Origin of the sequence: Streptomyces sp. NPDC127106, assembly GCF_042677605.1 — a bacterium.
GTDB lineage: Bacteria > Actinomycetota > Actinomycetes > Streptomycetales > Streptomycetaceae > Streptomyces.
The window spans coordinates 3,701-61,371 of the sequence record NZ_JBHXTC010000043.1 but is presented as its reverse complement, the minus strand read 5'-3'; the positions used below and the strand labels follow the sequence as shown (position 1 = coordinate 61,371).

The window sequence follows — 57,671 nt, the reverse complement described above, 5'->3', positions numbered from 1 at the left end:
CGTCCGCCGGTGGCGGTGCGGAAGGCGTCCTCGAAGTCGAGGGTACGGGACGAGGCGATCCGGTCGTCGGTCAGGCCGAGTCCGCGCAGGGTGTCCCACTTGGCGGGGCTGGCGGTGGCGTGGACCTCGGCGCCCCAGTGGCGGGCCAGCTGGACGGCGGCCATGCCGACGCCGCCGGCGGCGGCGTGCACCAGGAGGGCTTCGCCCTGCTGCAGGCCGGCGAGGTCGTGGAGGGCGTAGTACGCCGTCATGAAGACGATCGGTACGGCCGCGGCCTCCGCGAAGGTCCAACCCTCGGGCATCGGGGCGATCATGCGGCGGTCGACGACGGCGAGCGGGCCGAAGGCGCCGGGCAGCATGCCCATGACCCGGTCGCCGGGGGCGAGGTCGGTGACGCCGGGGCCGGTCTCCAGGACGGTGCCGGCGCCTTCGGAGCCCATCAGGCCGGGGTCGCCGGGGTACATGCCGAGGGCGTTGAGGACGTCGCGGAAGTTGAGGCCGGCGGCGCGGACGGCGACGCGGACCTGGCCGGGCTCCAGCGGGGCCTCGGACTCCGGGCTGGGGAGGAGCGCGAGGTGGTCGAGGGTGCCCTTGTCCTCGATGTCCATGCGCCAGGCGGAGCCGTCCGCGGGCGGGGTCAGCGCGGTGCCCGCCGGGACCCGGGCGAGGCGGGGGGCGTGGACGGTGCCGCGGCGGACCGCGAACTGCGGCTCCCCGGTGGCGAGGGCGGCGGCGAGCAGGCCCGGGAGGGCGTCGTCCGCGGCGGGGGTGTCGAGGTCGGCGAGGACGAAGCGGTCGGGGTTCTCCGCCTGCGCGGTCCGGACCAGGCCCCAGACGGGGGCGTGGACGGGGTCGGCGAGGTCCCAGTCGCCCTGGGTGGCGACGGCTCCGCGGGTGACGAACACCAGGCGGGACTCGGCGAACCGGTCGTCGGCGAGCCAGGCCTGGACCAGGGCCAGGGCCCGGTGGGTGGCGGCGCGGACGGCGTCGGGGGTGAGCGCCCCCGCGTCGCCGGCGGCCGGGCAGGGGGTCAGGACGTACGCGGGGGCCGGGGCGCCCGCGTCCACGGCTGCGGCGAGGGCCGCCAGGTCGGCGTGGGTGCGGCCGGGCAGCCCGGTGCCGGAGCCGAGGACGGCCCAGGCGTCGCCCGGCTGCTCGTCCGGGGCGCCCGACGGCAGCGGCACGGTGGCCCAGTCGACGCGGAACAGCGACTCGTGGTGCACGGTGCGGGCGGCGCCGGCCAGCCGGTCGGCGGTGACGGGCCGCACCACCAGGCGCTCGACGACGGCGACGGGCGCGCCGGTGGTGTCGGCGACCTGGAGGGAAAGGGTGTCCTCGCCGCCGGTGGTGAGGCGGACGCGCAGGGCGGCCGCACCGACGGCGTGCAGGGACACGCCGCGCCAGGAGAACGGCAGCCCGCCCTGCCGGTCGCCGTCGGGGGACGGCTGGACGAAGGTGGCGTGCAGGGCGGCGTCGAGGAGGGCCGGGTGCAGGCCGAACCGGGCGGCGTCGGCCTGCCGGTCGTCGGGCAGGGCCACCTCGGCGTAGACGTCGTCGCCGAGGGTCCAGGCGGCGCGCAGGCCCTGGAAGACGGGTCCGTAGGCGAAGCCGCCCTGGCCGATGTGCTCGTACAGGCCGTCGACGGTGACGGCCTCGGCGCCGGCCGGGGGCCAGGCGGCGAGGTCGAACGCGGGCCGCGGGGCGCCGGCGGCGAGGACGCCGGTGGCGTGGCGGGTCCACGGCTCGTCGTCGGCGGCGTCCGGGTCGCCGGAGTACAGGTCCAGGGTGCGGCGGCCGTCCCGGTCGGGGGCGCCCACCACGATCTGCAGGCGGACCGCGGCGTGCGGGGCCAGGACCAGGGGGGCTTCGAGGGTGAGCTCCTCCAGCAGGTCGCAGCCGGCCTGGTCGCCGGCCCGGACGGCGAGCTCGACGAAGGCGGTGCCGGGCAGCAGGACGGTGCCCATGACGGCGTGGTCGGCCAGCCACGGGTGGGTGTCGAGGGAGAGCCGCCCGGTGAACAGGAGGCCCTCGCCGTCGGCGAGCGGCACGGCGGCGCCGAGCAGCGGGTGGTGGGCGGCGCCCAGACCGGCCGACTCGACGTCCCCGATGAAGCCGGCGGGGGCTTCGAGCCAGAACCGGCGGCGCTGGAAGGCGTACGTGGGCAGGTCGGTGCGGCGGGCGCCGGTCGCGGCGAAGTACGCGGTCCAGTCGACCGGGACGGTGCGGGTGTGGACGGCGGCGATGGCGGCGGCCAGCGCCTCGGGCTCGCTGCGGTCGCGGCGCAGGGCCGGGACGAACACGGCCCCGGTGGTGCCGTCGGTGTCGGTCAGGCAGTCGCGGCCGAGGCCCGACAGCACGCCCTGCGGGCCGAGTTCGAGGTAGGTGGTGACGTGCTCGCCGTCCAGGGTGCGGATGCCGTCGAGGAAGCGGACGGCTTCCCGGACGTGGGCGACCCAGTGCTCGGGAGTGCGCAGTTCCTCGCCCGCGAGCTCGCCGGTGAGGTTCGTGACGACGGGGATGGTGGGCGCGTGGTAGGTGAGGGAGGCAGCGACCTCGCGGAAGGCGTCGAGCATGCCGTCCATCAGCGGGGAGTGGAAGGCGTGGCTGACGGTGAGCCGCTTGGTCTGCCGGCCGCGGGACGCGAACTCGGCGGCGATCTCCAGCGCGAGGTCTTCCTCGCCGGAGACGACCACGGCGGAGGCGGAGTTGACGGCGGCGAGGCCGATCCGGTCCTCCTGGCCGGCCAGCAGCGGCCGGACCTCGTCCTCGGTGGCACTGAGCGCGATCATCGCGCCGCCCTCGGGCAGCTGCTCCATGAGCCGGCCGCGGGCGGCGACCAGGGAGGCGGCGTCGGGCAGGGTGAGGACGCCGGAGACGTGTGCGGCGGTGATCTCGCCGATGGAGTGGCCGGCGACGAAGTCGGGGCGTATCCCCCAGGATTCGACGAGCCGGTAGAGCGCGGTCTCCAGGGCGAACAGGGCGGGCTGGGTGTACCCGGTCCGGTCGAGGAGGTCGCCGTCCTCGGCGAACAGGACCTTTCCGAGCGGCTGTTCGAGGTGCGGGTCGAGGGCTGCGCAGACCTCGTCCAGGGCGGCGGCGAACACCGGGTGGGTCGCGTACAGTTCGCGGCCCATGCCGGGGCGCTGGCTGCCCTGCCCGGTGAACAGTACGGCGAGCCGGCCGTCGCCGGCGTCGTGCCGGACGAGCCGGGCGTGGTCGCGGCCCTCGGCGAGCGCGGCGAGCCCGGTCAGCAGCTCCGCCCGGTCGGCGGCGACGACGCCGGCCCGGCGGTCCAGGGCGGTGCGCCGGGTGGCCAGGGTGGAGGCCACGTCGGCGAGGGCCGCGTCGGGCTGTTCGGCGAGGTGGGCGGCGAGCCGGGCGGCCTGGGCGCGCAGGGCGTCGGGGGTGCGGCCGGAGAGGACGAACGGCAGCGGGCTGCCGGCGGGGAGGTCGGACCCGGGGGCGGCGGACCCGGGGGCGGCGGACCCGGCGTGCTCGGCGGCGGGCGGCTGTTCGATGATGACGTGCGCGTTGGTGCCGCTGACGCCGAAGGAGGAGATGCCCGCGCGGCGCGGGCGGCCCGTCTCGGGCCACTGCGCCTGCTCGGTGAGGAGGGAGACGGCGCCGGCGGTCCAGTCGATGTGCGGGGACGGCTCGCCGATGTGCAGCGACGCCGGCAGGACGCCGTGGCGCATGGCCAGGACCATCTTGATGATGCCGGCGGCGCCGGCGGCGGCCTGGGTGTGGCCGATGTTGGACTTGATGGAACCCAGCCGCAGGGGCTGGTCCGCGGACCGGTCCTGGCCGTAGGTTGCGATCAGGGCCTGCGCCTCGATCGGGTCGCCGAGGGTGGTGCCGGTGCCGTGTGCCTCGACGGCGTCGACGTCGGCGGCGGTCAGGCCGGCGTGGGTGAGGGCCTCGCGGATGACGCGCTGCTGCGAGGGGCCGTTGGGGGCGGTGAGCCCGTTGGAGGCGCCGTCCTGGTTGACGGCGGTGCCGCGGACCACGGCGAGGACCGGGTGGCCGTTGCGGCGGGCGTCGGAGAGCCGCTCGACCAGGATCATGCCGGCGCCTTCGGCCCAGCCGGTGCCGTCGGCGTCGGCGGAGAAGGACTTGCAGCGGCCGTCGGTGGACAGGCCCCGCTGGCGGCTGAAGTCGATGAAGGTGTCCGGGGTGGACATGACGGTGACACCGCCGGCGAGCGCCATGTCGCACTCGCCGCTGCGCAGGGCCTGCGCGGCCAGGTGCAGGGCGACGAGGGAGGAGGAGCAGGCCGTGTCGATGGTGACGGCCGGGCCCTCCAGGCCGAAGGTGTAGGAGATGCGGCCGGAGGCGACGCTGCCGGCGGTGCCGGTGCCGAGGTAGCCCTCCAGCCCCTCGGGGACGGCCGGGAGCCGGGTCAGGTAGTCGTGGTACATGACGCCGGCGAAGACGCCGGTGCGGCTGCCGCGCATCGCGGCGGGGTCGATGCCGGCGCGTTCGAAGGCCTCCCAGGAGGTCTCCAGCAGGAGCCGCTGGTGCGGGTCCATGGCGAGGGCCTCGCGCGGGTTGATGCCGAAGACGTCCGGGTCGAAGTCGGCGGCGTCGTGCAGGAAGCCGCCCTCACGGGTGTACGAGGTCCCGACCCGGCCGGGATCGGAGTCGTACAGCCCGTCGAGGTTCCAGCCGCGGTCGGTGGGGAACGGGGAGATCGCGTCGACGGAGCCGGCGACGAGCTGCCACAGCTCCTCGGGGGTGGTGACCCCGCCGGGGTAGCGGCACGCCATGGCGACGATGGCGATGGGCTCGTCGGCGACGGCCGGGACGGCGGCGGCGCTGCCCGTGGCGGCGGGGGCGGCCTGGTCGCCGAGGAGTTCGGTGCGCAGGAACGCGGCGAGCGCGTTCGGGGTGGGGTAGTCGAAGACGAGGGTGGCGGGCAGCCGGACGCCGGTGGCGGAGCCGAGGCGGTTGCGCAGTTCGACCGCGGTGAGCGAGTCGAAGCCGAGCTCCTTGAAGGCGCGGCCGGGGTCGACGGCGTCGGGGCCGGGGAAGCCGAGGACGGCGGCGACCTGGACGCGGACGGTGGCCAGCAGCAGCCGGTCGCGTTCGGCGGCGGTCAGGGGCAGCAGCCGCTCGGCGAGGCCGTCGGCGGGCGCGGCGCCCTGCGCGGCGGCGGTGCGGCGGGCGGCGGGCCGGACCAGGCCGCGCAGCAGCGGCGGGACCGTGCTCGCGTCGGCCTGGCGCAGCCCGGCCAGGTCGAGGTGCATGGGGACGGCGGTGGGCTCGCCGGTCTCGCGGGCGGTGTCCATGAGGGCGAGGCCCTCGGCGGAGGACAGTGCGGCGACGCCGGCGCGGGAGATCCGCTCCAGGTCGGTGTCGGCGAGATCCCCGGTCATGCCGCTGCGCTCGGCCCACAGGCCCCAGGCGAGCGCGGTGGCGGGCAGGCCTTCGGCGCGGCGGCGCTGGGCGAGGGCGTCGAGGAAGGTGTTGGCGGCGGCGTAGTTGGCCTGGCCGGCCGCGCCGAGGGTGCCGGCGGCGGCGGAGAACAGCACGAACGCGGCGGGGTCGAGGTCGCGGGTCAGCACGTGCAGGTTGACGGCCGCGTCGACCTTGGCGGACAGGACGTGGTCGATCCGCTCGGGGGTGAGCGCTTCGAGGATGCCGTCGTCGAGGACCCCCGCCGTGTGCACGACGGCGGTCAGCGGGTGCTCGGCCGGTACGGCGGCCAGCAGTGCGGCGAGCGCGTCGCGGTCGGCGGCGTCGCAGGCGGCCAGGGTGACCTCGGCGCCCAGCGCGCGCAGCTCCGCGAGGAGTTCGGGGGCTCCGGCGGCGGCCTCGCCGCGGCGGCTGGTCAGCAGCAGGCGACGGACGCCGTGCGCGGTGACCAGGTGGCGGGCGACGAGCCCGCCGAGGGTGCCGGTGGCGCCGGTGACCAGGGCGGTGCCGTCGGTGTCGAGCGGGCGGGCCTGGAGCCCCTCGGCCGCGGGCACGGCGGGGACGCGGGCGAGCCGGGGCATGACGGCGCGGCCCTCGCGGAGGGCGAGCTGTGCCTCGCCGGTGGCCAGGGCCGCGGGCAGGGCGCGCAGGGACTCCTCGCGGTGGTCCAGGTCGAGCAGGACGAACCGGTCGGGGTGCTCGGACTGGGCCGAGCGCAGCAGACCCCACAGCGGGGCGTGCGCCAGGTCGGGCACGTCGGAGCCGGCGGTGGTGGCGACGGCGCCGCGGGTGGTGAACACCAGGCGGGAGTCGGCGAAGCGGTCGTCGGCGAGCCAGGCCTGGGCCAGCTCCAGGGCGTGGTGCAGCGCGTCGGCGACGGCGCCGGGCAGCGCGGCGTCGACGGGGGTCGCCGCAGCACCGCGGGCGGCGGGGACGGACACGGGGACGACCACGGCCTGCGGGACCGGGCCGCCGGCCTCGACGGCCGCGGCGAGGGCGGCGAGGTCGGGGTGCGCGGCCGCGGTGGGCAGGACGGTGGTGAACCGGCCGGCCACCGAGTCGTCGCCGAGCAGGGCCCACTGGCCGGGGGCGACGGTGGTGGCGGCCGGGAGGGCCAGCGGGGTCCAGTCGACGCGGAACAGCGCGTCGTGGAAGGCGGTGCGGGCGGCCCGGACCTGGTCGGGGCTGACGGGGCGGAGCAGCAGGGCGTCGACGGAGGCGACGGGCGCGCCGGTCTCGTCGGCGAGGTCGACGGAGACGGTGTCCCGGCCGGCGGGGGCCAGGCGGACGCGGAGGGCGCGGGCGCCGACGGCGTGCAGGGCGACGCCGCTCCACGAGAACGGCAGCCGGCCGTGCTCGGTGTCCTCCAGCAGGGAGCCCATGCCGACGGCGTGCAGGGCGGCGTCGAGGAGGGCCGGGTGCAGGCCGAACAGGGCGGCCTCGGCGTGGGCCCGTTCGGGCAGGCGGACCTCGGCGAAGACCTCGTCGGCGCGCTGCCAGGCACCGGTCAGGCCCTGGAAGACGGGCCCGTAGGCGAATCCGGTGCCGGTGAGGTACGCGTACAGGCCGTCGACGGGGAGGGGCGTGGCGCCCTGCGGCGGCCAGGTGGCCAGGTCGGTGCCGGTCCCCCGGCCGGCCTGCGGGCCGGCGGGGGCGAGGAAGCCGGTGGCGTGCCGGGTCCAGGCGCCTTCGCCCCAGGTGTCGTCGGCGGCGTCCTCGGGCCGGGAGTGCAGGGTCAGCGAGCGCCGTCCGTCGGCCTCGGGCGTGCCGACGGCGAGCTGGATCTGGATGCCGCCGTGCGGGGGCAGGACCAGGGGGGCCTGGAGGGTGAGCTCGTCGAGGAGTTCGCAGCCGGTGTGCTCGCCGGCCTGGAGGGCGAGTTCGACGAAGGCGGTGCCGGGCAGCAGCACGGTGTCCATGACCGTGTGGTCGGCGAGCCAGGGGTGGGTGGCCAGGGAGAGGCGGCCGGTGAACAGGTAGCCGTCGCCGTCGGCGAGGGCGATGGCGGCGCCGAGCAGCGGGTGGTCGGCGGACCCGATGCCGGCGGCGGTGACGTCGCCGGTCCAGGCGGTGGGCTGCTCGGGCCAGTACAGGCGGCGCTGGAAGGCGTACGTGGGCAGGTCGACGCGGGTGCCGCCGCGGCCGGCGAAGACGGCCGGCCAGTCCACGGCGACGCCGTGGGCGTGGGCCGCGGCGACGGAGGTGGCGAACGCCGCCGGCTCCGGGCGGTCGGTGCGCAGGGCGGGCACGAACAGGGCGTCGCCGTGGTCGGCGAGGCAGTCCTGGGCGAGGGCGGTGAGGACGCCGCCGGGGCCCACCTCGAGGAAGGTGGTGACGCCGAGCGCGGCCAGGGCGCGTACGCCGTCGAGGAAGCGGACGGCCTCGCGGACGTGCCGCACCCAGTAGTCGGCGGTGCAGATCTCCTCGGCGGTCACGGAGGCGCCGGTGAGGTTGGAGACGATGGGGATGACGGGCGGCGCGTAGGAGACTGCTTCGGCGGCCTCGCGGAACGCGTCGAGCATGCCGTCCATCAGCGGGGAGTGGAAGGCGTGGCTGACGGTGAGCCGCTTGGTGCGGCGGCCGCGGGCGCGCAGCACGTCGGCGACCGCGGCGGCCGCGTCCTCGTCGCCGGAGACGACCACGGAGCGGGGGCCGTTGACGGCGGCGATGGACACGCGGTCGGTGAGGAGCGGGGTGACCTCGTCCTCGGTGGCCTCGACGGCGATCATCGCGCCGCCGGCGGGCAGGGCCTGCATCAGCCGGCCGCGGGCGGCGACGAGGGCGGCGGCGTCGGGGAGGGTGAGCACGCCGGAGACGTGGGCGGCGGCGAGTTCGCCGATGGAGTGCCCGATGAGGAAGTCGGGGGCGACGCCCCACTGTTCGAGCTGCCGGTAGAGGGCGACCTCGACGGCGAACAGGGCGGCCTGGGTGTAGGCGGTCTCGTCCAGCAGCGCCGCCCCGGTGCTGCCCTCGGCGGCGAACAGGACGTCGTACAGGGGGCGTTCGAGGTGGCGGTCGAGTTCGTCACGGACGGCGTCGAGGGCGCGGGCGAACGCCGGGTGGGTGGCGTACAGGTCGCGGGCCATGCCGGGGCGCTGGCTGCCCTGGCCGGTGAACAGGAAGGCGGTGTTGCCCTCGCCGACGGCGCCGAGGACCGCGGTGGCGGGCTGCTCGCCGGCGGCGAGCGCGTCGAGGTCGGCGAGGAGCTGCTCGCGGCCGTCGGCGAAGAGGACGGCGCGGCGGTCCAGGGCGGCGCGGCTGGTGGCGAGGGAGTGGCCGAGGTCGGTCAGGCCCGCGGGGTCCGCGGCGAGCTCGGGGTGGGCGCGCAGGTGGGCGGCCAGGCGGCCGGCCTGGGCGCGCAGCCCCTCGTCGCCGTGGCCGGAGACCGTCAGCGGCACCGGCCCGGTGGCGCCCTCCGCCGGTGCGGCGTCGGTGCCGGCACCGGCGTCGTCCGGGCTGGTGTTCGCGGTGCCGGTCTCCGCCGGCGCGGCGGGGGTGTCGGCGGGCGGGGCCTGCTCGATGACGGTGTGGGCGTTGGTGCCGCTGACGCCGAAGGAGGAGATGCCGGCGCGGCGCGGCTGGCCGGTCTCGGGCCACGGCACGGCCCGGGTGAGGAGTTCGACGTCGCCGGTGGTCCAGTCGACGGCGGTGGAGGGCCGGTCGATGTGGAGGGACTCGGGCAGGACGCCGTGCTGCATCGCGAGGACCATCTTGATGATGCCCGCGACACCGGCGGCGGCCTGGGTGTGCCCGAGGTTGGACTTGACGGAGCCCAGCCACAGCGGCCGGCCCTCGGCGCGGTTCTGGCCGTAGGTGGCGAGGATGGCCTGGGCCTCGATGGGGTCGCCCAGCGTGGTGCCCGTGCCGTGTGCCTCGACCGCGTCGACCTGCGCCGGGGTGAGTCCGGCGTTGGTGAGGGCCTGCCGGATGACGCGCTGCTGGGAGGGCCCGTTCGGGGCGGTCAGGCCGTTGGAGGCGCCGTCCTGGTTGATGGCACTGCCGCGGACCACGGCGAGCACCGGGTGCCCGTTGCGGCGGGCGTCGGACAGCTTCTCGACGAGGAGCATGCCGACGCCCTCGCCCCAGCCGGTGCCGTCGGCGCCCTCGGCGAACGGCTTGCACCGGCCGTCGGGGGCGAGTCCGCGCTGCCGGCTGAACTGTACGAAGGCGCGCGGGCTGGACATGACGGTGACGCCGCCGGCGAGGGCCAGGGAGCACTCGCCGTTGCGCAGGGCCTGCACCGCGAGGTGCAGGGCGACGAGCGAGGCGGAGCAGGCGGTGTCGACGGTGACGGCCGGGCCCTCCAGCCCGAAGGTGTAGGAGAGGCGACCGGAGACGACGCTCGCGGCGTTGCCGGTGAGGAGGTACTGCTCGACCCCCTGGGGGACCCCGTCGCGCAGCAGGTCGGGGTAGTCCTGGCCGTTGGTGCCGATGAACACACCGGCCTTGCTGCCGCGCAGGACGGCCGGGTCGATCCCGGCGCGTTCGAAGGTCTCCCAGGAGGTTTCCAGCAGCAGGCGCTGCTGCGGGTCCATGCCGAGGGTCTCGCGCGGGCTGATCCCGAAGAAGGCGGCGTCGAACTCACCGACCCGGTCGAGGAATCCGCCCTCGCGGGTGTACGAGGTGCCGCTCCGCTCGGGGTCGGCGTCGTACAGGGACTCGATGTCCCAGCCGCGGTCGGTGGGGAAGTCGGTGATGGCGTCGCGGCCTCCCGCGACCAGGTCCCACAGGCCCTCCGGCGACTCGATGCCGCCGGGGAACCTGCAGGCCATACCGACGATCGCGATGGGTTCGGGCTCCTGGGCCTCGACCTCGCGAAGGCGCTGCCGCGTCTGGTGCAGATCGGCCGTCACCCGCTTCAAGTAGCCGAGGATCTTGTCCTGATCCGACGCCTGACCCGCCATTGGAACCTCACCCATGTTCGTCACAAACCCTTGTGCTGCTACTGCCTGCTGTCCGCTGTGCTAGATCCCGAGCTCGTTCTCGATGAAGTCGAAGAGCTCGTCGGGCGTGGCTTCCTGGAGCTTCTCGGCCACGGCCCCGTCGCTCGAATGGGCCTGCGGTTCACCCCACTTCGCCAGGAGGGCCTGCAGGCGCGAGGCGATGTCGGCACGCGTCTCCCCGTCCGGATCGAGGACGGACAGCGCGGATTCGAGCTTCTCCAGCTCCGCGATGCCCGGGGCGGCCGCGGTGCTGCCGTCCTGGACGATCTCGGCGCGCAGGAACTCGGCCAGGACGGCCGGGGTCGGGTGGTCGAAGACCAGCGTCGCCGGAAGCTTCAGCCCGGTGGCCGCGTTCAGGCGGTTGCGGAGTTCCAGCGCGATCAGGGAGTCGAAGCCGAGCTCCTTGAACGCGCGGCCCGCGCCCACCTCGTCGGTGGTGGGGTGCCCGAGCGCGGTCGCCGCGTGGGAGCGGACCAGCTCCAGGACGGCCAGGGCCTGTTCGGCCTGCGGCATCACCGACAGCCTCCGGCGCAGTGCCTCGCCCGGGGCCCCCTGCGCATCGGCGCCGCCCGCGGCAGCGCCGGCGGGGGCGGTCTGGGCGAGCCGCCGGACCTCGGGCAGGTCACCGAGGAACGGGCTGGGCCGTACGGCCGTGTAGCCGGGGGTGAACTGCTCCCACCGGATGTCGGCGACGGCGACGGCCGGTTCGGCGTGGTCGAGGGCCTGCTGGAGGGCTCGGATCGCCGCGCCCGGGGCCATGGCGGGCACTCCGCCGCGGTCGAGCCGCTCCCCGATGGCGCCGCCCGCGGCGAGTCCGCTCTCGCCCCAGCGGCCCCAGGCCACCGAGGTGGCGGGCAGGCCGTCGGCGTGCCGCTGCTCGGCGAGGGCGTCGAGGTAGGAGTTGGCGGCGGCGTAGTTGCCCTGGCCGGCGTCGCCGAGGGTGCCGGCGACTCCGGAGAACAGGACGAACGCCGACAGGTCGAGGTCGCCGGTCAGCTCGTGCAGGGTGAGCGCCGCGTCCGCCTTGGGGGCGAGCACGGTCGCGAACCGCTCGGGGGTCAGCCCCTCGATGACCCCGTCGGCCAGGACGCCGGCGGTGTGGAACACGGCGGTGAGCGGCCGGTCGGCGGGGACGGCCGCGAGGAGCGCGGCGACGGCGTCCCGGTCGGCCATGTCGCAGGCGGCGACGGTGACGTGGGCGCCGAGTGCGGTGAGTTCCTCGCGCAGTGCGTCCGCGCCGGGCGCGTCGGGGCCGCGGCGGCTGGTGAGGATCAGGTGCTCGGCGCCGTTCTCGGCGAGCCAGCGGGCCACGTGCGCGCCCAGCGCGCCCGTGCCGCCGGTCACGAGGGTGCTCCCGCGCGGCTTCCAGGCGGGGGCGGCCGGTGCGTCGGCGAGCGGGGCGTGCGCCAGCCGCCTGCCGTGGAGCCCGGAGGAGCGTACGGCGATCTGGTCCTCGGCGCCGTCGCCGGCCAGGACCCCGACGAGCCGTTCGAGGGTCCGGTCGTCGGCCTGCGGGGGCAGGTCGAGCAGACCGCCCCAGCGGTCGGGGTGCTCCAGCGCGACGGTCCGGCCGAAGCCCCACAGGAGGGCCTGGGCCGGGTCCTGGATCCGCTCGGTGCGGGCCACGGCGACGGCGCCGCGGGTGACGCACCACAGCGGCGCGGACACGGCGGCGTCCCCGAGGGCCTGGACGAGCGCGGCGGTGGTGAGGAGGCCGCCGTGGGCGCGCAGCGCGCCGTCTTCGCCGGGGCCGGCGTCGAGGGCGAGGAGGGAGAGGACCCCGGCCGGGGCGGCCGCCCCGTCGGTGGCGGCCTTGAGGGTGGCGGTGAGCGCGTCGCGGTCGGCCGCGTCGGGGGCGATGGTGACGGTACGGACCTCGGCGCCGCGGTCGGCGAGCGTCCGCAGGACGGCGGCGGCCGTGTCACCGGCCGGGCCGGACAGTGCCTCGGGCACGACGACCAGCCAGGCCCCGGACAGCCGGGTCGCGGTGGGGTCGGCGAGGGCCTTCCAGGTGACGCGGTAGCGCCACCCGTCAACCGCGGCCTGCTCGCGGCTCTGGCGCCGCCACGAGGACAGGGCGGGCAGCAGGGCGGTCAGGGGCTGGTCGCCCTCGATGCGCAGCTCGGCGGTGAGGGCGGCGAGGTCCTCGCGTTCGACGGCCTCCCAGAAGCGGGCGTCGGTCGTGCTCTCCGCCTGCGGTGCCTCCGGCTCGGCGGGGGCCGCCTCCGGCCAGTACCGCTGCGGCTGGAAGGCGTAGGTCGGCAGCTGCGCGCGCTGGGCGCCGGTGCCGGCGAACACGGCCTCCCAGTCCACGTCGACCCCGCGGACCCAGGCCTCGCCGAGCGACAGCCCGAACCGCTCCGGGCCGCCCTCGTTGCGGCGCAGGGATCCGAGGACGGCGGCCTCGCGGCCGGCGGCCTCCACCGTCTCCTGGATGCCGACGGTCAGGACGGGGTGCGGGCTGGACTCGACGAACACGCCGAAGCCCTGGTCGAGGAGGGTGCGCGTGGCGTCCTCCAGCTCGACGGTCCGCCGCAGGTTGCGGAACCAGTAACCGGCATCCAGCTCCGGCCCCTTCACCCACTCACCCGTCACCGTCGACAGGAACGGAACCTCGGCGGCCTGCGGTTCGATCGGCGCCAACAGCTCAGCCAGCTCTTCGCGGAGCAGGTCGACCTGCGCGGAGTGGGAGGCGTAGTCCACCGCGATCCGCTTGGCCCGCACGCCATCGGCCTCGCACGCGGCCAGGAACTCGTCCAACGCCTGGACCTCACCCGAAACCACCACCGAGGACGGCCCGTTGGCGGCGGCGACGGAGATCCGCTCCTCGCCCCACGGGGCGATCCGCTCCCGCACCTCCGCGGCCGGCAGGGGCACGGACACCATGCCGCCCAGCCCCGCCAGCACCCGGCCGATGGCCTGGCTGCGCAGCGCCACCACCCGGGCCGCGTCCTCCAGCGACAGGATCCCCGCCACGCACGCGGCAGCGATCTCACCCTGCGAGTGACCGATCACCGCACCCGGACGCACCCCCGCAGCACGCCAGACCTCGGCCAACGACACCATCACCGAGAACAGCGCCGGCTGCACCACGTCCACCCGGTCGAGCGAGGGCACGCCATCGGCGCCCCGGAGCACGTCCACCAACGACCAGTCGGTGAAGGGCTCCAGCGCCTTCGCACACTCATCCACCCGGGCAGCAAACACAGGTGAAGCGTCCAACAGCGCCTCGGCCATGCCCACCCATTGCGACCCCTGTCCGGGGAACACGAAGGCGGTCTTGCCCCCGATGACCGACCCCTGCACGAGCAGGGGGGCCGTGCCTCCGGCGGCAAGGGTGGCCAGGCCGGCGAGGTGTTCCTCCCGGTTCCGGCCGATCAGGACGGCACGCCGGTCGTGTGCCGTGCGGGTGGTGGCCAGGGAATGGCCGATATCGCTGCGTCGCAGGTCAGGGCGGGCTGCGAGGTGGTTCAGCAGGCGTTCGGCCTGGCCGTGCAGTGCCTTTTCGGTCTTGGCGGTCAGCGGCCAGGGCAGCGGGGTGCCCGGGTCGGGGGCGGTGCCGTCGGCCGGCGGCGCGGCCAGTAGGGGGTGGGGGTCCTGGGGTGCAGGGGTCCCCTGCCCGTCGGACCCCTGTGCGGCGGGGGCCTGCTCGATGATGGCATGGGCGTTGGTGCCGCTGAACCCGAACGAGGACACGCCCGCGCGCCGGGGGCGGTCACCGGTGTCGGGCCAGGCCCGCTGCTCGGTGAGCAGGGCCACCTCGCCGGCGCTCCAGTCCACGTGCGGGGTGGGCTCCGTGATGTGGAGGCTCTGCGGCAGGACGCCGTGCTGCATGGCCAGGACCATTTTCATGACGCCGGCGACGCCGGCGGCGGCCTGGGCGTGGCCGATGTTGGACTTGATGGAACCGAGCAGCAGCGGCCGGTCCGCCGGACGGTCCTGGCCGTACGTGGCGAGCAGGGCCTGCGCCTCGATCGGGTCGCCGAGGGTGGTGCCGGTGCCGTGGGCCTCGACGACGTCCACGTCGGCGGCCGACAGGCGGGCGTTGGCGAGGGCCTGGCGGATGACGCGCTGCTGGGAGGGCCCGTTGGGGGCGGTCAGGCCGTTGCTGGCGCCGTCCTGGTTGATGGCCGTACCGCGGATCACGGCGAGCACCGGGTGCCCGTGGCGGCGGGCGTCCGACAGCCGCTCCACGAGGAGCATGCCGACGCCCTCGGCCGGGCTGAAGCCGTCGGCGTCGGCGGAGAACGCCTTGCAGCGGCCGTCGGTGGACAGGCCCCGCTGGCGGCTGAACTCGATGAAGGTGCCGGGCGTGGACATGACCGTGACCCCGCCGGCGAGGGCCATGGAGCACTCCCCGGCCCGCAGCGCCTGCACGGCGAGGTGGAGGGCGACCAGCGAGGCCGAGCACGCCGTGTCGACGGTGACGGCGGGGCCTTCGAGGCCGAAGGTGTAGGACACGCGGCCGGAGACGACGCTGCCCGCGCTGCCCGTGGCCAGGTGTCCCTCCAGGCCGTCGGCGGCGCCGCGTACGAGGTGGGAGTAGTCGGAGCCGTTGGTCCCGACGAAGACGCCGGACTGGCTGCCGCGGAGGGTCTCCGGGTCGATGCCGGCCCGCTCGAACGCCTCCCAGGAGGTTTCCAGCAGCAGCCGCTGCTGCGGGTCCATCGCCAGGGCCTCGCGCGGGGAGATCCCGAAGAACGCCGGGTCGAACGCGGCCGCGTCGGTGAGGAAGCCGCCTTCGCGGGTGTAGGAGGTGCCCTGGGCGTTGGGGTCGGGGTTGTAGAGCGCCTCGACGTCCCAGCCGCGGTCGGCGGGGAACCCGGACAGGGCGTCACCACCGGAGGCGAGCAGCTGCCACAGCTCCTCGGGGTTGCGGACGCCGCCGGGGAAGCGGCAGCTCATGGCGACGACGGCGATCGGTTCGGCGTCCGCCGCGGTGGTGGCGGCCGTCGGTGCCGGGATGGCGGCCGTGGCGTGCTGGCCGGCGAGCTCGGCGCGCAGGTACCGGGCGAGGACGGTGGGCGTGGGGTAGTCGAAGACGAGGGTGGGCGGCAGCTTGAGGCCGGCGGCCGCGTTCAGGCGGTTGCGCAGTTCGACGGAGGTGAGGGAGTCGAAGCCCAGCTCCTTGAAGGCCCGGCCGGCCTCCACGGCGTCGGGCCCTGCGTAGCCGAGGACGCCGGCGACTGCGGTGCGCACGAGGTCCAGCAGCAGGCGTTCCTGCTCGGCCTCGGGCTGCCCGGCGAGCTGCCGGACGAGCAGGGCGGCGCTGCTGCCGTCCTCGGCCGCTTCGGTGCGGGCACTGTCCATGACCTGGCGGGCCTCGGGCAGGTCGTGCAGGAGGGGCCGGGCGCGGCCGGAGGTGAAGGCGAGGACGAAGCGCTTCCACTCCATGTCGGCGACGGTCAGGGTGGTCTCGTCGCGGTCCAGGGCGTGCTGGAGCGCGGTGACCGCCCGGCTCGGGGTCATCTCCAGGACGCCGTGGCGGCGCATGCGGTCGCCGACGGCGCCTTCGGCCATGCCCCCGTCACCCCAGGGGCCCCAGGCGATCGATGTCGCGGGCAGGCCTGCGGCCCGCCGGTACTCGGCGAAGGCGTCGAGGAAGGCGTTGCCCGGCGCGTAGTTGCCCTGGCCGGGGGCGCCGAAGGTGGCGGCGAAGGAGGAGAAGAGGACGAACGCGGACAGGTCGAGGCCGAGGTCGCGGGTCAGCTCGTGCAGGTGCCGGGTCGCGTCGACCTTGACCCGCAGGACCCGCTCGATCTGCTCGGGGGTGAGCGCTTCGATGACCCCGTCGTCGAGGACGGCCGCCGTGTGCACGACGGCGGTGAGCGGCCGGTCCGCGGGGACGGCCGCGAGGAGCGCGGCGAGGGCGTCGCGGTCGCTGACGTCGCAGGCGGCGATCGTGACGTGGGCGCCGAGCGCGGTGAGTTCCTCGTGCAGTGCGGCGGCTCCGGGGGCGTCGGGGCCGCGGCGGCTGGTGAGGATCAGGTGCTCGGCGCCGTTCGCGGCGAGCCAGCGGGCCACGTGCGCGCCCAGCGCTCCCGTACCGCCGGTGACCAGGGTCGTACCGCTCGGCCGCCAGGTGCGTACCGCCGGTGTGTCGGCCAGGCGGGCGCGGACGAGACGCCGGACGAAGAGCCCGGCGGGGCGGACGGCGACCTGGTCCTCGGCTCCGTCCCCGGCGAGTACGCCCGCCAGGCGGGCCAGCGCCCGGTCGTCCGCGGCATCCGTGCCGGGCAGGTCGATCAGGCCGCCCCAGCGTTCACCGTGCTCCAGTGCGGTCACCCGGCCCAGGCCCCAGACGGGCGCCTGCGCGGGGTCGGGGTGCTGCTCGGAGCGGGCGACGGCGACGGCACCGCGGGTGACGCACCACAGCGGGGCGGACACGTCGGTGTCGCCGAGGGCCTGGACGAGGGTGAGTGTGGCGATCACACCGGCCGCCGCACCGGTCCCGGCGGGAGTGAGCAGGGAGAGCACGCCCGATGCGGCGGGGCCGTCGGCCAGGGCCTCGCGGATCCGCCCGGCCAGCTCGACCCGTGCGTCGGGGGTGCCGGGGACGGCGATCGGCCGTACGTCGGCGCCGTGTTCGGCGAGCGTCCGCAGGACGGCACCGGCGCCGTCGTCGTCGGCGCCGTCCGGGGTCTCGGGGACGACGACCAGCCAGGTGCCGGAGAGGCGGGCGGCAGCGGGCTCCGGGGCGGGCTGCCAGGTGATCCGGTAGCGCCAGCCGTCGACGGCGGAGCGCTCCCGGCTCTGCCGCCGCCAGGAGGACAACGCGGGGAGCAGCGCCGTCAGCGCCTCGTCCGCGTCGACGTCCAGTTCGGCGGTGAGCGCGGCCACGTCGTTGGCCTCGACGGCCTCCCAGAAGCGGGCGTCCGCGGTGTCGGCCGGGTGCGCGGCGGTGGCTTCGGGGTCCTGGGGGGCGCCGCCCTCCAGCCAGAAGTGCTCCTGCTGGAAGGCGTAGGTGGGCAGGTCCACGCGGCGGGCGCCGGTGCCGGCGAAGACCGCGTCCCAGTCCACGCCCACGCCCCGGACCCAGGCCTCGGCCACGGACAACCAGAACCGTCCCATGCCGCCCTCGTTGCGGCGCAGCGATCCGAGGACGGCGGCCTCGCGGCCGGCGGCCTCCACCGTCTCCTGGATGCCGACGGTCAGGACGGGGTGCGGGCTGGACTCGACGAACACGCCGAAGCCCTGGTCGAGGAGGGTGCGCGTGGCGTCCTCCAGCTCGACGGTCCGCCGCAGGTTGCGGAACCAGTAACCGGCGTCCAGCTCCGGCCCCTTCACCCACTCACCCGTCACCGTCGACAGGAACGGAACCTCGGCGGCCTGCGGTTCGATCGGCGCCAACAGCTCGGCCAGCTCTTCGCGGAGCAGGTCGACCTGCGCGGAGTGCGAGGCGTAGTCCACCGCGATCCGCCTGGCCCGCACACCATCCGCCTCGCACGCGGCCAGGAACTCGTCCAACGCCTGGACCTCACCCGAAACCACCACCGACGAAGGCCCGTTGGCGGCGGCAACGGAGATCCGCTCCTCGCCCCACGGCGCGATCCGCTCCCGCACCTCCGCGGCCGGCAGGGGCACGGACACCATCCCGCCCAGCCCCGCCAACACCCGGCCGATGGCCTGGCTGCGCAGCGCCACCACCCGGGCCGCGTCCTCCAGCGACAGGATCCCCGCCACGCACGCGGCAGCGATCTCACCCTGCGAATGACCGATCACCGCACCCGGACGCACCCCCGCAGCACGCCAGACCTCGGCCAACGACACCATCACCGAGAACAGCGCCGGCTGCACCACATCCACCCGGTCGAGCGAGGGCACGCCCTCGACGCCCCGGAGCACGTCCACCAACGACCAGTCGGTGAAGGGCTCCAACGCCTTCGCACACGCCTCGATGCGCGCGGCGAACACCGCAGAGGCATCCAGCAGCTCCTCCGCCATGCCCACCCACTGCGAGCCCTGGCCCGGGAACACGAACGCGGTCTTCCCACCGACCACCGACCCGGTCACCACACCCGCGGCCAGCGCACCCGACGCCACCGCGTCGACACCGGCGGCATGGTCACCGAGGACCACGGCCCGATGCTCCAGCGCCGCCCGGGTCGACGCCAACGACCAACCCACATCCACCGGATCCACAGCCGACACCCCGGCCAGCCGGCCCGCCAACCGCTCCGCCTGCGCCCGCAGCGCGCCCGCACTCTTGCCCGACAGCACCCACGGCACCACCGGCAGCACCGACCGCGCCCCCTCCCCCACAGGCTCCACCACCGGAGCCACAGCCTCAGGCGCCTGCTCCACGATCACGTGCGCGTTCGTACCGCTGAACCCGAACGAGGACACGCCCGCACGGCGCGGGGCTCCGGTCTGCGGCCAGGGGACGCTCTCGCCGATCAGGGAGACGGCGCCCGCCTCCCAGTCGACGTGCGGGGTCGGCTCGTCGAGGTGGAGGGTCTTGGGCACGGTGCCGTGCCGCATGGCCTCGACCATCTTGATGATGCTCGCCACGCCGGCGGCGGCCTGGGTGTGCCCGATGTTGGACTTGACGGAGCCGAGCAGCAGGGGCCGGTCCGCGGGCCGGTCCTGGCCGTACGCGGCGAGCAGGGCCTGCGCCTCGATGGGGTCGCCCAGGGTCGTGCCGGTGCCGTGGGCCTCGACGACGTCCACGTCAGCGGCGGACAGGCGGGCGTTGGTGAGGGCGTGGTGGATGACGCGCTGCTGCGAGGGCCCGTTCGGCGCGGTCAGGCCGTTGCTGGCGCCGTCCTGGTTGACGGCCGAGCCGCGGATCACGGCGAGCACCGGGTGCCCGTTGCGCCGGGCGTCCGACAGTCGCTCCACGAGGAGCATGCCGACGCCCTCGCCCCAGCCGGTGCCGTCGGCGGCGGCCGCGAAGGGCTTGCAGCGGCCGTCGGGGGCCAGCCCGCGCTGGCGGCTGAACTCGGTGAAGGTGGCCGGGGTCGCCATGACGGTGACACCGCCGGCGAGGGCCATGGTGCACTCCCCCGCCCGCAGCGCCTGCACGGCCAGGTGCAGGGTGACCAGCGAGGACGAGCAGGCGGTGTCGACGGTGACCGCCGGCCCCTCCAGGCCGAAGGTGTACGCCACCCGGCCGGAGGCGATGCTGCCGGAGCTGCCGGTGCCGAGGAAGCCCTCGACGCCTTCGGGGACGGAGTCCAGCCGGGCGGTGTAGTCGTGGTACATGACGCCGGCGTAGACGGCGGTCCGGCTGCCGCGCAGGGAGGTCGGGTCGATGCAGGCCCGCTCGAAGGCCTCCCAGGAGGCCTCCAGCAGCAGTCGCTGCTGCGGGTCCATCGCCATGGCCTCGCGCGGGGAGATCCCGAAGGGGGCGGGGTCGAAGCGGGCGGCGTCGTAGAGGAAGCCGCCCTCGCTGACGTAGCTGGAGCCGGCGCTGTCGGGGTCGGCGTCGTAGAGCGTCTCCACGTCCCAGCCGCGGTCGACGGGGAACGCGGAGATCGCGTCGTGGCCGTCGGCGACGAGCCGCCACAGGTCCTCGGGGGTGCGGACGCCGCCCGGGTAGCGGCAGCTCATCGCGACGATCGCGACGGGTTCCTGGTTCTGTTCCTCGACCTCGCGCAACCGCCTGCGGGCCTGGCGCAGATCGGCGGTCGCCCGCTTGAGGTAGTCGCGAAGCTTGTCCTCGTTCACCATGTGCGTGGGCTCCATGCCAGAGAGGCGGTCGTACGGGTCGGTTCTGACCGTGGTGGTGGTGTGGTCGGGGGCCGGGCGGGGCGGGGGACGGCCCCGCCCGGCGGTCTGCGGGCTCGGCTCAGGAGGTGCCGAGTTCGTCGTCGAGCAGGTCGAAGAGCTCGTCGTCGGTGACCGTGTCGAGGTCGTCGTGGGTGTCCCCGTCGGTGCCGGTGGCGCGTCCGGGGTCCTGGCGGGCGGTCCACTTGGCCGTGAGGGCCTGGAGGCGCATCGTGATCCGCGAGCGGGTGACGCTGTCCGCGTCCGCCGTGTCGGCGGACGCCAACGCGGCTTCCAGCCGGTCGAGTTCACCGAAGACGGTGGGTCCGTCAGCGCCGAGCGGCAGGGCGGACCGCAGGAATCCGGCGAGCAGCTCGGGGGTCGGGTGGTCGAAGACGAGCGTGGCCGGGAGGCGGAGGCCGGTGGCCGCGCCGAGCCGGTTGCGGAGTTCGACCGCGGTCAGCGAGTCGAAGCCGAGCTCCTTGAACGCCATGCCCGGCTCGATGGCCGCCGCACCGCTGTGGCCCAGCACCTGGGCGACATGGGTGCAGACGGTGTCGAGCAGTACCCGGTCCCGTTCGGCGGGCGGCAGTTGGGCCAGCTGCTCCGCCAGCGATCCTGCGCCGTCCGGGGCCGCGCCGGTGCTCGTCCGGCGGCGTACGGGGGTACGGAGCAGGCCGCGCAGCAGGGGTGCGACGCCGTTGCCGGCCCGGGCCTGGAGTGCGGCCAGGTCGAGCCGGGCGGGCACGAGCAGGCTCGCGGTCGCCGGCTCGGTGGACGCGCGCAGGGCCGCGTCGAAGAGGGCCAGCCCGTCGGCCTCGGACAGGGCGTTCATGCTGCCGCGGCTCAGGCGCTGCCGGTCCTGGTCGTCGAGGGTCGCGGCCATGCCGGCCTCGTCGTCCCACAGGCCCCAGGCGAGCGAGACGCCCGGCAGGCCGAGGGCCCGGCGGTGCTGGGCGAGTGCGTCGAGGAACGTGTTGCCCGCCGCGTAGTTGGCCTGTCCGGCGTTGCCGAAGACACCGGCGGCGGAGGAGAACAGGACGAACGCCGCCAGGTCGAGGTCCCGGGTCAGCTCGTGCAGGTTCCACGCGGCGTCGGCCTTGGGGCGGAGCACCGTCGCGATCCGCTCGCGGGTGAGCGAGGTGACGGTGCCGTCGTCGAGCACACCGGCGGTGTGCACGACGGCCGTCAGCGGGTGCCCGGCCGGTACGCCGGCCAGCAGGGCGGCGAGGGCGTCCCGGTCGGCGGCGTCACAGGCCGCCCAGGTGACTTCGGCGCCCAGTTCCCGCAGCCCGGCCGCGAGTTCGCCGGCGCCGGCCGCGGCCGCGCCGCGCCGGCTGGTGAGCAGCAGGTGCCGTACGCCGTGCTCGGCGACCAGGTGCCGGGCGAGCAGCCCGCCGAGGGTGCCGGTGGCGCCCGTGATCAGGACCGTGCCCTCGGGGTCGAGGGCGGGGCCGGCGGGGGTGCCGCCGGCGGGCGGCTCCGTGGGCGGGGTGAGGGCGGCGCGTGCCAGGCGGGGTGCCCGTGCGGTTCCGCCGCGCAGGGCGAGCTGGGTCTCGTCGGTGGCGAGGGCGGCGGGCAGGGCCCGGTAGGAGGCGTCCTCGCCGTCGAGGTCGATCAGCACGAACCGGTCCGGGTGCTCCGCCTGCGCGGCCCGCACCAGGCCCCACACCGCGGCGTGCGCAGGGTCGGTCACGTCCTCGTCGGGGTCCGGGGCGACGGCGCCGCGGGTCAGGACCGCGAGCCGGGACGCGGCGAACCGCTCGTCCGCCAGCCACCCCTGCACCAGCTCCAGGGCGTGGCCGGTCGCGGCGTGCGCGGCCCGGGGTACCGCGGCGCCGTGGCCGGCGGTCGCGAGGTCGGGGGCCAGGGAGACGAGGACCGTCTCCGGTGCCGGCTCCCCGAGGGCCTCGGCCATGTCGAACGCCTCGGCCAGGGCGCGCAGGTCCGGGTGGGTGCGGTCGGCGGCGGCGTCGAGGACGCCGGTCCGTTCCAGTCCCGCGCCCGTCTTGAGCGGGTCGGCGCCGAGCAGCGCCCAGCGGCTGCCCGACTCCGGCCGTGGCGCGGGCAGCGGCAGCGGCAGCGGGGCCCAGTCGACCTGGAAGAGCGCCTCGCGGACCGGGCCGGTGCCGAGGCCGGCGGCGGCAGCGATGCCGTCGGCGACGAGGGGGCGCAGGACCAGCGTGTCGACGGTCAGGACCGGCCGGCCCGTTGCGTCCCACAGGGCCAGCGCCACCGCGTCCCGGCCGGCCGGTGCCATCCGTACGCGCAGTGCGGCGGCGCCGGCGGCGTGCAGCCGTACGCCGTCCCAGGAGAAGGGCAGCCGCGCGCCCTGCGGACCGTCGGGGAAGAACTCCCCCAGTGCGACGGCGTGCAGGGCGGCGTCGAGGAGCGCCGGGTGCAGTCCGTACGGGGCGGCTTCCGGGAGGCGGTCGTCGTCGAGGGCGACCTCGGCGAACACCTCGTCCCCGAGCCGGTAGGCCCGGCGCAGGTTGCGGAAGGCGGGGCCGTAGCCGAGGCCGATGGCGTCGAAGCCGGGGTACAGCTCGTCCACGGGGCGTTCGACGGCTCCCGCCGGCGGCCACTCCTCCAGGGCCTGGCCGTCCGTGTCCGCGGGCTCGGGCGCCAGGGTGCCGTCGGCGTGCCGGGTCCACGGCTCGTCGGGGGCGGCCTGCTCGGGGCGCGAGTAGACCTGGAAGGCCCGGCGCCCGTCGGTGTCCGGCTCGGCGACGGCGAGCCGCAGCTGCCGGCCACCGGTCTCGGGCAGCACCAGCGGTGCTTCGAGGATGAGGTCGTCCAGGCGGCCGCAGCCCGCGTGGTCGCCCGCCCGGACGGCGAGTTCCACCAGCGCGGCGCCCGGCACCAGGACGGTCCCTGCGACGCGGTGGTCGGCCAGCCAGGGCTGGGTGCGCAGCGAGAGCCGTCCGGTGAAGAGGAACCCGTCCGAGTCGGGCAGGTCGACCGCGGCCCCGAGGAGCGGGTGCGCGGTCGCGCCGAGTCCGGCGGAGGCGACGTCGCCGGCGAGGGCGTGGGCGGGCGCCTCCAGCCAGTACCGCTGCCGCTGGAAGGCGTACGTGGGCAGGTCGACCCGGCGGGCGCCGGTGCCGGCGTAGTACGCCGCCCAGTCGACGGCGATGCCCCGCAGGTGGGCCTGGGCGAGGGCGGAGGCGAGGACGGCGTCCTCGGACCGGTCCGCGCGCAGCACCGGTGCGAACCCGGCGTCGTCCCGGGTGACGCAGTCCTGCGCGAGCGCGCAGAGGACGCCCTCGGGCCCCAGTTCAAGGTACGTGGCGACGCCCGCCCCTTCCAGGGTCCGGATCCCGTCGAGGAAGCGGACGGGCTCCCGGACGTGCCGCACCCAGAAGTCGGCCGAGGCCATCTCCTCGCCGGCGAGGCCCCCGGTCAGGTTGGACACCACCGGGATGCGCGGGGCCGCGTACGCCAGCCCCTCCGCCACCTGCCGGAAGGCAGCCAGCATGCCGTCCATGCGCGGCGAGTGGAACGCATGGCTCACCGCCAGCCGCTTCGTCTTCCGACCCGCGAACGACGCCGCGATCGCGACCGCCGCGTCCTCGTCACCGGCGATGACCACCGACCGCGGACCGTTGACCGCAGCGATGCCCACCCGCTCGGACCCGGCCAGCAACACCGCGACCTCGTCCTCCGACGCCTCCACCGCGATCATCACCCCGCCGACCGGCAGCGCCTGCATCAACCGGCCACGAGCCGCGACCAACGCACACGCGTCGTCCAACGAGAACACACCCGCCACATGCGCGGCAGCGATCTCACCAATCGAGTGACCGGACACGAAGTCCGGCTCCACACCCCACGACTCCAGCAACCGGAACAACGCCACCTCGACCGCGAAAAGCGCCGGCTGGGCATACTCCGTCCGCTCCAACAACTCCGCGTCCGACCCGAACAACACCTCCTTCAACGGCAATCCGAGAAGCGGGTCGAACCGCTCGCACACCGCGTCCAACGCAGCCGCGAACACCGGGTGGACCGCGCACAGCTCACGGCCCGCGCCCAACCGCTGGCTGCCCTGCCCGGTGAACAGGAAGGCCAGCTTCCCGCCGACCGGCGTGCCTTCGAGGACGCCGGCCGGTCGACTGCCTTTGGCGAGCGCGGCGAGGCCGGCCAGGAAGCCGTCGCGGTCCGCGGCGACCACTGCGGCCCGCCGGTCGAGGGCGGTCCTGCTCGTGGCCAGGGAGTGGCCGATGTCCGTGAGGGACTGTTCGGGGTGGTCGGCCACGTGCGCCGCCAGGCGCGCGGCCTGCTCGCGCAGGGCCTGCGGGTCTTTCGCCGACAGGAGCCACGGCAGGCTGCCGGGCGCCCGCGCGGGCTCGGGCTGCTGCGCCTCGGGTTCGGCGGGCTCGGGGGCCTGCTCGATGACGGCGTGGGCGTTGGTTCCGCTGAAGCCGAACGAGGAGACCGCGGCGCGGCGGGGACGTGCTGTCTGCGGCCAGGCCGTGGCCGTGTCCAGCAGGGTCACGGCTCCGGCCGTCCAGTCGACGTGCGAGGTGGGCTCGTCGACGTGCAGGGTCCGGGGCAGCACCCCGTGCCGCATCGCCATGACCATCTTGATGACGCCGGCGACACCGGCGGCGGCCTGCGTGTGCCCCATGTTGGACTTGATGGAACCGAGGAGCAGCGGCCGGTCCGCCGGACGTTCCTGGCCGTAGGTGGCCAGCAGGGCCTGGGCCTCGATGGGGTCGCCGAGGGTGGTGCCGGTGCCGTGGGCCTCGACGGCGTCCACGTCGGCGGCGGTCAGGCCGGCGTTGGCGAGGGCCTGCCGGATGACGCGCTGCTGGGAGGGCCCGTTGGGGGCGGTCAGGCCGTTGGAGGCACCGTCCTGGTTGATCGCCGTGCCGCGGACCACGGCGAGGACCGGGTGGCCGTTGCGGCGGGCGTCGGAGAGCCGCTCCACGAGCAGGACGCCGGCTCCCTCGGACCAGCCCGTGCCGTCGGCGTCGGCGGAGAACGCCTTGCACCGGCCGTCGGCGGCGAGGCCCCGCTGCCGGCTGAACTCGACGAAGGCCGCGGGGGTCGCCATCACGGTCACGCCGCCCGCGAGGGCGAGCGAGCACTCCCCGTTGCGCAGGGCCTGCACGGCCAGGTGGAGGGCCACCAGGGAGGAGGAGCAGGCGGTGTCGACGGTGACGGCCGGGCCCTCCAGGCCGAAGGTGTACGACAGCCGGCCGGAGACGACGCTGGCCGCGTTGCCGGTGCCGAGGAAGCCCTCGACGCCCTCGGGCAGGGCCGCGAGCCGGGAGGCGTAGTCGTGGTACATGACGCCGGCGAAGACGCCGGTCCGGGTGCCGCGCAGGGTGCGCGGGTCGATGCCGGCGCGTTCGAACGCCTCCCACGAGGTTTCCAGCAGGAGCCGCTGCTGCGGGTCCATCGCCACGGCCTCGCGCGGGGAGATCCCGAAGAACGCCGGGTCGAAGGCGGAGGCGTCGGAGAGGAACCCGCCCTCGCGGGCGTAGCTCGTGCCCTCCTGGCCGGGATCGTCGGCGAACAGGCCGTCGACGTCCCATCCGCGGTCGTCGGGGAACCGGGAGATGACGTCCCGGCCGTCGAGGACGAGCCGCCACAGGTCTTCGGGCGAGTGCACGTCACCGGGGTAGCGGCAGCCCAGGCCGACGATGGCGATGGGCTCGTCGTCACGGACGGCGACCACCGCCCGGGACGACGGCGCCGCAGGAGCCGCGCCGAGCAGTTCGGTGCGCAGGTGGCCGGCCAGGACCGTCGAGGTCGGGTAGTCGAAGACGAGGGTGGCCGGCAGGCGCAGTCCGGTCGCGGCGCCGATCAGGTTGCGGAGTTCGACGGCGGTGAGGGAGTCGAAGCCGAGCTCGCGGAAGGAGCGGTCGGCGTCGACCGCCTCGGGCCCGGCGTAGCCGAGGACCGACGCGACCTGGGTGCGTACCAGGTCCAGGACGAACGCCTCCTGTGCGGCGGCCGTCATGCTGGTGAGCCGGGCGGCGGTTCCGGTGGCGTTGCCGGCGGTGCCGTCCGCGCCGGCCCGGCGTACGGGCGTCGGCACCAGGCCGGACAGCAGCGGCGGGAGCGTCCCGCTGCCGGCCCGGGCGCGGAGGGCGACCCGGTCCAGCTTCACCGGGACCAGCAGCGGCGGCTGGCCGGTGGCCGACGCGGCGTCGAACAGGGCCACGCCCTCGGCGGCGGACAGGGCGTTCGCCCCGCCGCGGCCCAGCCGCGAGACCTCGTCGGCGTCCAGGGCGGCGCCCATGCCGCCACCGGCCTCGGTCCACAGGCCCCAGGCCAGCGAGGTGCCCGCCAGGCCGGCGGCCCGGCGGTGGGCGGCGAGGGCGTCCAGGAAGACGTTGCCGGCCGCGTAGTTGGCCTGTCCGGCGTTGCCGAAGACCCCGGCGGCGGAGGAGAACAGGACGAATGCGGAGAGGTCCAGGTCCCGGGTCAGCTCGTGCAGGTTCCAGGCCGCGTCCACCTTCGGTCGCAGGACCGCCGACAGGCGGTCGGCCGTCAGGGAGCCGATCACGCCGTCGTCGAGGACGCCGGCGGTGTGCACGACCGCGGTCAGCGGGTGCCCGGCCGGGACGTCGGCCAGTACGGCCGCCAGGGCGTCCCGGTCGGCCACGTCGCAGGCGGCCCAGGTGACCTCGGCGCCCAGTCCGGCCAGTTCGGCCGTCAGGTCGGCCGCGCCTTCGGCGGCCGCGCCGCGGCGGCTGACGAGCAGCAGGTGCCGTACGCCGTGCTCGGTGGCGAGGTGGCGGGCGAACAGCGCGCCGAGCGAACCGCTCGCACCGGTGACCAGCACCGTGCCTTCGGCGTCCCACCCGGCAGCCGGCTCGCCGGTCGGGGCGGCGGCGCGGGCCAGCCTCGGCACCAGCGCCGCGCCTCCCCGTACGGCCACCTCGGACTCGCCGGAGGCCAGGGCGACCGCGAGGGCGCCCTGCACCTCGCTGGTGTCGGCGTCCACGTCGACGTCGACCAGGAGGAAACGGCCCGGGTGCTCGGACTGCGCCGACCGCACCAGGCCCCACACCGCGGCGTGCACCGGATCCGGGAGGCCTTCGCCGGGTACGGCTTCCACCGCGCCCCCCGTCACGAACGCCAGACGCCCGTCCGCGGGCGGGTCCTGCGACAGCCACTCCTGTAGCAGCCCCAGCACCCGCGCCGTCTCGGCGTGCACCGTTTCCGGCACGGCGGGCAGGCCGCCCGTACGCAGCTCGGTGACGACGACGTCGGCCGCATCGGCCGCAGCCGTGGCCGTCCGGTCGGTGGGGAGCGCCGTCCACTCGACCCGGTAGAGGGATTCCGGGCGGGCGTCGCGGGCCGCGGCGCCGATCTGCTCGGGCGAGACCGCGCGCAGGGCCAGCGAGTCCACCGAGGCGACGGGCCGGCCGGCCGTGTCGGCCAGGTCCAGACGGACCGCGCCGTGGCCGGCCGGGGCGAGGCGGACGCGCGCCGCGGCCGCGCCGGTGGCGTGCAGCCGTACGCCGCTCCAGGCGAACGGCAGTCGCGCGGCACCGGAGGAGCCCGCATCGTCGGCTTCGGCGTCGGCCGGGACGGCCAGCACGTCACCGTCGAGGACCAGAGTGTGCAGGGCGGAGTCCAGCAGGGCCGGGTGGAGGCCGAACGCGTCGGCGTCCGCCTGCGCGCGCCCGTCCAGGGCGACTTCGGCGAACAGGGCGCCGTCGCTCCGCCAGGCCGCCCGCAGCCCCTGGAACAGGGGGCCGTAGCGGAGCCCGGAGGCGTCGAGCTGCTCGTACGCGTCGTCCACCGGGACGGGGGTGGCCCCGGTCGGGGGCCAGACGCCCAGGTCGGCGGTGGCCGCGCGGACCTCGTCGGCGAGCAGACCGGCGGCGTGCCGCAGCCACGGCTGGTCCTCGGCGTCGGCTTCCGCCTCGGCGTCGGTGTCGGCCGGGCGGGAGTACACGGCGACCGGGCGGCGACCGGAGCCGTCCGGGGCGCCGACCGTGACCTGGACCTGCACCGCACCGCCCGTGTCGGAGAGGACCAGCGGTGCCTGGAGGGTCAGCTCGTCGAGGGCCGGGGCGCCGACGCGTTCGCCGGCGTGCAGCGCCAGCTCCACGAACGCCGTGCCCGGGACGAGGACGGAGCCCATGACCGCGTGGTCCGCGAGCCAGGGGTGGGTGCGCAGCGAGAGCCGGCCCGTGAGGACGCAGCCGTCGGCGTCCGCGAGGGACACCGCCGCCCCCAGGAGCGGGTGCCCGGCGGTCGCGAGGCCGAGGCCGGTGGCGTCACCGGGCAGCGGGGTGCCGGGCTCCGGCCAGTAGCGCTCCCGTTGGAAGGCGTAGGTGGGCAGGTCGACGCGCTGCGCGCCCGTCCACGCGAAGTACACCGGCCAGTCGACCTCGACGCCGCGGCAGTGGGCCCGGGCGAGCGCGGTGGTGAGGGTCTCCGTCTCGGAACGGTCCGCACGCAGCGTCGGGGCGAGGGCGGCACCGGCGGCGTCGGTGAGGCAGTCCTGGGCGAGGGCGGACAGGACGCCGTCGGGGCCGAGTTCGAGGTAGGTGGTGACCCCGGCGGCCTCCATGGCGCGGACGCCGTCCAGGAAGCGGACGGCTTCGCGGACGTGCCGGACCCAGAAGTCGGCCGAGGCCATCTCGTCGGAGACGAGGGTGCCGGTCAGGTTGGAGACGACCGGGATGCGCGGGGCGGCGTACGTCAGCCCGTCCGCCACCTGGCGGAAGGCGTCGAGCATGCCGTCCATGTGCGGCGAGTGGAACGCGTGGCTGACCGTCAGCCGCTTGGTCTTCCGGCCGGCGAACGACGCGGCGATCGCGACCGCGGCGTCCTCGTCACCGGCGATGACCACCGACCGCGGACCGTTGACCGCGGCGATGCCCACCCGGTCGGTCCCGGCCAGCAACGGCGCGACCTCGTCCTCCGACGCCTGGACGGCGATCATCACCCCGCCGGCCGGCAGCGCCTGCATGAGCCGTCCGCGGGCGGCGACCAGCGTGCACGCGTCGGCCAGCGAGAAGACGCCCGCCACGTACGCGGCTGCGATCTCGCCGACGGAGTGACCGCACAGGACGTCCGGCTCCACACCCCAGGACTTCAGCAGCCAGGAGAGCGCCACCTCGACGGCGAACAGCGCCGGCTGGGCGTACTCCGTCCGGTCCAACATCGCCGCGTCCGACCCGAACAGCACGTCCTTCAAGGGCAGTTCGAGGTGGGCGTCCAGCTCGGCGCAGACTGCGTCCAGCGCCGCCGCGAACACCGGTTGGGTGGCGTAGAGTTCCCGGCCCGTGCCCGGGCGCTGGCTGCCCTGTCCGGTGAACAGGAAGGCGGTCCGGCCGCCCTTGGCGACCGTACCCCGGGTCAGCCCGGCGGCGGTCCGTCCGGCGGCGAGTGCGTCGAGGGCGGCGACGGCCGTGGCGGTGTCCCTCGCGACGATCACGGCGCGGTGGTCGAAGGCTGCGCGGGTGGTGGCCAGGGAGTGGGCGACGTCCGCGAGCGCGAGGCCGGGGCGGTCGTCCAGGTGGGTGCGCAGGGCCCGGGCCTGGGCGGCGAGGGCCTCCGCTGTCCGGCCGGAGAGCCGCAGCGGCAGCACGGCCGGCACCGGCGGGGAGTCGGGGTCGGCATCCCGTGCGGAGTCCGTCGCGGAGTCCGGGACGGAGTCCGTCGCGGTCGGCGCCTGCTCGATGATGGTGTGGGCGTTGGTGCCGCTGATGCCGAACGAGGAGACACCGGCCCGGCGCGGACGGCCCGTCTCCGGCCACAGAACGGGCTCCGTGAGCAGGCTGACGGCGCCTTCCGACCAGTCGACGTGCGGCGACGGCTGCTGCGCGTGCAGGGTGTGCGGCAGCACGCCGTGCTGCATGGCCAGCACCATCTTGATGACGCCGGCCACGCCGGCCGCGGCCTGGGTGTGCCCGAGGTTCGACTTGACGGCGCCGAGGAGCAGCGGCCGGTCCGCCGGACGGTCCTGGCCGTAGGTCGCCAGCAGGGCCTGGGCCTCGATGGGGTCGCCGAGGGTGGTGCCGGTGCCGTGGGCCTCGACGGCGTCCACGTCGGCAGGGGTCAGGCCGGCGCTCGCGAGGGCGGCGCGGATGACGCGCTGCTGCGAGGGCCCGTTGGGCGCGGTCAGGCCGTTGCTCGCACCGTCCTGGTTGATCGCGGAGCCGCGGACGACGGCCAGCACCGGGTGGCCGTTGCGCCGGGCGTCCGAGAGCCGCTCGACGAGGAGCATGCCGACGCCCTCGCCCCAGCCGGTGCCGTCGGCGTGTGCCGAGAAGGCACGGCAGCGGCCGTCGGCGGACAGGCCGCGCTGGCGGCTGAAGCCGACGAACGTGCCCGGGGTGGCCATGACGGTGACACCACCGGCGAGGGCCAGGTCGCATTCGCCGTTGCGCAGGGCCTGGACGGCCATGTGGAGGGCGACCAGGGAGGACGAGCAGGCGGTGTCGATGGTGACGGCGGGACCTTCGAGGCCGAAGGTGTACGAGACGCGGCCCGAGGCGATGCTGCCCGTGCTGCCGGATCCGAGCGAGCCGTCCGCTCTGTCGCCGGACCGTTCCAGCACGGCGGCGTAGTCGTGGTACATGACGCCCGCGTAGACGCCGGTGCGGCTGCCGCGGACGCTGGCCGGGTCGATGCCGGCCCGTTCGAAGGCCTCCCAGGTGGTCTCCAGCAGCAGCCGCTGCTGCGGGTCGGTGCCGACGGCTTCGCGCGGGCTGATCCCGAAGAACGTCGGGTCGAACCCGGCGACGTCGTGCAGGAAGCCGCCGTGGCGGGTGTAGGAGGTGCCGGGGTGGTCGGGGTCGGGGTGGTACAGCGCTTCGACGTCCCAGCCGCGGTCGGCCGGGAAGCCGGTGATCGCGTCGCCGCCGCCCTCCAGCAGCCGCCACAGCTCCTCGGGCGTGGTGACGCCGCCCGGGTAGCGGCAGCTCATCGCCACGATCGCGATCGGGTCGTCGGCGCCGGCCGCGCCGCCGTGCCCGGGGGCGGGTGCGGGCGGGGCGTGGGACGCCCGGTCGTCGTCCGCGCCGAGTTCGGTGGCGAGGTGACGGGCGAGGACCAGCGAGGTCGGGTAGTCGAAGACCAGCGTGGCGGGCAGTCGACGGCCGACGGCCGCGCCGAGCCGGTTGCGGAGTTCGACGGCGGTGAGGGAGTCGAAGCCCAGCTCGTTGAAGGCCTGTTCGGGTTCGACGGCGTCCGGGCTGCCGTGGCCGAGGACGTCGGCGACGTGGCCGCGGACGAGGTCGAGGAGCAGCCGCTCCCGCCCGGCGGCGTCGAGGCCGCGCAGGCTCCGTTCCAGGCCGGACGGCTCCGTCCGGGTGCGGCCCGGGACGGCTGCCCCGGCGGCGGTGCGCCGTACGGGCGCGCGGACCAGGCCGCGCAGCAGCGGGGGCACGGCCGTACCGGCGGCCGGCAGGGTGAGCCGCATCGGCACGAGGAGGGCCCGCCCGGCGTCCCCGTCCTCGGCGCCGGCTTCGGTGTCGCCCGCGGCGAGGGTGTCGGCGAGGTCGAGGAGGGCGAGTCCGTCGGCGGCGGTGAGACCCTGCACGCCGCCGCGCTTCATCCGTTCCAGATCGGCCCGGTCCAGGGCGCCGGCCATGCCGTCGGCGTCCTCCCACAGGCCCCAGGCCAGGGAGCGGGCCGGCAGGCCCTGGGCGCGGCGGTGCTGGGCGAGGGCGTCCAGGAAGGAGTTGGCCGCGGCGTAGTTGCCCTGGCCCGGCGCTCCGAACACACCGGCGGCCGAGGAGAACAGCACGAACGCCGACAGGTCGGCGTCGCGGGTCAGCTCGTGGAGGTGGAGGGCGGCGTCGGCCTTGGGCCGCAGGACGGTGTCGAGGCGTTCGGGGGTGAGGGAGTCGATGACGCCGTCGTCGAGGACGCCGGCCGTGTGGACCACACCGGTCAGCGGGTGCTCCGCCGGGATGCCGGCCAGGGCTGCGGCGAGCGCCTCCCGGTCGGCGGCGTCGCAGGCCGCCCAGGTGACCTCGGCGCCCAGGTCGGCCAGTTCACGGGTGAGGTCGGCTGCCGCGGGCGCCGTGTCCCCGCGGCGGCTCAGCAGCAGCAGGTGGCGTACGCCGCGCTCGGCCACGAGGTGCCGGGCGACGAGCCGGCCGAGGGTGCCGGCCGCTCCGGTGACCAGGACGGTGCCTGCGGCGTCGTACGCGGGGGCCCGGGCCGCGGTGCCGGCCTCCGCGACCGCGGGCGTCCTGGCGAGGCGGGGTGCGTGTGCCGTGCCCGCGCGCAGGGCCAGCTGCGGCTCCTGGGAGGCCAGGACGGCGTCCAGTACGGGTCCGGGCAGCTCGGCCTGCGGCACGTCGGTGTCGACGAGGACGAAGCGGCCCGGGTGCTCGGACTGCGCGGAGCGGACGAGCCCCCAGACGGCGGCGTGCACGGGGTCGGGCCCGCGGTCGCCGGCGTGCACGGTGACCGCGCCCCGGGTCAGGACGACGAGGCGGCCGTCGGCGAGCCGGTCGCCGGCGAGCCAGTGCTGCAGCAGGCGGAGCGTGTCGTGCGTGGCCGCGTGCACGGCCTCGGGGGTGAGCTCCGGCGCGGCGGGGAGGCGTACGAGGACCGTGCCCGGTACCGGGGCGTCGGTGTCGCGGGCCGCGGCCAGCGTCTCGGCGGCGGTCGGCCCGTCGAGGACGAGCGCGGGCTCCGGGGCGGCGCCGGGGGCGCCGTCGGCCGGGTCGGGGAGGGTGAGCGGGGGCCACGCCACGTGGAACAGGTGGTCGCGGGGGCCGCCCGTCCCGGTGTTCAGCTGCTGGGCCGAGACGGTGCGCAGGGTGAGTGCGGCGATCTCGGCGACGGGCTGTCCGGTGCCGTCGGCGAGGGCCAGCGACACCGTGTCCGGTCCGGCCTTCGCCAGCCGTACGCGGAGGGTGGGGGTGCCCACGGCGTACAGGGACACCCCGGTCCAGGAGAACGGCAGCCGGCCGGCGCCGGTGTCCTCGACGAGTCCGGCGAGGCCGATCGTGTGCAGGGCGGCGTCGAGCAGGGCGGGATGCAGGCCGAACCGGTCGGTCCCGGGCTGCAGTTCCTCGGCCGGTTCGATCTCGACGTAGGTCGCGTCGTCGGTCGTCCAGGCTGCGCGGACGCCCTGGAAGGCGGGCCCGTAGTGCAGCCCGGCCTCGGCGAGCCCGGCGTACAGCTCGTCGACGGGCAGCGGGGTGGCTCCGGCGGGCGGCCAGGTCCGGGGGGCGAAGGAGGGCTGCGGGGCACCCGCCGCGAGGACGCCGTCGGCGTGCCGGGTCCACGGCGTCTCGGCCTCGTCGGCGCCGGCTGCGGGGCTGTCGGCGGGGTCGGGGCGGGAGTGGACGCCGAGGGAGCGGCGGCCGGTGGCGTCGGGGGCGCCCACCCACAGCTGCACCTGGACACCGCCGTGCGGGGGCAGGACGAGCGGTGCGTGGAGGGTGAGTTCCTCCAGGAGGTCGCAGCCGACCTGGTCGCCGGCCCGGATCGCCAGCTCCACGAAGGCGCTGCCGGGCAGCACGGCCGTACCCATGACGGCGTGGTCCGCGAGCCAGGGGTGCGTGTCGAGCGAGAGCCTGCCCGTGTAGAGGAAGCCGTCGAGGTCGGCGAGGGCGACGGCGGCGCCGAGCAGCGGGTGCCCGGCCGTGCCCAGGCCGGCCGCGGAGACGTCGGCGGGCGGGCGTCCGGCGTCGAGCCAGTACGGCTCGCGCTGGAAGGCGTACGTGGGCAGGTCGACGCGCCGGACGCCGGTGCCGGCGTAGTACGCCGCCCAGTCGACGGCCGTGCCGCGGACGTGGAGCCGCGCGAGGGCGCCGGTGAGGGTCTCGGTCTCCGGCCGGCCGGTGCGCAGGACGGGGACAAAGCCGGCCGTGTCGGTGTGGTCGGGCAGGCAGTCCTGGGCGAGCGCGGAGAGGACGGCGTCCGGGCCGATCTCGACGAAGTGGGCGGTGTTGCGGGCGGCGAGGGTGCGGATCCCGTCGAGGAAGCGGACGGGCTCCCGGACGTGCCGGACCCAGAAGTCGGCCGAGGCCATCTCCTCGCCGGCGAGGCCCCCGGTCAGGTTGGACACGACCGGGATGCGCGGGACCGCGTACGCCAGCCCCTCCGCCACCTGCCGGAAGGCAGCCAGCATGCCGTCCATGCGCGGCGAGTGGAACGCATGGCTCACCGCCAGCCGCTTCGTCTTCCGCCCGGCGAACGACGCCGCGATCGCGACCGCCGCGTCCTCGTCACCGGCGATGACCACCGACCGCGGACCGTTGACCGCAGCGATGCCCACCCGCTCGGACCCGGCCAGCAACACCGCGACCTCGTCCTCCGACGCCTCCACCGCGATCATCACCCCGCCGACCGGCAGCGCCTGCATCAACCGGCCACGAGCCGCGACCAACGCACACGCGTCGTCCAACGAGAACACACCCGCCACATGCGCGGCAGCGATCTCACCGATCGAGTGACCGGACACGAAGTCCGGCTCCACACCCCACGACTCCAGCAACCGGAACAACGCCACCTCGACCGCGAAAAGCGCCGGCTGGGCATACTCCGTCCGCTCCAACAACTCCGCGTCCGACCCGAACAACACCTCCTTCAACGGCAAACCGAGAAGCGGGTCGAACCGCTCGCACACCGCGTCCAACGCAGCCGCGAACACCGGGTGGACCGCGCACAGCTCACGGCCCGCTCCCAACCGCTGGCTGCCCTGCCCGGTGAACAGGAAGGCCAGCTTCCCGGCGACCGGCCGGCCGCGGGTGACGCCGGGGGCGGATTCCTCCGGGCCGAGGGCGGCGAGGGACTCCAGCGCGCGGAGGAGTCCGGGCTCGTCGGCGGCCGTGAGGACCGCCCGGTGCTCGAAGTCGGTGCGTCCGCTCGCGAGCGAGTGGGCGACGTCCCCGGCGGGCAGCCCGGGGTGGGCCGTCAGGTGCGCGTGCAGCTTCTCGGCCTGGGCGCGCAGGGCCGCCGGTGACTTGGCCGAGAGGTTCCACAGCGGCGGCACGGGGGATGCCGGGACCGCGGGGGCGGCGACGGACGGCCCTTCGGGCTGCTCCGCGGCTTCCGGGGCCGGGGCCTGCTCGATGACGGTGTGGGCGTTGGTACCGCTGATGCCGAACGAGGAGACACCGGCGCGTCGCGGGGCGCCGGTCTCGGGCCACGGCACGGCCTCGGTGAGCAGCCGGACGGCGCCCTCCGTCCAGTCGACGTTCGGCGTGGGCTCGTCGACGTGCAGGGTGCGGGGCAGCACGCCGTGGCGCATCGCCATGACCATCTTGATGATGCCCGCGACACCGGCGGCGGCCTGGGTGTGCCCGATGTTGGACTTGATGGAGCCGAGCAGCAGCGGCCGGTCCCCGGGCCGGTCCTGGCCGTACGTGGCGAGCAGCGCCTGGGCCTCGATCGGGTCGCCCAGCGTCGTGCCGGTGCCGTGGGCCTCCACGGCGTCGATCTGGGCCGGCGAGAGGCGGGCCCCGGCGAGTGCGTCGCGGATGACGCGCTGCTGGGAGGGCCCGTTGGGGGCGGTGAGGCCGCTGCTGGCGCCGTCCTGGTTGACGGCGGTCCCGCGGATGACGGCGAGCACGGGGTGCCCGTTGGCGCGGGCCGCGGAGAGGCGTTCCAGGACGAGCATGCCGGCGCCCTCGCCCCAGCCGGTGCCGTCGGCGGCGGCGGCGAAGGACTTGCAGCGGCCGTCGCCGGCCAGCCCGCGGTGGCGGCTGAACTCGGTGAAGGTGCCGGGCGTCGACATGACGGTGACGCCGCCGGCGAGGGCGAGGGTGCACTCGCCGCTGCGCAGGGCCCGGGCGGCGAGGTGGACGGCGACGAGCGAGGACGAGCAGGCCGTGTCGACGGTGACGGCGGGTCCTTCGAGGCCGAGGGTGTAGGCGATGCGGCCGGAGGCGATGCTGCCGGAGCTGCCGTTGCCGAGGAAGCCCTCGATCTCCTCGGGGACGCTGAACAGCCGGGCGGCGTAGTCGTGGTACATCAGGCCCGCGAAGACGCCGGTGCGGCTGCCGCGCAGCGATGCCGGGTCGATGCCAGCCCGTTCGACGGCCTCCCAGGAGGTCTCCAGCAGCAGCCGCTGCTGCGGGTCCATGGCGAGGGCCTCGCGCGGGGAGATCCCGAAGAAGCCGGGGTCGAAGTGGTGGGCTTCGTGCAGGAATCCGCCGACCTGCTCGTACGCCTCGACACCGCTGTCCGGGTCGGGGTCGAAGAGGACCTCGGCGGGCCATCCCCGGTCGGCCGGGTAGGGGGTGACGGCGTCCCCGCCGCGGGCGACGAGATCCCACAGGGCCTCGGGGGTGTCGACGCCTCCCGGGTAGCGGCAGCTCATCGCCACGATCGCGATCGGCTCCTGCTCGCGCTCCTCCACCTCGCGCAGCCTGCGGCGCGCCTCGCGGAGATCGGCCGTTGCCCGCTTGAGGTAATCGAGGTACTTCTCCTCGTTCACCATGTCTTACGCCATCCCCGTGCTCGAAGTGGTCAGGGTCGTCAAGTTCGTCGGAGGGGTCACGGCTGTGCCGTGCCGGTCGTGGTGGTGTTCAGGACAGGCCGAGTTCGTCGTCGAGGAGGTCGAAGAGCTCGTCGGCCGTGGCGGCCTGGATGTCCCGCTCTTCGGCGGCGCTGTCCGGTGCACTGTGCGTGTCATTCCACTTCGCCAGGAGGTCTCGCAGCCGGGCGGTGATGCCGGCGCGGTCGGCGTCGTCGGGGGCGACCGCCGAGAGGAGGGATTCGAGCTTGTCGAGTTCCGTGTGGACGGAGGGGCGGCCGGGGCCGTCCTGGCCGATCCGCTCCCCGATGTACGCGGCGAGGGACGCCGGTGACGGGTAGTCGAAGATCAGCGTGACGGGGAGCCGCAGCCCGCAGGCGGCGGTGAGCCGGTTGCGGAGGTCGACCGCGGTCAGCGAGTCGAAGCCCAGGTCGAGGAAGCCGCGGCCGGCGTCGACGTCGTCGGCCGTGCCGTGGCCGAGGACCGCGGCGACCTGGCCGCGGACCAGCTCGTCCAGCGCCTGCTGCCGTTCGGCGGCCGGCAGGCCCGCCAGCCGCTCCGTCAGGGGTGCCGCCGGTTCGGCGGCGGTCCGGGACGCGGACCGGGCGGCGGGGGCGGCTGCCCGGCGCGCCGGGGTGCGGACGAGTCCGCGCAGCAGCGGCGGCAGGGTGCCGTCGGCGGCCTGCGCGCGCAGCACGGCCGGTTCGACCCGCATCGGGACGAGGACGGCGTCCTCCAGGGTGCGGGAGGTGTCGAAGAGGGCCAGGCCCTCCTCGGGGGCGAGCCCGGTGACACCGGCGCGCGCCATCCTCGTCAGGTCGGCCTCGTCGAGGGCGCCGGCCATGCCGTCCGCGGTGGCCCACAGGCCCCAGGCGAGGGAGCTCGCGGCCAGGCCGCGGGCCGCTCGGTGCTGGGCGAGGGCGTCGAGGAAGGCGTTGGCGGCGGCGTAGTTGCCCTGGCCGGGGGCGCCGAAGGAGCCCGCGACGGAGGAGAACAGCACGAACGCGGAGAGCTGGTGGCCCTCGGTCAGCTCGTGCAGGTTCCAGGCCGCGTCGACCTTGGGCCGCAGGACCGTGTCGAGGCGCTCCGGGGTGAGGGAGTCGATGATGCCGTCGTCCAGGACACCGGCCGTGTGGACGACCGCGGTCAGCGGACGATCTGCCGGTACGGCGGCCAGGACGGCGGCCAGGGCGTCCCGGTCGGCGGCGTCGCACGCCGCCCAGGTCACCTCGGCCCCCAGCCCGGTCAGCTCGCCGGTGAGGTCGGCCGCCCCGGGCGCCGCCTCGCCGCGGCGGCTGAGCAGCAGCAGGTTCCGTACGCCGTGGGCATCGGCGAGGTGGCGGGCAAAGAGCCGGCCGAGGGTGCCGGTGGCGCCGGTGACGAGGACCGTGCCGGCGGTGTCGAGCGCGGGGTGCGGCGGTCGGGCCGCGTCCGTCGGGTGCGCCGGGTGCGCCGGGTCCGTCGCGGCGCCGGCGGTGCGTGCGGTGCGGCGCAGGCGGAAGGCGTACGCCCGGCCCGCCCGCAGGGCGAGCTGCGGCTCGTCGCCGGCGAGGGCGGCGGCCAGGGCACCGAGGGAGGCGTCGGAGCCGTCGGTGTCGGCGAGGACGAACCGGCCGGGGTTCTCCGACTGCGCCGACCGCACCAGGCCCCACACCGGGGCGTGGGCCAGGTCGGTGACGTGGTCGCCCGGTACGGCCGCCACCGTGTCCTGGGTGAGCAGGACCAGCCGGGAGGCGTCGAGCCGCTCCTCGGCCAGCCACTCCTGGACGAGGGCGAGCGCCTGGTGCGCTGCGGTCCGGGCGGCGGTGGCCCGGCCGTCGACGGTGGCGGTGCCGGACAGCGGGACGATCACGACGTCCGGTGCGGGGGCGCCCGCGGCGAGCTGCTCGCGGAGCGCGGCGAGGTGCGGGTGGACGTCGAGCGGTGCGCCGCCGATGCGGAAGTCCGCCCGGTCCTCGCCCAGGACGGCCCAGCGTTCGCCGGCCGGGACCGGGCCGGCGGTCAGCGGCAGCCCGGTCCATTCCACGCCGAAGAGGGATTCGTGGTGGGCGGTCCGGTCGACGCCGCCGAGCACGTCCGCGGAGACGGGGCGCAGGATCAGCGAGTCGACCGAGGCCACCGGGGCACCCGTGGTGTCGGCGACGTCCAGGGCCAGGCCGCCGGACGCGCCGGGGGTGATCCGGACCCGCAGCCCGGCCGCGCCGGCCGCGTACAGCCGTACGCCGGTCCAGGCGAACGGCAGCCGGGCCCCCTCGGCGGGCTCGCCGTCGGTGCTCCCGGGTACGCCGAGGCCGATGGCCTGGAGGGCGGCGTCGAGGAGCGCGGGGTGCAGGCCGTAGCCGGCGGCGTCGGTCTCGTGCGTCTCGTCGAGGGCGACTTCGGCGAACAGTTCGCCGTCGCGCCGCCAGGCGGCGCGCAGCCCCTGGAAGACCGGCCCGTAGCCGAGGCCGGCGGCGGCCGCGGCCGGGTAGAAGCCGTCGGTGGGGACCGGTTCGGCGCCGGCCGGCGGCCACTCGGCCAGGTCGGCGGTGCGCTGCGGGGCGGCGGGGGCGAGCACGCCGGTGGCGTGCCGGGTCCACGGCTCGTCCGCCGGGGCGTCGGCCGGCCGCGCGTGCAGGGCCAGGGTGCGGCGTCCGGTCCCGTCGGCGGCGTCGACGGCCAGCTGGAGCTGGACGGCGCCCTGCTCGGGCAGGGTGAGGGGGGCTTCGATGGCCAGCTCGTCGAGGGTGTCGCAGCCGACCTCGACTCCGGCGCGCAGGGCCAGTTCGACGAAGGCGGTGCCGGGCAGCAGGACGGTGTCCATGACCGTGTGGTCGGCCAGCCAGGGGTGGGTGGCCAGGGCCAGGCGTCCGGTGAGGACCAGACCGTCGGTGGCGGGCAGCGGGACGGCGGCGCCGAGCAGCGGGTGGTCGGGCGTGTCGAGGCCGGCGGCCAGCACGTCCTCGACGGAGACGCCCACGTCGAGCCAGTAGCGCTTGCGCTGGAAGGGGTACGTCGGCAGGTCGACGGGCCGGGCGCCGGTGCCGGCGAAGTACGCCGTCCAGTCGACGGGGACACCGTGGACGTGGGCCCGCGCGAGGGCCGCGGTGAGGGCTTCGGCCTCGGGACGGTCCTTGCGCAGCACGGGCACGCAGAGGGCGGGCTCGGCGGCCTCGGCCAGGCAGTCCTGGGCGAGCGCGGACAGGGTTCCGTCGGGGCCGAGTTCGACGTACGTCGTCACGCCGGCCGCTTCGAGGGCGCGGATGCCGCCGAGGAAGCGGACGCCCTCCCGGACGTGCCGGACCCAGAAGTCGGCGGAGGCCATCTCGTCGGTGACGAGGGCGCCGGTGAGGAGGGAGACGACGGGGATGCGCGGGGCCGCGTAGACCAGCCCCTCGGCCACCTTGCGGAAGTCGGCCAGCATGCCGTCCATGTGCGGGGAGTGGAACGCGTGGCTGACGGTCAGCCGCTTCGTCTTGCGGCCCTGCGCCTCGAAGCCGGCCGCGAGGGCGACGGCGGCGTCCTCGTCACCGGCGATGACGACCGACTGCGGGCCGTTGACGGCGGCGACGCCCACGCCCTCGCCGATCAGCGGCAGGACCTCGTCCTCGGTCGCCTGGACGGCGATCATCACGCCGCCGGCCGGGAGCGCCTGCATCAGCCGGCCCCGGGCGGCGACCAGTTCGGCGGCGTCCTGGAGGGAGAGGACCCCGGCGACGTGGGCGGCGGTGATCTCGCCGATGGAGTGGCCGGCCAGGAAGTCCGGGCGCAGGCCCCAGCCGTCCAGCAGCCGGAACAGCGCCACCTCGACGGCGAACAGGGCCGGCTGGGTGTATTCCGTCCGGTCCAGCTGGGCGGCATCGGACCCGAACAGCACCCCCTTCAGGGGGAGTTCGAGGTGCCGGTCGAGTTCGGCGCACACCTCGTCCAGGGCGTCCGCGAAGGCGGGGTGGGCGTCGTACAGCTCGCGCCCCATGCCGAGGCGCTGGCTGCCCTGTCCGGTGAACAGGAACGCCGTCTGGTTCTCGCGGGCGGTGCCCCGGACCGGTCCGGCCGCGTCCTCGCCGCGGGCCAGCGCGTCCAGGCCGCGGAGCAGTTCGTCGCGGTCCGTGGCGACGAGTGCGGCGCGCTGCTCCAGGGCGGAGCGGCCGGCCGCCAGGGTCAGGGCGAGGTCTGCGGTGTTCAGGCCGGCGTCGGTGTGGACGCGGGTGTGGAGGCGGCGGGCCTGGGCGCGCAGGGCGGCCTCGCCGCGGGCGGACAGGACCACGGGCAGGTACGGCGCCGGGGTGGCCTGCCCGCCCTGCTGCGGCTCCGGGGCCGGCTGCGGGGCCTGCTCGATGATGGCGTGGGCGTTGGTGCCGCTGATGCCGAAGGAGGAGACACCGGCGCGGCGCGGGCGGCCCGTCTCGGGCCAGGCCACCTGCTCGGTGAGGAGGGACACCGCGCCCGCCGACCAGTCGACGTGCGGGGTCGGCTCGTCCACGTGCAGGGTCTTCGGGACCACGCCGTGCCGCATCGCCATGACCATCTTGATGACGCCGGCGACACCGGCGGCGGCCTGGGTGTGCCCGAGGTTGGACTTCACGGAGCCGAGCAGCAGCGGCCGGTCGTCGCTGTGCTCGCGGCCGTAGGTGGCCAGCAGGGCCTGGGCCTCGATCGGGTCGCCGAGGGTGGTGCCGGTGCCGTGGGCCTCGACCACGTCGACCTCGGCCGCCGTCAGGCGGGCGTTGGCGAGGGCCTGGCGGATCACCCGCTGCTGCGAGGGGCCGTTGGGGGCGGTCAGGCCGTTGCTGGCGCCGTCCTGGTTGACGGCGGAGCCGCGGAGCACGGCCAGCACCTGGTGGCCGTTGCGGCGGGCGTCGGAGAGCCGCTCCAGCAGGAGCATGCCGGCGCCCTCGCCCCAGCCGGTGCCGTCGGCGGCCGCGGCGAAGGACTTGCAGCGGCCGTCGGCGGCGAGCCCGCGCTGGCGGCTGAACTCGATGAAGGTGCCCGGCGTGAACATCACGGTGACGCCGCCGGCCAGGGCCAGCGAGCATTCGCCGCCCCGCAGGGCCTGCGCGGCGAGGTGCAGGGCGACCAGCGAGGAGGAGCAGGCGGTGTCGACGGTGACGGCGGGGCCCTCCAGGCCGAAGGTGTAGGCGACGCGGCCGGAGACGATGCTGCTGGAGCTGCCGGTGCCGAGGTAGCCCTCGACGCCGTCGGGCACGGCGTGCAGGCGGGCGCCGTAGTCGTGGTACATGACGCCGGCGAAGACGCCCGTACGGGTGCCGCGCACCGAGGACGGGGCGATGCCGGCCCGTTCGAAGACCTCCCAGGTGGTCTCCAGCAGCAGGCGCTGCTGCGGGTCCATGGCGAGGGCCTCGCGCGGGGAGATCCCGAAGAAGGCGGCGTCGAAGTCGGCGGCGTCGTGCAGGAAGCCGCCCTCGCGGGCGTACGAGGTGCCCGGGTGCTCGGGGTCGGGGTGGTAGAGGGCCTCGGTGTCCCAGCCGCGGTTCTCGGGGAGGCGGGTGATGCCGTCCTCTTCGGCGGCCAGCAAGGCCCACAGGTCCTCGGGGGTGCGGACGTCACCGGGGTAGCGGCAGCTCATCGCGACGATGGCGATGGGCTCGTCTTCGGCGGCGGCCATCGTGGTCGCCGGGGCCGCGGCCCCGGCGGCGGTGCCGGTGCCCGTGCCGGCGTCCGTGTCGCCGATCAGCTCGGTGCGCAGGTGGCGGGCCAGGACGGTCGGGTCCGGGTAGTCGAAGATCAGGGTGGCGGGCAGCCGCAGGGCGGTGGCGGCGTTCAGCCGGTTGCGGAGCTCCACCGCGGTGAGGGAGTCGAAGCCCAGCTCCTTGAACGCCCGCCCCGACTCGACGGCGGCCGGGCCGGCGTGTCCGAGCACCGCCGCGACCTGCGTGCGCACCAGGTCCAGCAGGGCCCGGTCCTGTTCGGCGGCGGTCATCCCGGCCAGCCGGGCCCGCAGCTCCGGCTCGCTGCCGGCGGCGCCGGCCGAGGCGGCCGCGGACCGGCGTGCCACCCCCCGTACGAGGCCGCGCAGCAGCGGGGCGACGGTGCCCGCGGCGGCCTGCGGGCGCAGGGCGCCGGTGTCCACGCGCATCAGGGCCACGGCCGGGTCGTCGAGCGCGACGGCGGTGTCGAACAGTTCCAGGCCGTCGGCGGCCGTCAGCGGGGGCAGTCCGGCCCGGCGCATCCGGTTGACGTCGGCGGCGTCCAGGGAGCCGGCCATGCCGTCGGCGACGGACCATAGGCCCCAGGCGAGCGCGGCGGCCGGAAGGCCCCTCGCCCGGCGGTGCTGGGCGAGGGAGTCGAGGAAGGAGTTGGCGGCGGCGTAGTTGCCCTGGCCGGGTCCGCCGAACAGGCCGGAGGTGGAGGAGAACAGGACGAAGGCGGAGAGGTCGAGGTCCCGGGTCAGCTCGTGCAGGTTCCAGGCTGCGTCGACCTTGGGGCGCAGCACCGCCGACAGCCGGTCCGGGGTCAGCGAGGTGAGGACGCCGTCGTCGAGGACACCGGCGGTGTGGACGACCGCGCTGAGGGGCTGCTCGGCCGGGATGCCGGCGAGGAGGGCGGCGAGGGCGTCCCGGTCGGCGACGTCGCAGGCCGCCCAGGTGGCGGTGGCGCCCGATGCGGCGAGCTCGGCCGCCAGTTCGGCCGCACCGGGGGCGTCGGCGCCGCGCCGGCCGACGAGCAGCAGGCGGCGTACCCCGTGGGCGGTGGCCAGGTGGCGGGCGATCAGCCCGCCCAGCGCACCGGTGGCGCCGGTGATCAGGACCGTGCCGTCCGGGCCGAAGGCCGGGGTGCGGTCGCTGTCGGTGCCGTCCTGCTGCCCCGTTTCGACGCGGGCGAGGCGCGGGACGAGCACCGCGCCGGAGCGCAGCGCGAACCGCTCCTCGTCGGAGCCGAGCGCGGCCCGCAGGCCGTCGCCGTCACGGGTCTCCGCGTCGACGTCGACGAGGGCGAGCCGACCGGGGTTCTCGGTCTGCGCCGAGCGCAGCAGGCCCCAGACGGTGGCGGCCGCGAGGTCGGGCACGTCCTCGCCGGGTGCTGCGGCGACCGCGCCGCGGGTGACGCAGACCAGCCGGGCGGCGGCGAACCGCTCGTCGGCCAGCCATGCCTGGGCGAGGGCGAGGGCGTCGTGGGCCGCCGTGTGCACGGCCTCGGCGGTGAGGGGTGCGGGCGTCGGCGGGAGGACGTGGACGACCTCGTGCGGTACGGGTGCGCCCGCGTCGACCGCGGCGGCCAGTGCCGCCAGGTCGGCGTACCGTTCGGCGTCCGCGGGGCACAGCGGGTCCGCTCCGCCGAGGACGGCGTACCGGGCCGCGGGGGCCGGGGCCGGGGCGGTGAGGCCGGTGGGTTCGGTCCACTGCTGGCGGAAGACGGACTCGTGGTGGGTGGTGCGGGCGGCGCGCAGCCGGTCGGCGGTGACCGGGCGCAGGCCGAGCGACTCGACGAGCGCGACGGGGGCGCCGGTGGCGTCGGCGATCTCCAGCCGGACGCCTTCGGCGCCGGCCGGGGTGAGGCGGACGCGCAGCGCGCCCGCGCCGCCCGCGTACAGCGAGACCCCCGACCAGGCGAAGGGCAGCCGGCCCCGGCCGTCGTCGGCGCCGATGCCGTCCAGTCCGATCGTGTGGAGGGCCGCGTCGAGCAGTGCCGGGTGCAGGCCGAACCGGCCGGCCTGGTCCTCGGTGCCCTCGGGCAGCCGGACCTCTGCGTACACGGCGCCGTCGAGGTGCCAGGCGGTGCGCAGGCCGCGGAAGACGGGACCGTAGGCGAAGCCGATGGCGTCGAGCGCCTCGTAGCGGCCGTCGAGCGGCAGCTCGGCGGCGCCGGCGGGGGGCCAGGCGGTCAGGTCGAAGTCGGCGGTGGGGCGGGCGGCTTCGGCGAGGACGCCGGCGGCGTGCCGGGTCCAGGGCTCCTCGGCGGCGAGGCCCTCGGCTCGGGAGTGCAGGGCGAACGGCCGGCGGCCGGCGGCGTCGGCGGCGCCGACCCGGACGCGCAGCTGGACGCCGCCGCGCTCGGGCAGCACCAGGGGGGCTTCGAGGGTCAGCTCTTCCAGGTGGTCGCAGCCGAGCTGGTCGCCGGCGCGGGTCGCGAGCTCCACGAAGGCGGTGCCGGGCAGCAGGACGCTGCCGAGGATGGCGTGGTCGGCCAGCCAGGGGTGGGTGGCGAGGGCGAGGCGTCCGGCGAAGACCATGCCGTCGGACTCGGGCAGGGCGACGCCGGCGGTGAGCAGGGGGTGGGCGGTGTCGTCGAGGCCGATCGCCGCGACGTCGCCGAGGTGGCGCGCGGAGGAGAGCGCGGGCCAGTAGCGCTGCCGCTGGAAGGGGTACGTGGGCAGGTCGACGCGCCGGGCCGCGGTGCCGGTGGCGGCGAAGTACGTCTGCCAGTCGACCCGGATGCCGTGGACGTGGGCCCGGGCGAGGGCGGTGACGAGCGACTCGGCCTCGGGACGGCCGGCGCGGAGGGCGGGGACGAAGACGGCGTCCTCGGTCACGCACTCCTGCGCGAGAGCCGACAGCACGCCGTCGGGGCCGAGTTCGACGTACGCCGTCACGCCGGCCGCTTCGAGGGCGCGGACGCCGTCCAGGAAGCGGACGGCCTCGCGGACGTGCCGCACCCAGAACTCCGCCGTGCCCGTCTCGTCGGTGACCACGGCGCCGGTCAGGTGCGACACGACCGGGATGCGCGGGGCCTCGTACGTGACGCCCTCGGCCACCCGGCGGAAGGCGTCGAGCATGCCGTCCATGTGCGGCGAGTGGAAGGCGTGACTGACGGTCAGCCGCTTGGTCTTGCGGCCCTGCGCCTCGAAGCGCTCGGCGACGGCGAGGGCCGCGTCCTCGTCACCGGCGATGACGACCGACCGCGGGCCGTTGACGGCGGCGATGCCGATGCGGTCGGTGAGCAGCGGCAGGACCTCGTCCTCCGCGGCCTCGACGGCGATCATCACCCCACCGGCGGGCAGTTCCTGCATCAGCCGGCCGCGGGCGGCGACCAGCGTGCACGCGTCGTCCAGGGAGAACACGCCCGCGACATGGGCGGCGGCGATCTCGCCGACGGAGTGCCCGGCCACGAAGTCCGGCTTCAGACCCCACGACTCGACCAACCGGAACAGCGCCACCTCGACGGCGAACAGCGCCGGCTGGGTGTAGGCCGTGCGGTTGAGCAGTTCCGCGTCCTTCCCGAACAGCACCTCCTTCAGGGGCAGTTCGAGGTGGGCGTCCATGCGGGCGCAGATCGCGTCCAGCGCATCCGCGAACTCGGGGAAGGCTTCGTACAGCTCGCGGCCCATGCCGAGCCGCTGGCTGCCCTGCCCGGTGAACAGGAAGGCGGTCTTGCCGGCGTTCGGCGTGCCCTCGACGAGGGCGGCGGCCGAGCCGCCGCCCGCCAGCGTCTCCAGTGCGGCGAGCAGCGAGGCTCGGTCCGCGGCGACCACGGCGGCACGGTGCTCGAACGCGGAGCGGCCGACGGCGAGGGAGAGACCGAGGTCGGCGGGGCGGAGTTCGGGGTGCCGGACGGTGTAGGCGTGCAGCCCGCGGGCCTGGTCGCGCAGGGCGTCCCGGGTCCGGGCCGACAGGACCCACGGCACCGGCACGTCAGCCGGTGCGGGGGCCGGTGCCGGGGCCGGTGCCGGGTCGGTGGCGGGCTCGGCTTCCGGGGCCTGCTCGACGATGGTGTGGGCGTTGGTTCCGCTGATGCCGAAGGAGGAGATGCCGGCCCGGCGCGGGCGTCCGGTCTCGGGCCACGCCGTGGCCTCGGTCAGCAGGGCGACGTCACCGGCCGTCCAGTCGACGTGCGGGGTGGGCCCGTCCACGTGCAGGGTCTGCGGCAGCACCCCGTGCTGCATGGCGAGGACCATCTTCATCACACCGGCGACGCCAGCCGCGGCCTGCGTGTGCCCGAGGTTCGACTTGATGGAGCCGAGGAGCAGGGGCTGTCCGTCGGGGCGGTCCCGGCCGTAGGTTGCCAGCAGTGCCTGGGCCTCGATCGGGTCGCCGAGCCGCGTGCCGGTGCCGTGGGCCTCGACCGCGTCCACGTCGGTGGCGGACAGGCCGGCGGAGGCCAGGGCCTGGCGGATGACGCGCTGCTGCGAGGGGCCGTTCGGGGCGGTGAGGCCGTTGCTGGCGCCGTCCTGGTTGACTGCCGAGCCGCGGACCAGGGCGAGGACCGGGTGGCCGTTGCGGCGGGCGTCGGAGAGGCGTTCGACGAGGAGCATGCCGAGGCCCTCGCCCCAGCCGGTGCCGTCGGCCGCGGCCGCGAAGGCCTTGATCCGGCCGTCGGCGGCCAGGCCGCGCTGGCGGCTGAAGTCGATGAAGGAGGCGGGGGTGGACATGACGGTCACACCGCCGGCCAGGGCCATGGTGCACTCGCCCGCCCGCAGGGCCTGGATCGCCCAGTGCAGGGCGACCAGCGAGGAGGAGCAGGCGGTGTCGACGGTGACGGCCGGGCCCTCCAGGCCCAGGACGTAGCTGACGCGTCCGGAGACGACGCTCGCCGCGTTGCCGGTGCCGAGGAAGCCCTCGGTGCCGTCCGGGGCGGCGAGGATGACGTCGAGGTAGTCCTGGCCGTTGGTGCCGGTGAACACGCCGATCCGCTCGCCGCGCACGGCGGCGGGGTCGATGCCGGCCCGTTCGAAGACCTCCCAGGAGGTTTCCAGCAGCAGCCGCTGCTGCGGGTCCATGGCGAGGGCCTCGCGCGGGGAGATCCCGAAGAAGGCGGGGTCGAACTCGGTGGCGTCGGCGAGGAAGCCGCCCTCGCGGACGTACGTGGTGTTCTCGGTCAGGGACTCCGGGTCGTACAGGCCCTCCAGGTCCCAGCCGCGGTCGGCGGGGAAGCCGGAGATCGCGTCGCGGCCGTTTGCGAGCAGCTCCCACAGCTGCTCCGGGGTGTCCACCCCGCCGGGGAAGCGGCAGCTCATGGCGACGATGGCGATGGGGTCGTCGGCGGCGGCGGTGCCCTCGGCGGCGGCGACGGGACCGTGCGCTGAGGCGGCGGATCCGTCGGCGGGGTGCGCGTCGCCGAGGAGTTCGCCCTGGAGGAAGGCGGCCAGGGCCAGGGAGTTGGGGTAGTCGAAGATCAGGGTTGCGGGCAGGCGCAGGCCGGTCCGGGCGGTGAGGAGGTTGCGGATCTCGACGGCGGTGAGGGAGTCGAAGCCGAGGTCGCGGAAGGCGATGGCCGGGTCGACGGAGGCCGGGCCCGGGTAGCCGAGGACGGCGGCGATCTGGGTGCGGACGAACTCCAGGGCGAGCGCGTCGCGTTCGCCGGCCGCGGCCCGGTCGAGCTGCCGGGCGAGGGAGTCGGCGGCCGGGTCGGCGGCCCCGGTGTCGGCGGCGCCGGCCGCGGCGAGGGCCTGTACGGCCTCGGGAAGGTCGGTGATCAGCGGGCAGGGGCGTACAGCGGTCAGGCCGGGCGCCAGCCGGTCCCAGTCGACGTCGGCGACGACGGACGCGGTCTCGTCGAGGGTGAGGGCCGTGTGCAGGGCCGACAGGGCGAGTTCGGGGGCGAGCGCCGGGAGTCCGGCGGCCCGCAGCCGGTCGGCGACGAGCTCGTCGGTGGCCATGCCGCCCTCGGCCCAGGCTCCCCAGGAGACGACGGTGGCGGGGAGGCCGTCGGCGCGGCGCTGCTCGGCGAGGGCGTCCAGGGCGGCGTTGGCGGCGGCGTAGTTGGCCTGTCCGGCGGCGCCGAAGGCGGCGGCGACGGAGGAGAAGAGGACGAACGCGGAGAGGTCCAGGTCGCGGGTCAGCTCGTGCAGGACGCCGGCCGCGTGGGCCTTGGGGCGCAGGACGCCGGCCAGGCGGCGCGGGGTCTGCGCGTCGAGGACACCGTCGTCGAGGACGCCGGCGGCGTGGACGACGGTGGTCAGCGGCAGCTCGGCCGGAATGCCGGCGAGCAGTTCGGCGACGGCGGCGCGGTCGGCGACGTCGCAGGCGGCGAGGGTGACCCGGGCGCCCAGGTCGCGGAGTTCGGCGGCGAGTCCGACCGCGCCGTCGGCCTCGGGGCCGCGCCGGCTGACGAGCAGCAGGTGTTCGGCGCCGTTGCGGGCGAGCCAGCGGGCCACGTGCCCGCCGAGGGCGCCGGTGCCGCCGGTGACCAGGGCGGTGCCGGAGGCGGTCCACTCGCCGGCAGGGGGCTGCTCCTGGGCGGCGCGGACCAGTCGGCGGACGAAGACGCCGGTGGAGCGGACGGCGAGATGGTCCTCGCCGTCCAGGCCGGCCAGGACGTCGACGAGGCGGGATGCGGACCGCTCGTCGGGCGTCGTGGGCAGGTCGACGAGGCCGCCCCAGCGGGCGGGGAGTTCGAGGGCGGCGGTGCGGCCGAAGCCCCAGACGGCGGCCTGGGCGGGCCCGGTGAGCCGGTCGGAGCGGCCGGTGGACACCGCGCCCCGGGTGGCGGCCCAGAGCGGGGCGTCGACGTCGGCGTCGCCGAGGGCCTGGACGAGGGCGAGAGTGGCGGCGAGGCCGGCGGTCAGGGCCGGGTCCTCGGGGTGCGGCTGCTCGTCGAGGGCGAGCAGGGAGAGCACTCCGGCGGGCGTGTCCGTCCCGGCCAGGGTCTCGGCGATCCGGTGGGCGAGGGCGGCCCGGTCGTCGGCCGTCGTGTCGACCGTGAGGGTGGCGACGGTGGTGCCGCGGGCGGTCAGGGCCTCGGCGGCGGCGACGGCCCAGGGGGCGTCGGTGTGCCCGGCGGGCACGGCGAGGAGCCAGGGGCCGGCCAGGGGCGCGGGCTCGGTGCCGGTGAGCGGCAGCGGCTTCCAGGTGATCCGGTAGCGCCAGCCGCCGACGGTGTCGCGGTCGCGGTGGCGGCGGTGCCAGGCGGACAGCGCGGGCAGCACGTTGCTGAGCGGCTCGTCGCCGGCGACGCCGAGGGTGTCGGCGAGCGCGGCCAGGTCCTCGCTGTCGACGACCTCCCAGAACCGGGCGTCGGTGGCGCTGAGTTCCCGGCCGTCGGCGGGCTCGGTGAGGTCGGTGAAGTCGGTGAACGGGTCGCGGGGCCAGTACAGCTCGCGCTGGAAGGCGTACGTCGGCAGCTCGACGCGACGGGTGCCGGTGCCGGCGAAGCGGGCGGCCCAGTCCGGGGAGAGCCCGCGGACGTGGGCGCCGGCGACGGCGGCGGCGACGGACCGGGCCTCGGGGCGGCCGGGGCGCAGTGCGGGGAGGAAGGCTGCGGCGCGGGGGCCGGTGGCGGTCTGGCAGTCCTGGCCGAGGGCGGAGAGGACGCCGCCGGGGCCGAGTTCGACGTACGCGGTGACGCCGCGGCTCTCCAGCCAGCGGACGGCGTCGAGGAAGCGGACGGCCTCGCGGACGTGCCGTACCCAGAAGTCGGCCGAGGCCATGTCGGCGCCGGCGAGGGTGCCGGTGAGGCAGGACACGACGGGGATGCGCGGGGCCTCGTACGTGACGCCCTCGGCCACCCGGCGGAAGGCGTCGAGCATGCCGTCCATGTGCGGCGAGTGGAAGGCGTGGCTGACGGTGAGCCGCTTGGTCTTGCGGCCCTGCGCCTCGAAGCGCTCGGCGACGGCGAGGGCCGCGTCCTCGTCACCGGCGATGACGACCGACTGCGGGCCGTTGACGGCGGCGATGCCGATGCGCTCGGTGAGCAGCGGCAGGACCTCGTCCTCCGCGGCCTCGACGGCGATCATCACCCCACCGGAGGGCAGTTCCTGCATCAGCCGGCCGCGGGCGGCGACCAGCGTGCACGCGTCGTCCAGCGACAGCACGCCCGCCACGTGCGCGGCGGTGAGCTCGCCGATGGAGTGCCCGGCCACGAAGTCCGGCTTCAGACCCCACGACTCGACCAACCGGAACAGCGCCACCTCGACGGCGAACAGCGCCGGCTGGGTGTAGGCCGTGCGGTTGAGCAGTTCCGCGTCCGTCCCGAACAGCACCTCCTTCAGGGGCAGTTCGAGGAGCGGGTCGAGGCGCTCGCAGACCGCGTCCAGCGCGGCCGCGAACACCGGGTGGGTGGCGTACAGTTCGCGGCCCGTGCCGAGGCGCTGGCTGCCCTGCCCGGTGAACAGGAACGCCAGCTTGCCTTCGGTGGCGGCCCCTTCGACGACGTCGGCCGACGGGCGGCCCTCGGCGAGCGCGGCGAGCCCTTCGAGCAGTCCGTCGCGGTCCTCGGCGATGACCGCGGCGCGGCGGTCGAGGGCGGCCCGGGTGAGTGCCTGCGCGTGGGCGACGTCGTCGAGGCGGAGGCCGGGACGGTCGGTGAGGTGGGCGTGCAGGGCGGCCGCCTGGGCGCGCAGCGCGGCCTCGGTCTTGCCGGACAGGACGACCGGTAGGACCGCCGGCCCGGCGGCGGGCCGACCGCCGGCGTCCTGCTGGTCCGCGGCGGGCCCGTCCGTGGTGGGTTCGTCGCCGCTCTCCAGGATGACGTGGGCGTTGGTGCCGCTCATGCCGAAGGAGGAGACGCCGATCCGGCGGGGCCCGTCGTGCCGCGGCCAGGCCCGTGCCTCGGTGAGCAGGGACACCTCGCCCGCGGACCAGTCGACGTGCGGGGTGGGCTCGGACACGTGCAGCGTGCGCGGCAGCAGTCCGTGCCGCATGGCCATGACGCTCTTGATGACGCCGGCGACGCCGGCGGCGGCCTGGGCATGGCCGATGTTGGTCTTGAGCGAGCCCAGCCACAGTGGGCGCCCGTCGGGCCGGTCCTGGCCGTACGTGGCGATGATCGCCTGCGCTTCGATCGGGTCGCCGAGGCCGGTGCCCGTGCCGTGCGCCTCGACGGCGTCGACCTGGTCGGGGGTGAGCCGGGCGTTGGACAGCGCCTGGAGGATGACGCGCTGCTGGGAGGGCCCGTTGGGGGCGGTCAGGCCGTTGCTGGCGCCGTCCTGGTTGACGGCGGTGCCGCGGATGACGGCGAGGACGTGGTGTCCCTTGCGGCGGGCGTCGGAGAGCCGCTCCACGAGGAGGACGCCGACGCCTTCGGCGAGGCTGAAGCCGTCGGCGTCGGGCGAGAACGCCTTGCAGCGGCCGTCGACGGCGAGGCCGCGCTGCTTGCTGTAGTCGATGAACGTGCCGGGCGCCGCCATCAGGGTGGCACCGCCGGCGAGGGCGAGCGAGCACTCGCCGTTGCGCAGGGCCTGCACGGCGAGGTGCAGGGCGACGAGGGAGGAGGAGCAGGCGGTGTCGACGGTGACGGCCGGGCCTTCGAGCCCGAAGGTGTACGACAGGCGGCCCGAGGCGACGCTCGCCGCGTTGCCGGTGCCGAGGTAGCCCTCCACGTTCTCGGAGGAGCTCAGGAGAGCCGTCAGGTAGTCGTGGCTGCTGGTGCCGACGAACACGCCGACCTGCTTGCCGCGCATCGACGTCGGGTCGATGCCCGCGCGCTCGAACGCCTCCCAGGAGGTTTCCAGCAGGAGCCGCTGCTGCGGGTCCATGGCGAGGGCCTCGCGCGGGGAGATCCCGAAGAGCGACGGGTCGAAGCGGGCGAAGTCCCGGACGAAGCCGCCCTGGTCGGCGTAGCTGGTGCCCGGGTTCTCGGGGTCGGGGTGGTAGACGGTGTCCATGTCCCAGCCACGCTCGGCGGGGAACCCGGTGATGGCGTCGACCTCGTCGACGACCAGCTGCCACAGCTCCTCGGGCGAGGCCGCGCCGCCCGGGTAGCGGCAGCCCATGCCGACGATGGCGATGGGGTCCTGGTTCTTGGACTCGACGTCGCGGAGCCGCTGACGCGTCTGGTGCAGGTCCGCTGTCACCAGCTTCAGGTAGTCCCGCAGCGTTTGTTCGTTCGCCATGTAACGCAACCACCCAATTTGCAGCAGACGGCATCGGAAAAGACTGAGCGCAGCGCCGAGAATTGACATCGGGAATGCGGAGCCTCGCATATCGAGCGAAGCAATTGCTCGGCGGCAGGCTATTTGCCGGCCAATCTCCCCGACAACCCCTAACTGCCCCCTACGCACCCCAGGGAGCCAGGGTGCGCAGGGGGCAGTGACCCCCTGGTCAAACCATGGTCAATTATTTAGGGGGCTGGCCATCTTCACCAATAATCGGCATGCCGTCAATAACGACCGAGGCCCTTGTTGATAAAGGCGAACAGCTCCTCGTCGCTCGCGTCCTGGAGGTGCTCGACGCCGTCGAGGGCGGCGTCCGGCCCGGCTTCGGGGCCGTCGTGGCCGAGAGCCGGCGCGGAGCCCTCCGTGGTGGCCGTGCCGGCCTGCCGGGCGGCCGGGTCCTCGCTGTCGTTCCATTTGGCCAGCAGCGCCTGGAGCCGCATCGTCACCCGGGCCCGGACGATGTTGTCGGCGGTGCCCCGTCCGAGGACGGCCTCCAGCCGGTCGATCTCCTCCAGCAGCGGGGCCCCTCCGGCGACCGCGTCGGGCACGATCCCGGCCCGCAGGTAGGAGGCGACGGCAGCCGGGGTGGGGTGGTCGAAGACCAGGCTGGCCGGCAGCTTCAGGCCGCTGACCGCGCCGAGGCGGTTGCGCAGCTCGACGGAGGTGAGGGAGTCGAATCCGAGCTCCTTGAAGGCGCGGCCGGCCTCGACGGCCGTCAGGTCGGCGTGGCCGAGGACGGCGGCGACGGCGGTGCGCACGAGGTCCAGCAGGAGGCGTTCCTGTTCGACCTCGGGCAGTCCGGCGAGCTGCCGGCTGAGCGGCACTCCCCCGGTCAGGTCCTCGGTGGTCTCCCGTTCCGCGCTCTCGATGACCCGCCGGGCTTCGGGGAGCTCCAGGAGCAGCGGCCGGGCCCGGTCGGCGGTGAAGGCGAGCGTGAACCGCTTCCAGTCCATGTCGACCACGGTCAGGGTGGTCTCGTCCCGGTCGAGGGCGTGCCGGAGCGACGCCAGGGTCCGCTCGGGCTGCATGGCGAGGATGCCGTGGCGGCGCATCCGGTCACCGGCCGCGCTGTCGTCCTCGTCACCGCTGCCCCAGGGGCCCCAGGCGAGGGAGGTGGCGGGCAGGCCTGCGGCCCGCCGGTGTTCGGCGAAGGCGTCGAGGAAGGCGTTGCCGGGCGCCTGGTTGCCCTGGCCGGGGGCGCCGAAGGTGGCGGCGAAGGAGGAGAAGAGGACGAACGCGGACAGGTCGAGGCCGAGGTCGCGGGTCAGCTCGTGCAGGTGCCGGGTCGCGTCGACCTTGACCCGCAGGACGGCGGACACCTGCTCGGGGGTGAGCGTTTCGATGACCCCGTCGTCGACGGCCGCGGCGGCGTGGAACACGGAGGTGAGCGGCCGGCCGGCGGGTACGGCCGCGAGGAGTGCGGCGAGGGCGTCGCGGTCGCTGACGTCGCAGGCGGCGAGGGTGACCTGGGCGCCGAGCGCGGTGAGTTCCTCGTGCAGTGCGGCGGCTCCGGGGGCGTCGGGGCCGCGGCGGCTGGCGAGGATCAGGTGCTCGGCGCCGTTCGCGGCGAGCCAGCGGGCGACGTGCGCGCCCAGCGCTCCCGTACCGCCGGTGACCAGCGTCGTACCGCTCGGCCGCCAGTCCCGTACCTCCGGCGTCGCGTCCAGCCGGGCGCGGACGAGGCGGCGTACGAGGAGCCCGGAGGGCCGTACGGCGACCTGGTCCTCGGCGCCGTCGCCCGCCAGCACCCCGGCCAGCCGTTCCAGGGTCCGGTCGTCTGCCTGCGGGGGCAGGTCGACGAGGCCGCCCCAGCGGCCGCCCTGCTCCATGGAGGCGACGCGTCCGAGGCCCCAGAGGAGCGCCTGCTGCGGGTCTTCGATCCGGTCGGAGCGCCCGGCGGCGACCGCGCCGCGCGTGACGCACCACAGGGGTGCGGCGACGTCGGCGTCGCCGAGGGCCTGGGACAGCGCGAGCCCGGCGGCGAAGTGGTCCCCGTCGCCGAGGGCGAGGAGGGAGAGGACCCCGGCCGGGGCGGCCGCCCCGTCGGCGGCGGCCTTGAGGGTGGCGGTGAGCGCGTCGCGGTCGGCCGCGTCGGGGGCGATGGTGACGGTACGGACCTCGGCGCCGCGGTCGGCGAGCGTCCGCAGGACGGCGGCGGCCGTGTCACCGGCCGGGCCGGACAGTGCCTCGGGCACGACGACCAGCCAGGCCCCGGACAGCCGGGTCGCGGTGGGGTCGGCGAGGGCCTTCCAGGTGACGCGGTAGCGCCACCCGTCGACCGCGGCCTGCTCGCGGCTCTGGCGCCGCCACGACGACAGGCCGGGCAGGACGGTACCGAGCGACCGGACCGTGTCGGGGGTGTCGAAGGCCAGGGCTTCGGCCAGGGCCGTGACGTCCTCGCGTTCGACGGCGTCCCAGAAGCGGGCGTCGGTCGTGCTCTCCGCCTGCAGTGCCTCCGGCTCGGCGGGGGCCGCCTCCGGCCAGTACCGCTGCGGCTGGAAGGCGTAGGTGGGCAGGTCCACGCGGCGGGCGCCGGTGCCGGCGAAGACCGCGTCCCAGTCCACGCCCACGCCCCGGACCCAGGCCTCGGCCACGGACAACCAGAACCGGCCCATGCCGCCCTCGTTGCGGCGCAGCGACCCGAGGACGGCGGCCTCGCGGCCGGCGGCGTCGATGGTCTCCTGGATGCCGACGGTCAGCACCGGGTGCGGGCTGGACTCGACGAACACCCCGAAGCCCTGGTCGAGGAGGGTGCGCGTGGCGTCCTCCAGCTCGACCGTCCGCCGCAGGTTGCGGAACCAGTAACCGGCATCCAGCTCCGGCCCCTTCACCCACTCACCCGTCACCGTCGACAGGAACGGAACCTCGGCGGCCTGCGGTTCGATCGGCGCCAACAGCTCAGCCAGCTCTTCGCGGAGCAGGTCGACCTGCGCGGAGTGGGAGGCGTAGTCCACCGCGATCCGCTTGGCCCGCACGCCATCGGCCTCGCACGCGGCCAGGAACTCGTCCAACGCCTGGACCTCACCCGAAACCACCACCGAGGACGGCCCGTTGGCGGCGGCGACGGAGATCCGCTCCTCGCCCCACGGCGCGATCCGCTCCCGCACCTCCGCAGCCGGCAGCGGCACCGACACCATCCCGCCCAGCCCCGCCAGCACCCGCCCGATCGCCTGGCTGCGCAGCGCCACCACCCGGGCCGCGTCCTCCAGCGACAGGATCCCCGCCACGCACGCGGCAGCGATCTCACCCTGCGAATGACCGATCACCGCACCCGGACGCACCCCCGCAGCACGCCAGACCTCGGCCAACGACACCATCACCGAGAACAACGCCGGCTGCACCACATCCACCCGGTCCAACGACGGCGCGCCATCGACACCCCGCAGCACGTCCACCAACGACCAGTCGGTGAACGGCTCCAACGCCTTCGCACACGCCTCGATGCGCGCGGCGAACACCGCAGAGGCATCCAGCAGCTCCTCCGCCATGCCCACCCACTGCGAGCCCTGGCCCGGGAACACGAACGCGGTCTTCCCACCGACCACCGACCCGGTCACCACACCCGCGGCCAGCGCACCCGACGCCACCGCGCCGACACCGGCCGCATGGTCACCGAGGACCACGGCCCGATGCTCCAGCGCCGCCCGGGTCGACGCCAACGACCAACCCACGTCCACCGGATCCGCAGCCGACACCCCGGCCAGCCGGCCCGCCAACCGCTCCGCCTGCGCCCGCAGCGCGCCCGCACTCTTGCCCGACAGCACCCACGGCACCACCGGCAGCACCGAACGCGCCCCCTCCCCCACAGGCTCCACCACCAGGGCCTCCGCCTCCGGCGCCTGCTCCACGATCACGTGCGCGTTCGTACCGCTGAACCCGAACGAGGACACGCCCGCACGGCGCGGTCGCGTCGTCACGGGCCACGGCGTCCGCTCGGCGAGCAGGGCGACGGCGCCCGCCTCCCAGTCCACGTGGGGGGAGGGCTCGTCGATGTGGAGGCTCTGCGGAAGCACGCCGTGCTGCATGGCCAGGACCATCTTCATCACGCCGGCGACGCCGGCCGCGGCCTGGGTGTGCCCGATGTTGGACTTGACGGAGCCGAGCAGCAGGGGCCGGTCCGCCGGCCGGTCCTGGCCGTACGTCGCGAGCAGGGCCTGCGCCTCGATCGGGTCGCCGAGCGAGGTTCCCGTGCCGTGGGCCTCGACGGCGTCGACCTGGTCGGTGGAGAGCCGGGCGTTGGCGAGGGCCTGCCGGATGACGCGCTGCTGCGACGGCCCGTTCGGCGCGGTCAGGCCGTTGGAAGCACCGTCCTGGTTGACGGCCGAGCCCCGGACCACGGCCAGCACGGGGCGGCCGTTCTTCCGTGCGTCGGAGAGCCGCTCCAGCAGCAGCACGCCCACCCCTTCGGCGGGGCCGAAGCCGTCGGCTCCCGCGGCGAACGCCTTGCAGCGGCCGTCCGCGGACAGTCCGCGCTGCTTGCTGAACTCCACGAAGAGGCCGGGGGTGGACATCACGTGCACGCCGCCGGCGACGGCCAGGGTGCACTCCCCCGCCCGCAGCGCCTGCACCGCCAGGTGGAGGGCGACGAGCGAGGCCGAGCAGGCGGTGTCGACGGTGACGGCGGGGCCTTCGAGGCCGAAGGAGTAGGACAGTCGACCGGAGAGGACGCTGGAGGCGTTACCGGTGCCGAGGTGACCCGCGTAGTCCTCGGCGGCTTCCAGCAGCGGGGTCAGGTAGTCCGAGCCGTTCATGCCGACGAACACGCCGCACTGGCTGCCGCGCAGGCCGTTCGGGTCGATGCCGGCCCGCTCGAAGGCCTCCCAGGAGGCCTCCAGCAGGAGCCGCTGCTGCGGGTCCATCGCCATGGCCTCGCGCGGGGAGATCCCGAAGAAATCCGCGTCGAACGCGGAGGCGTCACCGAGGAAGCCACCCTCGCGGGTGGTGGAGGTGCCCTGCTCGTCGGGGTCGTCGGAGAACAGGTGGTCCAGGTCCCAGCCGCGGTCCGTGGGGAATTCGGTGAGGGCGTCGCCGCCGGCGGCGAGCAGGTCCCACAGTTCCTCGGGGGTCCGTACGCCTCCGGGAAAGCGGCAGCTCATGGCCGTGATGGCGATGGGCTCGTGGGCCTGGCTCTCGATGTCCCGCAGGCGTCCGTACGCCTCGTCGAGATCCGTCGTGACCTTCTTGAGGTATTCGCGGAGCTTTGCTTCGTTCGCCACTGGCGCTTCACCTATTCGCGTGGTCGAGACCGTGGAGGGACTCAGGGGAATGCAAGGGATTTCAAGGGAGTCCGGGGGACCCGAAGGATATTTGAGGAAATTCGGCAAGGCCGGGGCCGTACCGCCGGACCCGGGGTTACGGCGGTAAGGGCTGGGGGGGTTTGTTGTTCAGCCCGTGCAGAAATTCTGTTCGATTAGGGCGAACCACGCGTCGTAGC

5 protein-coding genes (1 of these 5 cut by a window edge) are annotated in these 57,671 nt (G+C 75.7%); all 5 read right to left on the bottom strand.

What is annotated here, in order from left to right; genetic code table 11:
• Nucleotides 1-10,343: part of an SDR family NAD(P)-dependent oxidoreductase coding region (locus ACFVGY_RS28015; protein ID WP_385681997.1), annotated on the bottom strand (this coding region is incomplete at its 3' end). Its footprint begins 8,586 nt before the window's first position; the window shows 10,343 of its 18,929 annotated nt.
• 36 nt (nucleotides 10,344-10,379) lie between these two features.
• Complete coding sequence (locus ACFVGY_RS28010; RefSeq protein WP_385682001.1) at nucleotides 10,380-20,027, bottom strand: type I polyketide synthase; 9,648 nt, start codon at nucleotides 20,025-20,027, stop codon at nucleotides 10,380-10,382.
• Nucleotides 20,028-20,148: 121 nt separating this feature from the next.
• A complete protein-coding gene (locus ACFVGY_RS28005; RefSeq protein WP_385681999.1) occupies nucleotides 20,149-36,450 on the bottom strand; it encodes a type I polyketide synthase in 16,302 nt (5,433 codons plus the stop codon).
• 91 nt (nucleotides 36,451-36,541) lie between these two features.
• Complete coding sequence (locus ACFVGY_RS28000; protein ID WP_385681995.1) at nucleotides 36,542-52,195, bottom strand: type I polyketide synthase; 15,654 nt, start codon at nucleotides 52,193-52,195, stop codon at nucleotides 36,542-36,544.
• A gap of 266 nt (nucleotides 52,196-52,461) precedes the next feature.
• The gene (locus ACFVGY_RS27995; protein WP_385681993.1) at nucleotides 52,462-57,453 is read right to left on the bottom strand and encodes a type I polyketide synthase; all 4,992 of its coding nucleotides are present in this window, start codon (nucleotides 57,451-57,453) and stop codon (nucleotides 52,462-52,464) included.
• Between the last annotated feature and the right edge of the window lie 218 nt (nucleotides 57,454-57,671).

Coding starts and splice junctions, on each gene's coding strand:
- ACFVGY_RS28000 (WP_385681995.1), bottom strand. CDS start 52,195: ATGGCGAACGAACAAACGCTGCGGGACTACCTGAAGCTGGTGACAGCG.